Source organism: Pseudomonas sp. H3_E07, from assembly GCF_054668895.1.
The window spans coordinates 4,538,253-4,595,923 of record NZ_CP162795.1 but is presented as its reverse complement, the minus strand read 5'-3'; the positions used below and the strand labels follow the sequence as shown (position 1 = coordinate 4,595,923).

The following is a 57,671-nucleotide window of genomic DNA, read 5'->3' as shown; positions in this document are numbered from 1 at the left end:
GTTTGGGCTGGCAGGGACCTTGCTGTTTGCCTGGTTGATCTGGATCCTCAGCGACACCGCGATCCACCACGCCCTCACCCGCTCGCGCAAAGGCCTGGCCAATGCCCGTGCGCAGACCATGATGCCGTTGATCCGTAACGTGCTGTTCGTGACCATCTTCATCATCGCGGCCATCGTCGCCCTGGCGAACATGGGCATGAACGTCACGCCATTGCTGGCCGGTGCCGGTGTGATCGGCCTGGCTATCGGTTTCGGCGCACAGTCCCTGGTGGCGGACTTGATCACCGGCCTGTTCATCATCATCGAAGACTCCCTGGCCATCGATGACTACGTGGACGTCGGCGGCCACCTTGGCACCGTCGAAGGCCTGACCATCCGCACGGTGCGCCTGCGTGACATCGACGGTATCGTGCACACCATCCCGTTCAGTGAGATCAAGAGCATCAAGAACTACTCACGGGAGTTCGGCTACGCGATCTTCCGGGTGGCGATCCCCTACAACATGGAGATCGACGACGCCATCAAGCTGATGCGCGATGTCGGCCAGAAAATGCGCAACGACCCCTTGCAGCGCCGCAATATCTGGTCGCCGTTGGAGATTCAAGGCGTGGAGAGTTTCGAGTCGGGCAGCGCGATTCTGCGCGCGCGCTTCAAGACCGCGCCGATCAAGCAGTGGGAAGTGTCGCGGGCGTTCAACCTGTCCCTCAAGCGTCATCTGGATGAAGCCGGGCTGGACCTGGCCACGCCGCGCTTGAGTGTGCAGGTAGTGACCGCCGGCACTGTGCAGGAGAAAGATCAACAACAATAAACTCAGGAGAGGTCCTTATGCGTTTAACCGGTCTGACACCCCCATGGGTTTTCGGCGTGCTGTGCGGGGTTGCCAGCAGTGCGGCGATAGCCGCCAGCAGCGGCCAGGACAGTGCCCGTGAGGAAATCGCCGCCCAGGCAAAAGCCCTTGAACCGGCGATGCTGGAAACCCGACGCGACATCCACGCCCACCCGGAACTGGGCAACACGGAAACGCGCACGGCCGAGTTGGTCGCAAAACAGCTGCGCGACCTGGGCCTTGAGGTGAAAACCGGCGTCGCCCGTACGGGCGTCGTTGCGGTGCTCAAAGGCGCCCTGCCCGGCCCCACCGTCGCCCTGCGCGCCGACATGGATGCACTGCCGGTGAAGGAAGTCGCCGACCTGCCCTTCGCCTCCAAAGCCAAAGGCACCTACCTGGGCAAGGAGGTTGACGTGATGCACGCCTGCGGCCACGACGCCCACGTCGCCATCCTGCTGAGCACTGCGAAGATTCTGACCGGCATGCGCGAGCGCCTGCCGGGCACCGTGGTGTTCTATTTCCAACCGGCCGAGGAAGGCCCGAGCGACTTCATCCCCGACGGCAAAAACACCTGGGGCGCCAAAATGATGGTGCAGGAAGGCGTGATGCAGTCGCCCAAGCCGGACGCGGTGTTCGGTCTGCATGTGTGGGCGGGTGTGCCCGCCGGTCAGATTGCCTACCGTTCGGGACCGACCCTGGCGAGTTCGGATGACTTGCGCATCAAAATCCTCGGCAAACAGACCCACGCCGGTCGCCCTTGGGATGGCATCGACCCGATCACCGTGGGCGCGCAGACCATTGTCGGCCTACAGACCGTGGTCAGCCGCCGCACCGATATCTCGTCATTCCCGTCGGTGGTGAGCATTGGCACCATCAATGGCGGCACGCGTTACAACATCATTCCGGAGTCGATGGACATGAGCGGCACCATTCGCTCGTACGACTACGGCATCCGCCAGAAACTGCACGCGGATGTACGGCAGACCGTGGAGAAAATCGCCGAAAGCGGTGGCGCCAAGGCCGAAGTCACCATCATCGAGAAATACGATCCCACCATCAACAACCCGGCGCTGACCGAGAAAATGCTGCCAAGCCTACGCTGGGCGGCCAAGGATGACGTGGTGCAGGGCCCGCTGGTGGGCGGTGCCGAGGACTTCTCGTTTTATGCCAAGGAAGCACCGGGGCTGTTTGTGTTCCTGGGGGTGACGCCGAGGGATCAGGACATGAGCAAGGCGGCGCCGAACCACAATCCGGGGTTCTTCGTGGACGAGTCGGCGTTGGTGGTGGGGGTGAGGACGCTGGCGTCGTTGGCGACGGATTACCTGTACGCCCGCCAACCTCAATAACACACCTTCCTGTAGGAGCGAGCTTGCTCGCGAAGAACGTTAACGAAAACGCGGGCATGCTGAGTGCCCGCGGTGCCCTTGCGATTTTCGCGAGCAAGCTCGCGCCTACAGAGCGTCTGGGTGGATCAGCCCGCGACCGCGGCCCCGTCCATCTTCTGGCGCAAGCTCAACGGGCGCATATCCGTCCAGACTTCTTCGATGTAGGCCAGGCATTCTTTCTTCATGCCGCTCTTGCCCACCGTCCGCCAGCCTTCCGGCACGGCCTTGTAGTCGGGCCAGATGGAATACTGTTCTTCGTGGTTGACCACTACCTGAAACAGGAGGTCGTCGCGGTCAAATACTGAGGTCATTGCTGTTCTCCATCGCTGAAAGCCTGGCTGCGCACCGCGCGCAGCACTGATATCTGTAGAAACGTACCAAGCGTGCAAAAAATTAGAGGCTGGCGACCGCCGCCGCCAACGCACGCCCGAAGATGTCCGCCACGAGGTCGACTTCAACGGCAGTGATCACCAGCGGCGGCAGGAAACGCACCACGCTGCCGTGTCGGCCACCCAGTTCCAGGATCAAGCCACGCTTGAGGCATTCACGCTGCACCAGCGGCGCCAATTGGCGATGCACGGGTGGGTGGCCCTGGACATCCAGTGGGCCATTCGGGTCCACCAGTTCCACACCGAGCATCAGCCCGCGACCGCGGATATCCCCCAGGTGCGGGAAGTCGCGCTGCAGGATGCGCAGGTGTTCGCCCAGGCGTTCGCCCATCGCGGCCGCGTGACCGGCCAGGTCGTGGTCCTTGAGGTAGCGCATCACCGCCGAACCCGCCGCCATCGCCATCTGATTGCCACGAAAGGTGCCGGCATGGGCGCCCGGCAACCAGGTGTCGAGCCAGTCGCGATACACCACCACCGCCAGTGGCAGGCTGCCACCAATGGCCTTGGACATCACCACCACATCCGGAATGATGCCGGCGTGTTCGAAGGCAAACAGCTTGCCGGTGCGGCCAAAACCACTTTGGATTTCATCCACGATCAGCGCCACGCCCGCCTGTTCGGTGATTCGGCGCAGACCGCGCAGCCAGTCGAGATCAGCTGGAATCACACCGCCCTCGCCCTGCACCACTTCGACAATCACCGCCGCCGGCAGCAAAACGCCCGCCTCGGGATCATTCAGCAGGTTGTCCAGGTAATGCAGGTTGACCCGCACGCCTTCCGCGCCCCCCAGGCCGAACGGGCAACGGTAGTCGTAGGGGTACGGCAAAAACTGCACGCCATTACCGAGCAAGGCACCCAAAGGCTTCTTTGGCCCCAGGCTACCCATCAGGCTCAAGGCGCCCTGGCTCATGCCGTGGTAACCGCCCTGGAAAGACAACACCGTGCTGCGGCCGGTGGCAGTGCGCACCAACTTCAATGCGGCTTCCACCGCATCGGTGCCGGTGGGACCACAGAACTGGATTTTCGCTTCCCGCGCCAACGCTGGCGGCAACAGGCCGAACAGGTCCTGTACGAATTGATCCTTGACCGGCGTCGTCAGGTCCAGGGTGTGCAGTGGCAACTCATCAGCCAGTACCTGCTGGATTGCCTCGATCACCACCGGGTGGTTATGCCCCAGCGCCAACGTGCCCGCACCGGCCAGGCAGTCGATGAAACGGCGGCCTTCCACATCTTCAACGTAGAGGCCCTTGGCGCGCTTGAGCGCCAGGGGGATACGCCGAGGGTAGCTGCGGGCGTTGGATTCCTGCTGGCGCTGACGGGCGAGCAGCGGGGTTTCGTCGAACTGGTAAAGTGTTTCATGCACCTGGACGTCTTCGATACGGCTGGTAGCGACTGACATTTCTCGATCCCTCAATACGCTGATGATGGTGACCAAACTGCCGATCCGCTGGCGTCTGGCCCAAGGGGCATGCGCACGGATTTCCTGTTCTGGAAACGCACCAGCATCAGGAGGATTTACTCCTCCGGTCGCGAAAAACCGTCAACCACACAACCCCAGATACTTTTCATTCAACGCATAAAGAATCGCGCAGGTCTGCGCGTCCAGGGACCCCGAGTAATCCCGTGGGCGAAAGTGCATCTGAAACGCCCGCGTGCGCTGTTCAAACCCCTGCCGATTCTTCGCAGGCGCATACCCATAGCGCTGAAACGCGCGCTCCACCTCGACTTCCGACGGCAACCCGAGGCAAAAGCGGCGTTGATACATCGCCTGGGTCGCCTCATCAAACCAGGCCCCCACGCCCGCGTCATGCAAACGCCGCCACGGCAGACATGGCCCTGGATCGCTCTTGCGGCTGAACGCCACGTCCGAATGCCCGAGAATGTCGGTAGGCTCAATCTGTGGGTAACGCCCGAGAATGTCGCGCACCAAGGCAATCAACACTTGGGTTTGTTCCTCACCATAGGCTGGAAAGGTGAATACGCCGCCGTCATCCCGTGCCAGGTTGACGATCTCGATGCCGATCGAGCGACTGTTGAGATTGTCGCGCCCCGCCCAGTGGCTCACCCCGGCATGCCAGGCGCGCTTGTCTTCTTCCACCAACCGGAACACCCGCAATTCTTCATAGCCTGCGGCGCGATAGCGGGGATCGTCAGGGTCGGGCAGCAAATAGTGTGCACTCACGCCATCCTGGGTCAGGGTAGGCAGGGAGGAGGCAAAAGGGGCCGCGGTGTAATGCAGGATCACCTGCCGCACGGGCTCGCCGTTACGTTCGTTGAAGCCTTTGGCGGGGAAACTGGTATCGATGACCAACATGAGAACCATCCTTTTCAATACAGGCCGAGTCGTTCAGCCCGTTCAAGCGCAAAAAAATTACCGCCATCCTGAAGGCTTGATCCTCAAGAGGGCGGTAACTATGTGGCGCGTGAAAGAAAAGTGATCAGCGTCGCAGCGGCATCCCCAGGTCGACGCGCAGGCCATCCGGCTGGCTGTCGAACTTCAACGAGCAAGAACAGCGCTGCACAATCGCTTGCACAATCGCCAGGCCCAGGCCGCAGCCTTCGCTGTTGCCATTGCGCCAGAAGCGCTGGGTCAGGTATTGCAGGTCCTCCGGCGAAATCTGCTTGCCGTGGTCACGCACGCGAAACACGACGTTATCGGCGTCGGTCGTCACGCTGAGCGCCACCCGCGTGTCCGCCGGCGTGTGGCGCAGTGCGTTGTCCAGCAGGTTGCGCAGGGCTGCGACCGCCAGGCCCACTGGCATTTCCACCGGGGTAGCCGAAAGGTTTTCCGGCAGGATCAGGTCGATGCGCGTGTTATCACCGGCATTGGCATCCTGGATGGCCAGCCGTGCCACGTCCTCGGCACTGGAGTGCATACCATCGTCAAATGAGAGGTTGCCCTCTACCCGCGCCAGCAACAGCAATTGCTCCAGGGTGCGGTGCAGGCGGTCCGCGCCTTCCTCGGCGTGGGCGAGGGATTGGTCGCGGGCTGCGCCGTCGGTCATGCGCGCCACTTGCAGGTGGGTCTTGATCGCCGTCAGCGGGCTGCGCAGCTCGTGGGCGGCGTCGCCGGTGAGGCGACGTTCACGCTCGATGGTTTTGGCGATGCGTTGCAACAATTGGTTCTGGGTGTCGAGCAGCGGCTTGAGTTCGCTGGGCAACGGGTGGATCTGCAGCGGTTCAAGGGAGTCGGCACTGCGCCGCATCAAGGCGTCACGCATGCGGTTGAGCGGTACCAGGCTCTGACCGATGCCCAGCCACAACAGGCACAGGCAGCCGAGCATGGCAACGCCCACTGGCACCGAAGCGGCCAGCAGGATCGACAGGTTCAAAGCCTCACGTTCGACTTGACGGTCGGCCGTGGTGATCAACAGGTCGCCACGGGAAAGCGTGAAGCTGCGCCAGTTCACACCATCGATCAGCTGATCACGAAAACCACTCTGGCGCGATTCCAGGCCTTCATCCGGCGTGGCATGGCTGCGCGCCAACACTTCGCCGCGCAAGGAGCTGACCTGGCACGCCATGCCGCCCGGCACATTCAGCTGTGCCCCATGAAAATGCGCACCACCGCTCACACTGGCCAGGCCCGGCATCTGCTCGGTCAGCCCCGCCACCATGCGCGCCGACGCCACCAGGCGTTGATCGAGGGAAAACATCATCTGGTTACGCAGATCGTTGAGCATCCAGGCCGCCGCCAGGGCCCAGATCAACACAAAAGCAGCGCCCAGCTTGAACGTCAGGCGCAGGCGCAGGCTTTTCACGATGCGTCCTCGCCCCCGTCCGCAGGGCCCAGACGATAGCCGAGACCGCGCACGGTCTCGACAATGCCATTGCCCAATTTGCGTCGCAGGTGGTGGATATGCACGTTGAGGGCGTTGCTTTCCAACTCGTCGTTGAAGCCGTAGACGCTGTCCTTGAGTTGCTCGCTGGACAGCACCCGACCTTTGTTGTGCAACAGGGCTTGCAACAGCGCCTGTTCGCGGCGCGACAGGTCTACCGGCTCGCCCCCCAGGAAAGTCTCACGGCTGCTGGGGTCGTAGGCCAGTCGGCCATGCTCGATCAGGTTGACGCTGCGCCCCGCCACCCGGCGCAGCAGGGTTTGCAGGCGCGCGGCGAGTTCGCGCAGGTCGAAGGGTTTGAGCAGGTAGTCATCGGCGCCGGCTTGCAGGCCGTCGACGCGGTTGGTCACCGAATCGCGCGCGGTGAGGATCAGCACCGGGATTTCCAGGCCCTGGCTGCGCTGTTGCTGCAGCAGCTTGAGGCCGTCTTCGTCCGGCAGGCCGAGGTCGAGCACCATGATGTCGAACGTGGCCGCCCTGAGCATCGCGCGCGCGGCACCGGCCGAGGCCACACGCTCCACGGTAAAACCTTGCGCGGTCAGGCCGGCCACGATGCCGCTGGCGATCAGTTCGTCGTCTTCACAGACCAGTACGTGCATGGTGAACCCTTCATAAAAGATCGGGTGATTAAAAGTGCGGCGGATTAAGTGCAGATTATGCCGCTAAACCACCCACACTCAATCTAGAATAGCCTCGGTTAATCATCGGTTAATCAACGCCACACATTGTGTGCCTACTTGCATCGAACTAAGGCTTGACCATGCGGCATTTGTTTACCTTTCTGCTGGTGTTGTTCGCGGGGTTCGCCCAGGCCGCGCCGGGCAACCCATTTGAGACCAAACCCGACTTCCTGCCGGTGGGCAAAGCCTTCACTTTTACCTCCGAACGTCTTGAAAGTGGCGAGACCCAGCTGTATTGGCAGATTGCCGACGGTTATTACCTGTACAAGCAGCGCATGAAGTTCGATGGACTGGCCAAACAGCCCACGTTGCCGCAAGGCGAGGCCCATAGCGATGAATTCTTCGGCGACCAGGAAGTGTATCGCCAAGGCCTGGAAGTGAAGATTCCGGCCGGCGCCACCGGCCAGGTCAAACTGGGCTGGCAGGGCTGCGCCGATGCGGGCCTGTGCTATCCGCCGCAGTCGATCACCGTGGACCTGGGGGGCAACCCGGCCGTCGCCGCGACCGCCGAAGCCCAGGACCAAAGCCTGGCCAGTGGCCTGCAACAACGCAGTCTGGGCTGGAGCCTGCTGATATTTTTCGGCCTGGGACTGCTGTTGGCCTTTGCGCCGTGTTCATTGCCGATGCTGCCGATTCTCGCCGGTTTGGTGGTTGGCAGTGGCGCCAGCCCGCGTCGTGGGTTTGCCTTGGCCAGCAGCTACGTCGTGTGCATGGCACTGGTGTATGCCGCGCTCGGCGTGCTGGCGGCCTTGCTGGGTGGCAACCTTGCCGCCTGGCTGCAGACGCCGTGGATTCTCGGCAGCTTCGCCGCCCTGTTCGTGCTGCTGGCCCTGCCGATGTTTGGTTTCTTTGAACTGCAACTGCCGGCGTTCCTGCGCGATCGTCTGGACAACGTCAGCCGCCAGCAAAGCGGCGGCAGCCTGGTCGGCGCAGGGATTCTCGGCGCACTGTCCGGCCTGCTGGTGGGCCCATGCATGACCGCCCCCCTGGCCGGTGCCCTGCTGTACATCGCCCAGAGCGGCAACGCGTTACACGGTGGCCTGATCCTGTTCGCCATGGGCATCGGCATCGGCATTCCGCTGTTGTTGCTGGTGACCGTGGGCAATCGCTTCCTGCCCAAGCCGGGCACCTGGATGAATGTGCTCAAGGGCATCTTCGGCTTCCTGTTCCTCGGCACCGCCGTGCTGATGATCCGCCCGGTGGTCGATGAAAGCCTGTGGATCGGCCTGTGGGGCACGCTCGCGCTGGTGATGGCCTACTGCGGCTGGACCCTGGCCCGCGAATACGGCCTGGCCGCCAAGGTGTTCGGCGCCGGTTCCCTGGTGCTCGGCCTGTGGGGCACACTGCTGGTGGTGGGCGCCGCCGGTGGCAGCGATGACCTGTGGCAACCGCTGAAGGTCTACAGCGCTTCGCGGACCGCCGCCGCACCGAGCGCCCACGATGCCTTCATGACCATCAACGATCCCGCCGTGCTGCAAAGCCAGCTCGACAGCGCCAAGGCTCAAGGCCAGTGGGTGCTGGTGGACTATTACGCCGACTGGTGCGTGTCGTGCAAGATCATGGAAAAGCAGGTGTTCGGCAAACCCGAGGTGATGGATGCCCTGAAAGACGTACGCCTGCTGCGCCTGGACGTTACCGCCGACAATGCCGCCAGCCGAGAGCTGCTCGGCCGCTACAAAGTGCCTGGCCCACCGAGCTTCGTGTGGATCGGCCCGGACGGTGAAGAACGCCGCGCCCAACGCATCACTGGCGAAGTGGATGCCGCCGCCTTCCTGCAACGCTGGACGCAAACCCGGGACGCCCTCTGAATGCTGACCCTGACCATCGGCACCTTCGCCATCGCCCTGAATCACATCCTGCTGATCAGCGCGCTGATTCTCGCCACCCTGGTGGGCTGGCGCGTGGCCAAGCGTGGTGGTGAAAACCCGGAATCGGTGCTGTTCAGCCTCTTCCTGCTGGGCATGCTGGTGGCCCGCGTCAGCTTTGTGCTGATGTACTGGAGCGATTACAGCCAAGCCCCACTGCAGATGGTCGACCTGCGCGACGGCGGTTTCCTCGCCTGGCCGGGCGTGGTCGCGCTGATCCTGGGTGCGCTGCTCTACGGCCGGCGGCGTCCAGCCCTGCGCAAGCCGCTGGGCGCTGGGGTGATCACCGGCCTGGTGTTCTGGGGCCTGACCAGCCTGTCCCTGAGCCTGTACGACAAAGGCTCGCAACTGCCGGACATCACCTTGCGCAACGCCGATGGCGACGTGGTGCAACTGGCCGATTACAAAGGCGGCCCGCTGGTGATCAACCTGTGGGCCACCTGGTGCCCGCCATGCCGCCGCGAGATGCCGGTGCTGGAACGTGCCCAACATCAACGTCCCGACGTGACCTTCCTGTTCGTCAACCAGGCCGAAAGCATGCAAAGCGTCAGCACCTTCCTCGCCACACAAGGCCTGACTCTGGACAACATCCTGTTCGACGCCAGCGGTCGCCTCGGCCAGGCCGTGGGCTCGATGGCCTTGCCCACCACGTTGTTCTATCAAGCCGATGGACGCCTGATCAACAGCCACCTCGGCGAACTGTCCCAGGCCAGCCTGGCCCGCGCCATGGAACCCTTCGACTCCGCTCCTGCTGCCACAAGGAAACCGACATGCCCCGCCTCTGCCACCTGCTGACCCTGCTGCCGCTGACGCTTGCAGCCACCCTGGCCCAGGCCGCTGACTGGCCAGCACCGATCAAACAGATCGAGGCCAAAGGCGCCAAGATCCTCGGCAAGTTCGACGCCCCCAGCGGTCTCACTGGCTACGCCGCCCAGTACCAGAACCGCGGCATGGCCCTGTACCTGACCGCCGACGGCAAAAGCGTGATTGCCGGTAGCCTGTACGACGCCCAAGGCAATGACCTGAGCAGCGCGCCCCTGGAAAAACTGGTGTACGCACCGATGGCCAAGGAAGTCTGGGCCAAGATGGAAAAAAGCAGCTGGATCCAGGACGGCGACGTTAAAGCCCCACGCATCGTCTACCTGTTCAGCGACCCTAACTGCCCTTACTGCAACATGTTCTGGGAACAAGCCCGTCCGTGGGTAAAAGCCGGCAAAGTGCAGTTGCGCCACATCATGGTCGGCATCATCCGCGAAGACAGCCCCGGCAAATCCGCCGCGCTATTTGCCGCCAAAGACCCGCAAAAGGCCCTGGAAGAACACGAAGCCGCCGGTAAGGGCAGCAAGTTGCAGGCGTTGGAGAAGATTCCGGCGGATATCGAGGCCAAGCTTGATGGGAATATGAAATTGATGGATGAGCTGAAGTTGTCGGCGACGCCGGCTATCTTCTATCTGGATGACAAGGGTGGGTTGCAGCAACAGCAGGGGGCACCTTCGCCGGAGAAGTTGGGGAAGATATTGGGGCCGAAATAAAGCACTCTTCCTTATGAATAAGGTCTCCAACTATCAGAGACCTTATCCTGATGCGGCTCAGTGAGACGTAATTAAACTTCGTAAAGTCTGAGCCAAGTCACCCTGAAGTCGTTGCCATTTTGGAACCCCATCCGGCGATTGTCGACGCTGAGCCTTGCAGTGTTTGAAGTTGCCTTGAACGTCCCTCCGAGTAACTCCCAGTCTAAACCAGGCGCTATTACCTCGGTTAAATCGGCTCTATTAACAGTTAGCGCCATCAGAGGCGAAACACCTGAGCTACCGTCATTACAGACCCAGGCTAGGAATTGATATGAGCGTCCCACTTCCAGATTGTTGAACGTCTTGAACAGTTTTTCGCTATCCGTAGCAGGATCCTTTGTATCTGTATAACTCCAGTCACGCAGCCAATAGCCGTTCCAGAAACCATGTGATCCGAAAGCAAGTGCTAGATCCCTGGGGTCAGCGGCGCCACGGCCTCTTTCCCAACCATTCCAACCCTTCTCATCCGGATCGAAGTTAGTTTCATCAATCAAACGCTTGCGAAAGATCAACTTGAGCAAAGGAAAGACGATCGCCTTCGTCACGTCAGTACTACCGTCTACAGTCACCTTGAATTCAAAGGTCAGTTCCACGTTGCTAACGTAATTTGTCAGCTCTAGCCGCGACAGTTCACGCGATAATCCGTTAGTCAGGTCTCCAGCAGTGATGATCTCAGCGTGCATTACCTTAATCACGAGTTCAGTCCCATCTTCCTGAATACCCGTGCACTGCAGCCAACCTCTGTGCCCGACCCGCATGAACCACCATTTCGGCACGGTAATGACGGCATCCCCGAAAAATGCGCTCAAATCCAAAATACCCTTTTGGGTAGCGGGCGGCGTAGCCTGCTCCACAGCGGGCGGCGGCAAGTATCTCGGCAAACTGATCGTCAGGTTCAACGGCAGTGACGTCTGTGCCTTACACGCGGGGGTCACGGTGTAAGTGATTTGCACGGTTTTGCCCATGCTTTCGATCACCGCTTCCGGCGGCAGAGTGAAGATGACTGCCCCCGCCGTACTGCCGGGTTTGGAAGCCAACGGCCAGCAAGTGCCATCCGGTTTTTTCCAGCAAACACTGATGCTGTGCCTGCTGTTGTTTTTTGGGTAATCCACTTCGACATCTACACCGTAGCGCCCATTCCAGGCGGTCAGGTCGGAGCCATCAGCTTGCCTCACCGCAGGCATAGGAAGCGACAGAGGCTCCTGCTCGATTTTGAAGGTCTGAGCAGGAAACTCATAGGCGTTCTCTAGCCCACTCGCCTCACAAAAGCTCGCCGAGAAGTGCAGTTTAAATTCGCTGCAATCGGCCAGCTTTTGAAGTTCAGTCCTTGGAATAGGCGCCTCAACTCCTCGAGCCTTCCAGTCGTCAGTAACGGGCTCATCCAGCAAAATGTCGTACCGGTAAGCGCTGCCGTCCTCGTATTCACCCGAGATCCACATCCAACAAAAACTTGAGCACTCGGCATACGCCCATACAGGCACTGTAGCCAGTGCGGCCCCTGGGAATATATTGAGGTCTACCGTGCCGTTAGTTGCCTCTTCAATATTCGGGTGAATGAACCGGGGGCACCGAAACACTGACCAACTGTGCAGGTGATAGCTGTTCTTGTTCGTTGAAGGCAACCGTGTAGGTCAGCGTCATCGACTGGTTGAACAAACAAGCAACGATACAGGGCGATAGTTTGACCGACGCCGGATCCCCGTCATATTCAATGGTCACGCAACCCAACGGTCTCTGCTCGAAACCAGGTCCGCTCACAAAAAAGCAGACACGATCGTCCGCATACGTATCCAGGTCACTTACATCTACAGTCCCTCCGTCTCTGGTGAGTTCAGGATTAAGGCACCAACCACCGTTGTACTCCACAGACTGCCGCAGATGGGGTGCCTTTAGGTCTAGCCGAGGGTCAACAATTAAAGCAGCAGTTCGGCGATATTGAATTTCGAGCGCATTCCTCGGCAAGCGCGTCTCCAGGTGCGGGTCAACCTCGGCGGGAGGCTGGGCCTCCAAGTCGTTCGTGATCCAGCCACATTGAAGGGTAAGCGATCGCCATGGTTTGCGTCGCGCCAACCAACCACGGCGAATTGGGAACTGAAGTAAGTTGCCCGGGACAGCATCTTCAGGCGTTAACTTATAGCCATAAACCACTGTGTAAAACACATGCCGAGGAGCGTCCTGCTCGGTAGCCGCAGTGCAGTAAAGCTTATCCCCCGCTTTGGCAAGAGGCGGGACCGGCACAAGAACCGTCTCATCGCCTGTGTGATCGTGCATGTCATAGGTAGGCGTGTTATGCACGATTTTTTCGTGAAGTAAGTAAGGTGCAAGATTTTGACTTTCACTGGCAGGGTAAAACGCTACCCCCACCTCCTTGACCAACGACTCCACGGCCTGCCCTTGTGACTTCCCCGAATATGAAATGAGAGCCGTGAACCCCATGAGTTTCGTCAAGTAAGCCAAAGGGATGTCTATCTTCCGGGCCCCTGACTCACCGCTTGAATCCACAACATCCTCAAGTACCAGCTCAGGCACCTCCTTTGCGCTGAACTTGACTGTGATGGGCGGGTTGTCCATGCGTGCGTCAACGGTCAGGTAGGAGTCCGGCATTTTGGAGGGTTCGATGATGCTATTCACCTCACTGGAAATTAACGGAGCGGCAACTTCCAGAGCTTGGGGCTTGATCGACTTTGGTGTTTTTGCATCGACAGGATCTGAGGGAACTTCAGCTGTTGTTTTTTCTTTAGCCATGACAGGAACTCCATGTTCGAGGGGTTATGGCCCTCAGCCAGTCCGAGGCCGAGAGCCGCCCTTTAGTGAGCGCCTTTGATGCACCTTCGCCTACTGTCAGAATTAACAGTTCTGACGAAGCCCTACGCTGCTGCCGACCAACGGCCCTCTCACAACCCCTCCAACTCCGCCATCAAGTCACTCAACCGATCTACCTTCTCGGCACTGACCTCATTGGCTGCCAGCCCGTCGATATACTCGGCCAATTCCGCCACCGTGCTGCACTCGAACATTGCGCGCAGCGGCACATCACGTTGCAGGGTCTTCTGCACCCGCGAGGCAATCTGCGTGGCCAGCAACGAGTGCCCGCCCAGTTCGAAGAAGTTGTCCTGCACCCCTACCCTCTCGACTTTCAGCACCTCGGCCCAGATGGCGGCCAACGTAGCCTCCAGTTCGTTGCGCGGTGCCAGGTAGTCCTGGCTTTGCAGCTGGCCGATCTCCAGCGCCGGCAACGCCTTGCGGTCGAGTTTACCGTTGGCGTTGAGCGGCAGGCGGTCGAGCCAGAGCCAGTGCAGCGGCACCATGTATTCCGGCAGTTCGGCGCGCAGGCGTTGCTTGATGCGGTCCAGGCGTTCGCTTGGGTTCAGTGCTTCATCCGCCGCCACCAGGTAGCCGACCAGGTGCTTGCCATTCATGCCTTCCTGCACGCCCACCGCCGCATCGCGCACTTCCGGTTGTTCGTGCAGGCGCGCTTCGATTTCACCCAGTTCGATGCGGTAGCCGCGAATCTTCACTTGGTGGTCGACACGTCCGACGTACTCCAGCACGCCGTCACTGCGACGGCGCGCGAGGTCGCCGGTGCGGTAGAGACGTTCGCCCGGTGCGCCGAAGGGGTTTGGCACAAATACGGGCGCGGTGCGCAGCGGGTCGCTGACGTAACCGCGGCCGACACCCGTGCCGGCCACGCACAACTCACCCACCGCGCCTTGCGGCACCAGTTCCAGTGCGCCATCCAGCAGGTACAAACGGTTGTTGTCGGTGGGCGTACCAATCGGCAAATAGGTGCCTCGGGTAGACGCCAGGTCGACACGATAGAACGCCACATCGTCCGAACACTCCGCCGGGCCGTAAGCGTTGACCAGCCCAATCTCCGGATAACGCTGCAACCACTGGTGCGCCAGTTCCGGTGGCATCGCTTCGCCGGTCGGCAGCATCCAGCGCAGGCCATCCAGGCCGATGCGGTCCTGTGCAAGCATGCCCTGGATCAACGACGGCACGCTTTCCAACACGGTGATGCCCTGGGCCTGGACATGTTCCAGCAGGCCCTGGGGATCATGCGCGATGGTGTTCGGCACGATGTCCACCCGCGCGCCGAACAGCGGCGCAGCGAGGAACTGCCATACGGAAATATCAAAGCTCTGCGACGCGGTTTGCGCAATCACATCCGCGTCGCTCAAGGCCAGGTACGGCACTTTGCTCAGTTGGTTATTGAGCATGCCGCGCTGTTCCACCATCACGCCCTTGGGCAGACCGGTGGAACCGGAGGTATAGATCACGTAGGCAAGGTTATCCGGAGCGCTGTAGACACCGGGGTTTTCACCACGCGCGGGTATTTCCTCCCACACCAGAAGCTGGCAGTCAAAACCGTCCAGCAACTCGATGGCTTGCTCACGGGATGCTTCGGTGCACACCAGCAATGGCGTGCGGCTCAAGTCGAGGATGCTGCGCAGGCGCTGGCTCGGCAGGCCGGGGTCCAGCGGCAGGTAGCCGGCACCGGCCTTGAAGCTGCCGATGATCATGCCGAGCAGGTCGAGGTTACGCTCGGCCAACAACGCCACCGGTTGATCCAGGCCGACACCCGCAGCTATCAGCGCGTGGCCCAGGCCGTTGCTGCGACGGTTCAGTTCGTCATAGGTCCATTGCTGGTCGAGGCAACTGGCGGCGATGCGCTGCGGATGAGCGGCGACCTGCTCTTCGAACAGCTCGATGTAGCTGCGCTCCAGCGGGTAGTCGTGCTCGCTCTGGTTGCAACCGTCCACCAGGAACTCACGCTCCTGCTCGCCAATCAGTGGCAGGTCGGCCATGTCACCCTGGAAGCCTTGGACCAGCGCCAGCAGCAGGCGCTTGAACTCGCCGAGCATGCCTTGCACGGTGGTTTCGTCGAAGTAGCGTTGGTCGTAGGACAGGTGCAGCCCCAGGTCATCACCTGGATAGCACACGGCGGTCAGCGGGAAGTTGGTGTGGGTGCGGCCGGAATCCGAGGTGGCGTTCAGGCTTTGTGCACGGTCCAGCACCGAGACTTCCACCGGGGCGTTTTCGAACACGAACAGGCTGTCGAACAGCGGCTGGCCCTTGGGCAGTTCGCTGTGTTCCTGGATCGTCACCAGCGGCAGGTACTCGTACTCGCGCAGTTGCATATTGCTGTCGAGCAGTTCGCTCAACCACTGGCGCACGCTGCACGCTTGACCGTCCTCGGGCAGTTTCACCCGCAGGGCGATGCTGTTGATGAACAGGCCGACGGTGCGTTGCATCTCGGGCATTTCCACCGGGCGCCCGGCCACGGTGACACCGAACAGCACGTCGCGATCGCCGCTCAAACGGCGCAGCACCAGCGCCCACGCCGCCTGGGCGAAGGTGTTGACGGTCAGTTGGTGAGCCTGTGCCAGTTCGCGCAGTTGTGCACCGTCGCGGGCATCGAGACGGGTGTAGCAATCGCCCACCACCATGCCGCCGCTGTGGCCCGCGTGTTCACGCAGGAACGGCCGGTCGCTCGGGATTGGCGTGGTGCGCTCGAAGCCTTGCAGGTTCTGTTGCCACCATTGGCGTGCCTCATTGAGGTTCTGGCGTTGCAGCCAGGCAATGTAGTCTCGGTAGCGCGGCGGCGTGGCCAGTTGCGCGTCGCGGCCTTCACCGAGGGCCATGTAGAGCTCGAAGAAGTCATTCATCAGCAATGAACGGCACCAGGCATCGATAAGGATGTGGTGGTTGCTCATCATGAACCAGTAACGCTCGGCGCCGACGCGGATCAGGCGCAGGTGGAACGGTGCCTGGTTGAGCAGATCGAAGCCGGCTTCGCGCTCTTGCTTGAGCAGCGCTTGCAGGCGCGGCTCCTGCTGGTCCTCAGGATCGTCGCTCCAGTCCAGGTACTCAATCGGCGTGCTGCCGGGTGTGTGGATCACTTGCAGCATGTCTTCGCCGACGTTCCAGCAGAACGACGCGCGCAGGGCTTCGTGGCGGGCGATCACCGCCTGCCAGGCCTGGGCGAAACGCTCGGGGTCCAGGGCGCTGTTGATGCGGTAGCGGTCCTGCATGTAGTAGAGGCCGGTGCCGGGCTCCAGCAGGGTGTGCAATAGCAGGCCTTCCTGCATCGGGGTCAGCGGGTAGACATCTTCGATGGCGCTGGCGGCAATCGGCAAGCTGTCGAGTTGCGCCTGGGTCAGGTGCGCCAGCGGGAAGTCGGACGGTGTAAGGCCACCGGCGTCGTCCTCCAGACAGTGTGCGACCAGGCTTTGCAGCTCGGTGAGGTAGGCATCGGCCAGTTCATGGATGCTCTGTTGATCGTGGCGTTCGCGGCTGAAGGTCCAGCGCAGCACCAGCTCACCACCATACACCTGGCTGTCGACGCTCAACTCGTTGGGCAGCGGCGCGTCCGGGTCATGGGCCAGGCCGGCGGATTCATCCAGCGGGTGGAACAGCGCATCGGCGCCGAAGCTTTGGTCGAACTGGCCGAGGTAGTTGAAGGTGATCTGCGCGCTCGGCAGTGCGGCCAGGGTCTGCTTGCACAGGTCATCGGCGAGGTAGCGCAGCACGCCATAGCCCAAGCCTTTATGCGGCACGGCGCGCAGTTGTTCCTTGATCGCCTTGATCGAATCGCCCTGCCCGGTTTGCGGGGTCAGGCGCAGCGGATAGGCACTGGTGAACCAGCCGACGCTGCGGGTCAGGTCGATGTCATCGAACAGGGTTTCGCGGCCGTGGCCTTCCAGTTGGATCAACGCGCAAGCGTGACCGCTCCAGCGGCACAACACGCGGGCCAAGGCGGTCAGCAACAGGTCGTTGACCTGGGTGCGATAGGCGCTTGGGGCTTGCTGCAGCAACTGGCGGGTGTGTTCGGCATCCAGGCGCACGCTGACGGTGTCGGCATCGCGGTTGCGCAGCGACCCTTGTGGGCGGGCCACCGGCAATGCGGCGTCAGGGCCGGCCAACTGGTGCTGCCAGACGCTCAATTCCTCACGCAAGGATTCGCTACCGGCATACGCCTGTAAACGCGCGGCCCAATCACGCAGGGCACTGGTCTTGGCCGGCAGGCTGACGGACTGGCCATCGTTCAACTGGCGATAAACCGTTTGTAGATCTTCCAGCAATACACGCCACGACACGCCGTCCACCACCAGGTGATGGATCGCGATCAACAGGCGTTGCTGCCCCTCGGGCCCGTCCACCAGCAAGGCGCGCAGTAGCGGGCCGTGCTCCAGGTCGAGGCTGCGTTGGGTGTCGGTGAACAGCGCGGTGCAGTGCGCCATGTCACGCACTTGCGCCTGCATCAGCACGCCGCCCTGCGGCACGGCCCTGTGTTCGGCGTGCCATTGGGCGTCGCGCTTGGAGAAGCTCAGGCGCAAGGCGTCATGGTGTTCCAGTACCGCCAGCAGCGCTTGTTCCAGGCGCTGGGGGTCGAGCAACTGCAGCGGCTTGAGGACCAGCGCCTGGTTCCAGTGCTGACGGTTCGGGGTCTCGGTGTCGAAGAACCAATGCTGGATCGGCGTGAGACCCGAACTGCCGGTCAGCAGGCCCTGCTCTGCCGTAACCTGCTCGGAGCGCGTAGCCACAGCAGCCAGGGTCTGCACGGTCTGGTGCTGAAACAGGTCGCGAGGGCTGAAATGAATCCCGGCCTGCCGCGCGCGGCTGACCACCTGGATCGACAGGATCGAGTCGCCCCCCAGCTCGAAGAAGTTATCGTCCAGGCCGACTTGTTGCACGTTCAGCACCGCGCACCAGATCGCCGCCAGGGTGCTTTCCAGTTCGTTGCGGGGTGCCACGTAGTGTTGGCGGTTGGCTTCGGGATCCGGCTGCGGCAAGGCACGGCGGTCGAGCTTGCCGTTGGCGGTCAGCGGCATGCTGTCCAGCACGATCAGGTGCGCGGGCACCATGTAGTCCGGCAGGTGCGCCTTGAGATGGGCCTTCAGCGCATCACGCAGCGCGACGTGCTCGGCATCGCTGACCAGATACGCCACCAACTGTTTGCCGTTCGGCGCATCCAGCGCCAGCACCACCGCTTCGCGCACGGCGTCATGCTCCAGCAGGCGGGTTTCGATCTCGCCCAGTTCGATACGGAAACCGCGAATTTTCACCTGGTGGTCAATACGCCCGAGGTACTCCACCAAGCCATCGACGCGCTGGCGCACGAGGTCACCGGTGCGGTACAGGCGCCCGCCGTTGCGCGCAAACGGGTCCGCGACAAAACGTTCGGCGGTCATGCCCGGACGCTGGTGATACCCCTGCGCCAGACCCGCACCGCCCACGTATAACTCGCCGGTCGCGCCTTGCGGCACCAAGGCCAGGTCGGCGTCGAGAATATAAGCCACGCGGTCACCGATGATGCTGCCGATCGGCACGCTGGCGGCGCCCTCCTCCAAGTGCTCGGGCGCCAGGCTGGCCAGCGGCATCACTACGGTTTCAGTCGGGCCATAGGCGTTGAAGAACACCTGGGGCTGGAACGCGGCACGGATGCGCTGCAAGTGTTCGCCGGTCAGGGCTTCGCCGCCGGTAATGCACATACGCACCGGCAAGGTCTGCTGCCGGGTCGCCAACCACTGCGCCAACTGGCTGCCGTAGCTCGGGGTGAAGCCCAGGATGTTGATGCCATGGGTGCGTATCAATCCGCAGATTTCCTCGGCATCCCACTGCCCCTGAGCCCGCAACACCACCTGTGCGCCACTGAGCAGCGGCACCAGCAGACGCTCGGTGGCCGCATCGAAGTTGATCGAATAGAAGTGCAGCTCGCAGTCATCCGCGCGCATGCCAAACCGCTCGATCACCGCCGCGCAATGCATGGCGATTTCACCGTGGGATACCACCACGCCTTTCGGCTTGCCGGTGGAGCCGGAGGTGTAGATCAAGTACGCCTGGTGTTGCGGCAGGCTGATAAACGGCAGCGCATCGGCCGGGTAGTTGGCCAGCACCGGCAAGTCATCCTCCAGACACCAGCACGCAACAGTGGCCGGTAACTCGCCGAGGGCCTCGAACATCGCCGCATCGCTGAGCAGCAGGCCGATGCCGCTGTCTTCGATCATGTAGTGCAGGCGGTCCAGCGGGTATTCCGGGTCCAGCGGCACATAGGCACCGCCGGCCTTGAGGATCGCCAGCAGGCCGATGACCATTTCCAGGGAGCGCGGCAACGCCAGGCCGACACGCACCTGCGGGCCGACGCCACGTTCGCGCAGCATCCAGGCCAGGCGGTTGGCGCGGGCGTCGAGTTCTCGGTAGCTGAGGGTCACGCCGGCAAAGGTCAGCGCCGGCGCATCGCCACGGGCTGCCACCTGCTGGCTGAACAGTGGGTGGATGCACTGATCGAGACGGTGCTCGCCATTCTCAATGCCCAGGCTGTCTTGCAACACACGCTGTTCATCCGCCCCCAGCAACGGCAATTCGCTGAGGCGTTGCCGCGGATCCGCGATCAAGGCTTCCAGCAGATTGCGCCAATGGGCGGCCATGCGCGCAATGCGTGGCTCGTCGAACAGGTCAGTGCTGTAGGTCAGGCAGCAACCCAGGCGATGGTCGAGGTCGGTGACTTCCAGGTTGAGGTCGAACTTGGTCGCCCGCGCATCGTTGGCCAGGTATTCGACGGTCATGCCGGCCAGTTGGCGGCTCTGTTGGAATTCCCAGCGCTGCACGTTGCACATCACCTGGAACAGCGGGTTGTACGCCGCGCTGCGCGGGGGTTGCAGGGCCTCCACCAGGTGATCGAACGGCAGGTCTTGATGGGACTGACCCTCGATCACGGTGTGGCGCACGTGCTCGAACAACTCAGCGACATTCATCTGCCCATTGAGCTGGCACCGCAGCACCTGGGTGTTGAGGAAGGCACCAATCAAGCCTTCGCTTTCAGGACGGATACGGTTGGCAACCGGGGCGCCGATACACAAGTCGGTCTGGCCGCTATAACGGTAGAGCAGCACGGCCAGGGTGGCGGTCATGGTCATGAACAGGGTCAGGCCGCGCTCGGCATTGAAGGCACGCACGCGGGCAGCGAGGTCGTCGCTGAGGTCGAAGCGGTACAACTCGCCCTGGTGGCTTTGCACAGGCGGGCGTGGACGGTCGCCGGGCAGTTCCAGCAGCGGGTGTTCATTGCCCAGTTGCGCAGTCCAGTAATCCAGCTGACGCTGGCGCTCGCCGGACTCCAGCCACTGACGCTGCCACACGCTGTAGTCGAGGTATTGCACGGGCAGCGGCGCCAGCGGCGAGTCGCGCTCGTCGATAAAGGCCTCGTACAACGCGCTGAGTTCACGGGCAAAGATGTCCATGGCCCAGCCTTCGGTGACGATATGGTGCAGGGTCAGCACCAGGTAGTGTTCCTGCTCGCCGGCCTTGACCAGGCACGCACGCAACAACGGCCCGGTTTCCAGGTTGAACGGCGTGTGTGCCTCATGATCAGCCAGTCGCTGCAGGCGCGGTTGACGGTCGGCTTCGCTCAGCGCGGAGAAATCCTGCCAATCCATGCGCAGCCCGGTCTGCGGCGAAACGTTCTGATAAGCCACACCATCGACGCTCGGAAACGTCGTGCGCAGGGTTTCGTGACGCATGATCAGCGCTTGCAGCGCCGCCTCGAAACGCCCCACGTCCAGCACGCCACGCAAACGCGCCATCCCGCCGACGTTGTAGGCCGGGCTGTCCGGTTCCATCTGCCACAGGAACCACATGCGCTGCTGGGAATAGGACAGCGGCACGGGTTGGCCGCGGTCGACCTTGGCGATGACGGTCTGTTGGTTGCGTTGGCCCGAGGCCTGGATCAGGCCGACCTGCTCGGCAAACGCCCCCAGTTCACTGGCGTCGAACAAGGTGCGCAACGGCAGTTCCACATCACAGGCCTGGCGGGTGCGGGAGATGATCTGCGTGGCCAGCAACGAGTGGCCGCCGAGGGCGAAGAAGTCATCGCGCAGACCAATGCTTGGCAGGCCGAGAACTTCGCGCCAGATCGCGGCGATTTGCTGTTGCAGCGGCGTTTCGGGTTCGACGTGTTCACGCACTTGCCACACCGGCGCCGGCAATGCGCGGCGGTCCAGCTTGCCGCTGGGGCTCAACGGCATGGCGTCCAGGCGCATCAGCAGCGCGGGCACCATGTACTCCGGCAACTCCGCGGCCAGGGCGGTTTTGACCTGTTGTTCGTCCAGGTTGCCATGGGCAGTGAAGTAGCCAATCAACTGCCCGTCACGCACCAGCACCACAGCTTGAGCGATGCCCTCCAGGGCGAGCATGCGCGCCTCGATTTCTTCCGGCTCCACACGGAAGCCGCGCAGCTTGACCTGCTGGTCGAGACGCCCGAGGTACTCGATCACACCGTCGGCGCTCCAACGGGCGCGGTCACCGGTGCGGTACAGGCGGGCGCCTTGGTGATCGGCGACAAAACGCTCAGCCGTCAACCCGGCGCGGCCAAGGTAACCCCGGGCCAGGCCGATACCGCCGATGCACAGCTCACCCGGCACGCCCAGCGGCACGGGGTTGAGCTGCTCATCCAGCACGCGGCAGATCACGTTGCCCAGTGGCCGACCAATCGGCGAGCGCTCGCCGTCTTCTGCGCGACAGTGCCAGTGGGTCACGTTGATCGCGGTTTCGGTCGGGCCATAACGGTTATGCAATTGCACGGCTGGCAACTGGGCCAGAACGCGGTTGCGCAGTTCGGCGGGCAAGGCTTCCCCGCCCGAGAACAAGCGCCGCAGGCTGGTGCATTCGGCCACCAGCGGTTCGTCGATAAACAACTGCAACAGCGGCGGCACGAAGTGCAGCGTGGTCACGCCGTGTTCCTGCACCAACTGCGCGATCCGATGCGGGTCGCGATGCTCACCGGGCCCGGCCAGTACCAGGCGGCACCCAGTGATCAGCGGCCAGAAGCATTCCCACACCGACACGTCGAAACTGATCGGTGCCTTCTGCATCAGCACGTCGGTTTCGTTAAGTGGATAAGTGGCCTGCATCCACTGCAAGCGCTCGGCCAGCGCGGCATGGGTGATGCCCACGCCTTTGGGCTGGCCGGTGGAACCGGAGGTGTAGATCACGTAGGCGAGGTTATCACCGTGCAAATGCAGGCCGGGCGGCTGGGTGGGCCAACTGTCCAGGTGCAGGCTGTCCATGGCGATGACGCACACGCCGCAGGCAGCCGGCACCTGCTCCAGCAGCGCGGTCTGGGTCAGCAGCAGGTGAACGCCGCTGTCCTTGAGCATGTAGGCCAGGCGCTCGGTGGGGTAATCCGGGTCCAGCGGCACGTAAGCGCCCCCGGCCTTGATGATCGCCAGCAAGCCGATCAACAGTTGCGGCGAACGTTCGGCGGCGATGGCCACGCACACGTCCGGGCCGACGCCTTTGTCACGCAGGTAATGGGCCAGGCGGTTGGCCTGGGTGTGCAATTGGGCGAAGGTCAGGCTGCCGCCGTCCCAGACCAGCGCGGTGGTGTCCGAGGTCTGCTGGTTGAGCAGTTCGGGCAGCCACACTTGGGCCGGTGCGCAGGGTGCTTCGCTGTAAAGGGCTTGTTCGTCGTGCTGCATCAGCATGAGGTCGCCGATGGCTTGCCGGGGCTGTTCGCAGATGGCGTGCAACAGGTTGATGTAGTGCTCGGCGAGGCGCTGGATGGTCGCGCTTTCGAACAGTTCATCGGCATAGTCGAACGACAGGCTCAGGCGCCCGTTGCGGTCTTCTTCGGTGTGCAGTTGCAAATCGAACTTGGCTTCGCGGCTGTGCCACGGCAACTCGTCGGCGAGCATGCCCGGCAGGCGGCGCAAGGCGCTGAGGTCGCGTTGCTGGTGGTTGAACATGACCTGGAACAGGCCCTGCTCGCGGGCCTGCGGGAAGGCCTCCAGCAGTTGTTCGAATGGCAAATCCTGATGGGCCTGGGCGCCCAGCGCAGCCTGGCGTGTCGCGGCCAACAGTTCAGTGAAGGGCAAGCGCCCATCCAGCTCGGCGCGCAGCACCAAGGTGTTGATGAAGAAGCCGACCAGGCCTTGGGTTTCCTGGCGCGGGCGGTTGGCGTTGGGCACGCCGATGCGGATATCGCGTTGGCCGCTGTAACGGTAGAGCACGCTCTGGAAGGCTGCCAGCAACAGCATGAACGGGGTGGACTCGTGGGTCCGGGCGGTCTGGCGAATGGCTTCGCTGAGGCTCGCGCCAAGGCGCACAGTGTGGCGTGAGGCACTGTGACGGTGGTGTACCGAGCGCGGGTGGTCGGTCGCCAGGCTCAGGGTGGGATGCTCTTCACCCAACTGCGCTTTCCAGTACGCCAGTTGACGCTGGCCTTCACCTTCGGCCAGCCATTGGCGCTGCCAAGTGCCGTAGTCGGCGTATTGCAGGGCCAGGGGCGGCAGCTCCAGGGTCTGGCCCTGGACTGCGGCGGCATAGAGGCGTGAGAACTCGTCCATCAGGATATTGAGCGACCAGCCGTCGGCGATGATGTGGTGCAGCGTCACCAGCAGTTGGTGATCTTCATCGTCCAGACGCACCAGGGTCACCCACAACAGCGGACCTTTTTCCAGGTCGAACTGGGTGCGCGCTTCGTCTTCGCGGATCTGTTGCGCACGGGCTTCGCGCTCGGCAACGGGCAGGTCGCTGAGGTCGATGACTTGCAGGTCGAAATCGGCCTTGGTATCGACACGCTGGAAAGCCTGGCCGTCGCGCTCGTAGAAGCGTGTACGCAGGGCTTCGTGGCGCTGGATCAGTTGCTGGAAGCTGGTACGCACCGCGTCTTCATCCAGCTCGCCGCGCAGGCGCAGGGCGCCGGGGATGGTGTAGGCGCTGCTGTGGGGGTCCAGTTGCCAGGTGATCCACAGGCGGCTCTGTGCCAGGGATTGGGGCAATTCCTCTTGGCGCGACAGGCTGTGGATCGCGCCTTGGGCGACGCCGCCGTCCTGCTGCAACTGCGCAACGCTGGCGGCAAAGCCTTCCAGGGTCGGTGCTTCGAACAGCATGCGCAGGTTAAGCTCCAGGCCGAGGCTTTCGCGCAGGCGTGCGACCACCTGGGTGGCGGTGATGGAGTTGCCGCCGAGTAAGAAGAAGTGGTCATCGGCCGCAACCGTCGCCACCTGCAACTGCTCGCACCAGATCGCCGCAATCTGGTTGTGCAGTTCGGATTCCAGCGCCCCATCGCTCTCCTGCGCGTGCAGGTCCGGGAACTGCGCATAGCTGTCGAGGCTACCGTCCTTGTGACGAAGCGCACAGGCCGCGCGCTGCAGCTTGCCGCTGGAGGTCTTCGGCAAGGCGCCAGGGTTGAGCAGCACCACCACGCTTGGCGCCTCTTGATACGCCTCGGCGACGGCTTGGCGAATCGCCTTGATCAGCGCCTCGGGCGCCAGGATTTTCTGCACACTGCGGCTGATTTCAGCGGCAATGCCGATGCCTTCCAGGCCCTGCTCATTCACTGCAAATGCGGCGACCCGGCCTTTGCGCACCACTTCCACTTCGCGCTCGATGGTCTGCTCGATGTCTTGTGGGTACAGGTTGTGACCGCGCACGATCAGCAGGTCTTTGAGGCGACCGGTGATGTACACCTCACCGTCACGGATGAAGCCCAGGTCGCCCGTACGCAGCCACCTACGGCCGGCATGTTGCACAAAGGTCTTGGCGGTGGCTTCGGGGTTACGCCAGTAGCCGTGGGCGATACTCGGACCCGTGGCCCAGAGTTCGCCGACGTGGTTGTCGGGCAGCTCGGCAAGGGTATGCGGGTCAGCGATCAGCACCGCGTGTTCCGGCTGGCGGGTGCCACAGCTCATGATCGCACTGCCCTGCCCCGGCTCGGCGCGATTGGCGGCCAGGGCCTGATCGTCGACGCGCATCGCCGCAATGCCCTGGCCACGGCTGCCGCCCGCGACAAACAGGGTCGCCTCGGCCAGGCCGTAGGAGGCAAAGAAATGGTTCGGGGTAAAACCGCAGGCGGCGAACTTCTCGGCGAAGCGTTCCAGAGTGTCGAGGCGGATCGGCTCGGAGCCGGAATAGGCCACGCGCCACCGGCTCAAATCCAGGCGCTCCAACGCGGTCTCGCTGACCCTTTCGCTGCACAGGCGATAGGCGAAGTCCGGACCGCCGCTGATGGTGCCGCCGTATTCACTGATCGCTTCCAGCCAACGTAACGGTCGCCCGAGGAAGTAGGCCGGCGACATCAGCACGCAGGGCACACCACTGAAGATCGGTTGCAGTAGACCGCCAATCAGCCCCATGTCGTGGTACAGCGGCAGCCAACTGACGATCACGTCATCGGGGTTCAGGTCGATGCCGAAACCGCGACGGATCAACACTTCGTTGGCCACCAGGTTACCGTGGCTGACTTGCACGCCCTTGGGCAACGCGGTGGAACCTGAGGTGTATTGCAGGAAGGCGATGTCGTCCGGATGCAGGTCAGGGGCGACCCAATTGCCGGCACCTTCCAGCCGATCGACGCTCAATACGGGCGGCGCATTTTCGAGCTGCGACAAGCCATCGGCGAGGCTGGCGATGGTCAGCAGCAGACGCGGTTCGGCATCGCTGATGATCGACAGCAGGCGCGCCTGATGGTGGCGACGGGTGGACTCCGGCGGATAGGCCGGCACCGCGATCACACCCGCGTACAGGCAACCAAAGAACGCCGCGACATAATCCGGGCCACTGGGGAACAACAGCACGGCACGGTCGCCCAGGTCCGCATTGGCCTGCAAGGCGGCGGCGATGGTGCGGGCACGCTGATCCAGATCGCGATAACTGAGCACAACGCTGTGCTCGGCGGACTCGGCGAGGAAGCGCAAGGCGACCTGGTCCGGGGTCTGCGCAGCGCGACGTTGAAGGGACTGGACCAGGGTAGGGGGAAGTTCGAAGGCGTCCATCATGGGGTTCCTGCCTGAAATCGGCTTACGGGAAATTCGAGAATTCGGGGGGGCTGGTTCAGCCGACGGCAAGTGGACGTGCCACGCCATTGCGCCATCGGGCCAGGTGTTCCTCGGCGTAACGCCGCATGCAGCGCAGCACGGCGCTTTCGTGCTGTATGAGGAAGAAGTGGTGGCCGTCGAACATGTCCAGGGAAAAGCCACTGGCGGCATCCAGTTGCCAGTCGAGCAGTTGGTCGGCGCGCACGCTGTCCTGTTTGCCGCCAAACACGTGAATCGGCATGCCCAGCGGTGTGCGCTCGCCGTAGCTGAAGCTGCCGCACAGCAGGAAATCCGCGCGCAGGATCGGCAGCATCAACTGCATCAACTCGGAGTTGGCCAGGGCTTCTTCGGCGGTGCCTTGCAGCTCGCGCAGGCGGGCGATCAGTTGTGCGTCGGTCTTTTCGATGGCGTATTCGCTGACGTCGCGGCGTGCCGGCCCGGCCGTGCCGGAAGCGAACAGGGCCAGCGGCGGCGGCACGTCGCGCGCACGCAGCGCATGCGCCAACTCGAAGGCGAGCAGGCCGCCGAGGCTGTGACCGAACAAGGCGTAGGGGCCGTTCAGGTCGCGGCTGATTTCATCGGCGAGCTGGGCCGCCAACACCTTGATGTCGCGCTGCAACGGCTCGTCCATGCGCATGCCACGCCCGGGCAATTCCAGTGGGCATACCTGCAACCACTCGGGCAGGGCCCGACGCCAGCGCGCGTAAACCATGGCGCTGGCGCCCGAATAGGGCAGGCAGAACAGGCGCAGTCGGGTCGGCGCACTCATCGCGTGACGACTCCAAACTGAAACACGCTGTATGCACGATAAAAACCCATTTCGTCCTCCTGCGGGTGCTGGTCCTTGGCCGTTTTACTAACGGACCTGTCACCCAGAAGAACGGACGGCACCGGCAAATAATTAGTCGCCGGGTACGAGCGAGACGTGGTTCACACCTAACAAGAAAGCATAAGATTAGTTCGCCTTCTCATTTGACAATCATTATCATTCAGCATAATTTGTTGCCCGATGTGTAGGAGGCCTCAGCAAGGACGCCCTCCCCTGACTTCTTTTGCGACAAGGTGATTTCCATGACGGAACAAGTATCCACAGGCAGGTGCGACTCACCGCTTCTCCAGGCATTCGTCGATAATCGGCTGATCCTGGTGAAGATCGCGGCACGTATTACCGGCTGCCGCTCCCGTGCCGAAGACGTAGTGCAGGACGCCTACTTCCGGCTGCAGTCGGCGCCGACGATCACGTCATCGTTCAAGGCTCAATTGAGTTATCTGTTCCAGATCGTGCGCAACCTGGCGATCGATCACTACCGCAAGCAGGCCCTGGAGCTCAAATACTCCGGGACGGAAGAGGAAGGCTTGAATGTGGTTATTCACGGCGCTTCACCGGAAACCTCGCACATCAATTTCAACACCCTGGAAAACATCGCCGACGCCCTGACGGAGCTGCCGCAACGCACCCGCTACGCGTTCGAGATGTACCGCCTGCACGGCGTGCCGCAAAAGGACATCGCCAAGGAACTTGGCGTATCGCCGACCCTGGTGAACTTCATGATCAGGGATGCGCTGGTGCACTGCCGCAAAGTGTCGGGCAGCCATAGCGATACGTTTGCACGTAGGGTGTGACACACCGCTGTAGGAAATGTGGGAGCAGGCCTGCTCCCACACTCAGGGTACCGCCGTCACATCAATGCGGTACGGCTCGAAAATCTTCAGCATCTCGCCATCATCACGCAAGCGTTTGAGCAATGCGGAAAAGGCCTCCCCCGTGATCGGTGCTTTCGGGCGCAGTAGCGCGAAGTGGTGATACACCTGGTCGATGCGCTCCGACACCAGGAACTGCCCCGCCATCTCCGCATTGCGCACCATAAAGTCACTCAAGTACGAACGGGTCACCAAGGCAATGTCGGCACGCCCGCGCGCAACCATCAGCAGGTTGCTGTCATGGGAGTAGGTCAACGTGGCGTTGAAGTGCTCCGCCATGTACTTGGGGTCGGGGTTGAAGTTGGCGAAGGCGTAGTGATAACCGCTGAATACCGCCAGGCGTTTGCCCTTGAGGTCAGCGAAATAGCTTTGGTCGCGACCGGCCTCACGTTGGGCGACAAAAATCTCTGCGTCTTCCAGGCCCATATCGACCGTGGTGTGGGGAATCTTCTGCCAGCCCCAGTCAGGGTTTTCGAAGATGGCCATATCCACCCGGCCCTGCTCGAAATCGCGAAAACGTCGCGGGATAGAGGTGGGCACCAGTACAAATTGGTAGTCGGTTTGCGAGGCGTTCAGGGCCTCGACCAGTTGCGGCAGCAACCCGGTATCGGCACCCTGCTCGGGGCGCACGGTGTAGGGCGGGAAATGTGCCGCGCCGATGCGGACCAGTTGCGCAGCCGAAGCCTGCCCCCACCACGCGGTGCCCAGTGCCCAAAAGGTAAGTCCTGCAGCCAGCCGCCATGGCGAAAACATCAAGGCACACACCGTTCAAAAACGCTAATGGCGATAAGCTAGGCGTTTTCGTCTGGCGAGACAACTTTCCATCGGCAAATTAATAGCTTGCACCTCAATCGGCTTTCAGAACCATTAACAGGGCTTCTTCGGCCAACTGCTCAAGCGTCAGGCTGCCCTCGGCGCGGAACCAAGTGGTGGTCCAGGACAAGGCACCGGTGAGGAAACGCCGGGTAATAAATACATCGCCCCGGATATAGCCGGCGTCCTTGGCCTCACCCAGTACCTGCAGCCAGATCGCCTCATACACATCACGCAGGGCCAGCACCTGGGCCTGGCCTTCGGCCGACAGCGAACGCCATTCGTAGACCAGCACCGCCATGGCCTCGCCGCTGCCGCCCATGATCGACTGCAATTCACAGCGGATCAGCGCCAACACACGCTCACGCACGTTGCTGGCTTCCTCAAGGGAGGCGCGCATCATCGCGGTGTTGTAATGGATGGTTTCTTCCATCACCGCGCGCAAGATCTCGTCCTTGCTCTTGAAGTGATGAAAGATGCTGCCGGACTGGATGCCCACGGCGCTGGCCAGGTCGCGCACCGTCGTGCGCTCGAAGCCCTTGTTGCGAAACAGGTGGGCCGCGGTCTGCAGCAGCTTGCCCCGGGCGCTGTCGGGGTCGGTCAGTTGGCCGGCTTCCACCATGGTGCGCATCACCCGCAGGGCTTTATGCTCATCCATGCCTCTCTCCTCTACTTCCACGGACGTCTTGGCCGGCAATTTAGGCCGTGGCGGCCACCCAAGCAAGCGCTTGGCTAAAACTTGTGACTGGCGTTTACAAACCAAGCGCTTGCTTGGTAGTCTCGCCCACAGCCATTCGAGGAAGGATTTCTCATGAGCAAGACAGTTCGTATCGGCTGTGCCAGCGCCTTCTGGGGCGACACCTGCACCGCCGCTGCCCAGTTGGTGCACGGCGGCAAGCTGGATTACCTGGTGTTCGACTACCTGGCGGAAGTCACCCTGTCGATCCTCGCCGGCGCGCGCATGAAAGATCCCCAGGCGGGCTACGCGACGGATTTTGTCGAAGTGCTCACGCCCTTGCTGGCGGATATCCAGCGCCAGGGCATTCGTGTGATCAGCAATGCCGGCGGTATCCATCCCCAGGCCTGCGCCGCCGCCCTGCAAGCGGCCTGCGACAAAGCAGGTATCAAACTGAACATCGCCGTGCTGCTGGGCGATGACCTGCTCCCCCAACTCAAGCAACTGCACGGCATCACGGACATGTTCAACGGCACGCCGTTGCCACCGGTGTGCGTGTCCGCCAACGCCTACCTCGGCGCACCGGGCATTACCCAGGCACTGGCACTGGGCGCGGATATCGTCATCACCGGTCGCGTGGTGGACAGCGCCGTGGTCAGCGCGGCGCTGGTGCATGAGTTCAACTGGTCCTGGCAAGACTACGACCGCCTCGCCCAAGCCGCATTGGCCGGGCATATCATCGAATGCGGCGCACAGTGTACCGGCGGTAATTTCACCGATTGGCGCGATGTGCCGGACTACGAACACATCGGTTTTCCCATCGTAGAAGTCGGCGCCGACGGGCAGTTCACCGTCGGCAAGGTCGACGGCACGGGCGGGTTGATCAGCGAACTCAGCGTGGCCGAGCAGTTGCTGTATGAGATCGGTGACCCGCGGGCCTATCTGCTGCCGGATGTGATCTGCGACTTCAGCCAGGTCAAGTTGCAGCAGCAAGGCAAAAACTGTGTGCGCCTGCACGGCGCCAAGGGCTTGCCGCCCACCGATCGGTACAAGGTCAGCGCCACCTACCCGGACGGCTTCCGCTGCACCGCCAGTTGCCTGATCGCCGGGATCGATGCGGTGGCAAAGGCCAAGCGGGTCAGCCAAGCCATCATCCACAAGACCTCGGAACTGTTCAGCCAACGCGGTTGGGCGCCCTACACCGAGGTGAATATCGAACTGCTCGGCAGTGAAGCGACCTATGGCGCCCACGCGAAGCGTCAGGACTGCCGCGAAGTGGTGGTGAAACTGGCGGTGCGTCACCCGAGCAAACAGGCATTGGTGCTGTTCGCACGTGAGATCGCTCAAGCCGCCACCGGCATGGCGCCGGGCCTGACCGGCATCGTGGGCGGACGGCCAACCGTGTACCCGTTGATCCGGCTGTTTTCATTCCTGATCGATAAATCCGCCTGCCAGCTGTTGATCGACTTGCAGGACAAACGCCACACCTGCTCCCTGCCGGTTGCCGACGCCCCCGCACTGCCCGATGCACCGATTGACCCACCCAAGCCCCAAGGCCGCGCCGACGCCAGCGTCCCTCTGGTGAAACTGGCCGTGGCGCGTTCCGGCGACAAGGGCAACCACAGCAACATCGGCGTGATCGCCCGCGACCCCGAGTACTTGCCCTGGATCGCCGAAGCGCTGACCCCGGAAGTGATCGTCGACTGGATGGGCCATGTGCTGGACCCCGTTCACGGTCGCGTCGAGCGCTGGTATTTACCCGGCAGCCACAGCCTCAACTTCCTGCTGGAAAACGCCTTGGGCGGCGGCGGCATCGCCAGCCTGCGCATCGACCCGCAGGGCAAAGCCTTCGCCCAGCAACTGCTGGAAATCCCCATCGCCGTGCCGCAACACATCGCAGATTCACTCACCTGACAGGAGCGTTGCCGTGGCCTTCGACTCGATCTTCAAAGCCAACCTGTTCCACGGGTACACCGTGATGGTCACCGGCGGTGGCAGCGGTATTGGCCGCTGTACCGCCCATGAGTTGGCGGCCTTGGGTGCCAAGGTGATCCTGGTGGGACGCAAGCCGCAAAAGCTGCAAAACGTCGCGATCGAGATCGCCGAAGATGGCGGCAGCGCCGCGTGGCAGGCGTGCGACATTCGCGATGAAGAGGCCGTAAAGGCGCTGGTCAAACACATCATTCATGCCCACGGCCCGATCCACGGCCTGGTCAATAATGCGGGGGGCCAATATCCGTCACCACTGGCGGCGATCAATCAAAAAGGCTTCGAAACCGTAATCCGCACCAACCTCGTCGGCGGCTTCCTGGTGGCGCGGGAAGTGTTCAACCAATCCATGAGCAAGCATGGCGGCGCCATCGTCAACATGCTCGCGGACATGTGGGGGGGCATGCCCGGCATGGGCCACTCGGGTGCGGCGCGCGCGGGCATGGACAACTTCACCAAGACCGCCGCCTTCGAATGGGGTTACGCCGGGGTACGGGTCAATGCCGTGGCGCCGGGCTGGATCGCCTCCAGCGGCATGGACACCTACGAAGGCGCGTTCAAGGCGGTGATCCCGACCTTGCGCGAACACGTGCCGCTCAAGCGCATCGGCACCGAATCGGAAGTCAGCGCAGCCATCGTGTTCCTGCTCAGCCCCGCCGCCGCCTTCATCAGTGGCAGCACTTTGCGCATCGACGGTGCGGCCAGCCTGGGCAGCCGCGCCTGGCCGTTGCACAAGGCGCAGGCACCGAGCGAACCCTTCAATGGCTTTCACCGTGCCTACCTGCCGGATGTGCTCAAGGCGGAGAAATAGACCATGCCGGTAATCGAGTCCTTGATCGACACCCACCACGCCCAGTTCGCGCAAAATCGCGAGGCCATGCTGGCGGCCATCGCCCACCTTCACCAGTTGGAACACACCCTGCTCGCCAAGGCTCAGGAAGCCAAGCCCAAGTTCGACAAGCGCGGCCAACTGCTGCCCCGCGAGCGTCTCGCCCTGTTGCTGGACCCCGGCGCGCCGTTCCTGGAACTGGCCAGCCTGGCCGGCTACAAGCTGCACGACGACAAGGATGGCAGCGCCGCCGGCGGTGGGTTGATCGCCGGCATCGGCTACGTCAGGGGCGTGCGCATGCTGGTGGTGGCCAATAACAGCGCGATCAAGGGCGGCACCATTTCCCCCACCGGCCTGAAGAAATCTCTGCGCCTGCAACACATCGCGATGGAGAACAAACTGCCCGTGGTGACCCTGGCCGAAAGCGGCGGCGCCAACCTCAACTACGCCGCCGAGATTTTCGTCGAGGGCGCGCGCAGCTTCGCCAACCAGGCGCGCATGTCGGCCATGGGTTTGCCGCAGATCACCGTGGTGCATGGCTCGGCCACGGCGGGCGGTGCCTATCAGCCGGGGCTGTCGGATTACGTGGTGGTGGTGCGTGGCCGGGCCAAACTGTTCCTCGCGGGCCCGCCGCTGCTCAAGGCCGCAACCGGCGAAGTGGCCACCGATGAAGAACTGGGCGGCGCAGAGATGCACGCACACACCGCCGGCACCGCCGAATACCTGGCGGAAAATGACGCCGACGGTGTGCGCATCGCACGGGACATCGTCGGCCTGTTGCCCTGGAATGATCACCTGCCAATGGTGCCAAACCGTGCTTACGCAGAACCCCTGTATCCCATCGAAGAACTGCTGGGCCTGATCCCTGACGACCCGAAGAAACCCTACGACGTCCGCGAAATCCTCGCGCGCCTGGCCGACGGCTCCCGCTTCCTTGAATTCAAAGGCGAGTTCGACGCCCACACCGTCTGCGGCCACCTGCACATCCAAGGCCACGCCGTCGGGGTGATCGGCAACAACGGCCCGATCACGCCCAAGGGCGCGACCAAGGCCGCACACTTTATCCAACTGTGCGACCAAAGCCGCACGCCGCTGCTGTTCTTGCACAACACCACTGGCTTCATGGTCGGCACCGAGTCAGAGCAGCAAGGCGTGATCAAGCACGGCGCGAAGATGATCCAGGCGGTGGCCAATGCACGAGTGCCTAAACTCACGATTGTGGTGGGCGGCTCCTACGGCGCCGGCAACTATGCAATGTGCGGCCGCGGCCTGGACCCACGCTTTATCTTCGCCTGGCCCAACAGCCGCACGGCGGTGATGGGCGGTGCGCAGGCGGGCAAAGTGCTGCGCATCGTCACTGAGGCCAAGCAGTTGAAGGACGGCCTGGTGCCGGACCCCAAGGTGCTGGACATGCTGGAGCAGGTCACCGCACAGAAGCTCGACAGCCAATCCACCGCGCTTTATGGCAGTGCCAATTTGTGGGACGACGGGCTGATTGATCCACGGGATACACGGACCTTGCTGGGCTTTCTGCTGGATATCTGCCACGAGGCGCAGGTGCGTGAGTTGCAAGCCAATACCTTCGGTGTAGCGCGTTTTTAGGAGAACAATAAAAATGATCTTTACCCAGGAACACCAGGCACTGCGCCGCACCGTCCGCGCCTTCGTCGACCGCGAGATCAATCCCCATGTGGACGCATGGGAAAAAGCCGGACGCTTTCCCATCCATGAGATCTTCCGCAAGGCTGGCGACCTCGGTCTGCTCGGCATTTCCAAGCCGGAGAAATTCGGTGGCATGGGCCTGGACTACAGCTATTCCATCGTCGCCGCCGAAGAATTCGGCACCATTCGCTGCGGCGGCATTCCCATGTCCATTGGCGTACAGACCGACATGTGCACCCCCGCCCTCGCCCGCTTCGGCAGCGATGAACTGCGCGACGAATTCCTGCGTCCGGCCATCAGCGGCGAGCAGGTCGGCTGCATCGGCGTCTCGGAAACCGGCGCCGGCTCCGACGTGGCCGGGCTCAAGACCCATGCGCGTAAGGACGGCGACGACTACGTGATCAACGGCAGCAAAATGTGGATCACCAATTCACCCAGCGCCGACTTCATCTGCCTGCTGGCCAACACTTCCGACGACAAACCGCACATCAACAAGTCGCTGATCATGGTGCCGATGAACACCCCCGGCATCAGCGTCAGCCCGCCCCTGGAAAAGCTTGGCATGCACAGCTCCGAGACCGCCCAGGTGTTCTTCGACGACGTGCGCGTGCCGCAGCGCAACCGCATCGGCCATGAAGGCGCGGGGTTCATGATGCAGATGCTGCAGTTCCAGGAAGAACGCCTGTTTGGCGCGGCCAATATGATCAAGGGCCTGGAGCACTGCATCGACAGCACCATCGACTACTGCAAAGAACGCCAGACCTTCGGCAAGGCGCTGATCGATAACCAGGTCATTCACTTTCGCTTGGCTGAGCTCTCCACCGAAATCGAATGCCTGCGCGCGCTGGTCTATCAGGCCACCGAGCAATACATCAAAGGCCAGGACGTCACCCGCCTGGCCTCCATGGCCAAGCTCAAGGCCGGGCGCCTGGGCCGCGAAGTCAGCGACAGTTGCCTGCAATACTGGGGCGGCATGGGCTTTATGTGGGACAACCCCGTGGCCCGCGCTTATCGCGATGTGCGCCTGGTGTCGATCGGCGGCGGCGCCGACGAAATCATGCTGGGCATCATCTGCAAACTGATGGGCACCTTGCCGGGGAAAAAATCATGAAGACCTTGCTGCTGGAACCGCACAACGGCGTGTTGCACATCACCCTCAACCGCCCTGAAAACCGCAATGCGATGAGCCTGGAAATGGTCAATGAACTGCGCAGCGTGATGGCGAAGCTGGACAGCCAGACGCGGGCGGTGGTGATCAGCGGTTCAGGCGGGCATTTTTGCGCCGGGGCCGACGTGAAGGATCTCGTCACCGCGGGTAGCCAACTACAGGCACTGAACCGGGCGTTTGGCACCTTGCTGCAGGAAGTGGAAAGCGTGCCGCAAGTCGTGATCGTGGTGCTACAGGGCGCGGTGCTGGGCGGGGGGTTTGGGTTGGCGTGTGTGAGTGATATCGCGATAGCCGATCACCAGGCGCAATTCGGATTGCCGGAGACCAGCCTGGGATTATTGCCAGCGCAGATTGCGCCGTTTGTGGTCAAGCGGATTGGCCTGACCCAGGCACGACGGTTGGCGCTGACGGCAGCTCGGTTTGATGGCGTGGAAGCTGAACGATTGGGGGTGGTGCATTTTACCGAGCGCGACCCGCAGGCGCTGGCAGAGCGTTTGGATGAGGTACTGGGACACGTGCTGCGCTGCGCACCAGGCGCGAATGGACGGACCAAATCCCTGTTGCTGGCGAGTGTGGATGAGCCGCTTGAGGCTGTGCTGGACCGAGGGGCGCAGTGGTTTGCCGAGGCGGTAAGGAGCGAAGAAGGGATTGAGGGGACGCAGGCGTTTGTGCAGAAAAGAAAGCCTCGGTGGTGTAAGTGACGCCATCGCGAGCAAGCCAGCTCCCACAGTGCAGAGGTGCGAACACCTACAACTGTGGGGGCTGGCTTGCCTGCGATGAGGCCCGCTCAAACACCCCATCAGCCAAGGGATACACCCATGCCCGCATTCAGCAAAATCCTGATCGCCAACCGCGGTGAAATCGCCTGCCGCATCCAGCGCACCGCCCAGGCCCTTGGCTATCGCACGGTGGCGGTCTACAGCGATGCCGACGCCCAGGCCCTGCACGTACAGATGGCCGACGAAGCCGTGCACATCGGCCCCGCCCCGGTCCAACAGTCATACCTCAATATCGACGCCATCCTCAACGCTGCCAGAGTCACCAGCGCCGATGCCATCCACCCCGGCTACGGCTTCCTCTCCGAAAACCCCGACTTCGCCCGCGCCTGCCAGCAAGCCGGCCTGACCTTTATCGGCCCCAGCCCCGAAGCCATCGAACTGATGGGCAGCAAACGCCTGTCCAAACTCGCCATGCTCGACGCGGGCGTGCCGTGCATCGCCGGTTACCAAGGCAGCGCCCAGGACGACAGCACCCTGCAACGGGAAGCCGACGCCATCGGCTACCCCTTGATGATCAAAGCCAGCGCCGGCGGTGGCGGTCGCGGCATGCGCCTCGTCCAGCACCCAGAAGAGCTGCTGGACAACCTGCACACCGCCCGCTCAGAGGCCAAAAACGCCTTCGGCAGCGGCGAACTGATCCTCGAACAAGCCCTGATCGACCCGCGCCACGTCGAAATCCAGCTGTTCGGCGACAGCCACGGCCACCTCATTTACCTCGGCGAGCGCGACTGCTCGATCCAGCGCCGCCATCAGAAAATCATCGAGGAAGCCCCCTGCCCGGTCATGACGCCCGAACTGCGCCAGGCCATGGGCGAAGCCGCTTTGAACGCCGGGCGTGCGGTGAACTACGTCGGCGCCGGCACCGTGGAATTCCTGCTCGACCGCAACGGCCGGTTCTACTTCCTGGAAATGAACACGCGTCTGCAAGTGGAACACCCGGTGACCGAACTGATCACCGGCCTCGACCTGGTGGACTGGCAGTTGCAAATCGCCGCCGGCCAACCGTTGCCGCTGACACAGCCGGACGTCTCCCTCAACGGCCACGCCATGGAAGTGCGCCTGTACGCCGAAGACCCGGCCCAGGGTTTCCTGCCGCAAACCGGTGAGGTGTTGCGCTGGGATCCGGCCGCTGGCGTGCGTATCGACCATGGAGTGACGGAAGGCCAACGCATCAGCCCGTTCTACGACCCGATGCTGGGCAAAATCATTGCCTATGGCGCGACCCGCGAAGAGGCGCGACGCAAATTGCTACGGGCGGTGGAAGATACGGTGCTGCTCGGGGTCACCACCAATCAGCCGTTGCTGGTTGATCTGCTCAAGCATCCGGACTTTGTCGGCGGCGATTTCAGTACCGGATTTATTGCTGAGCACTTCAGCGAAATCCAGCCCCTGACGCCGTCAGCAGAACACCTTGCCCTGGCCGCCGCACTGTTTTACCAGCACAGCGCCAACCAGCATCCCCAAGGCCTGGCGGGATGGCGCAACAACACCAGCGCACCCTGCACCTATCGCCTGGAGGTCAACGGCGACACCCACACCGTCAACGCTGCCCCCCTGCCTCTCACCACCGACGGCCGCCACGCCAACCACGTGTTCAATGGCATCCGCCGCCGCACCGCCTATCACCTCGTCGGCAACCAACTGTGGCTACCTGGCCTCACGGTGACTGACCGCACCCAGCAAGTCGCCAGCCGCCAGGCCAACGTCAGCAGCGGCACGGTCAAGGCGCCGATGGACGGTGCAATTGTCGATGTGCGGGTCAGCGCCGGCGACAGCGTGACCAAAGGCCAACTGTTGCTGGTGCTCGAAGCCATGAAAATGGAGCATCCGCTGACCGCCGGTATCGACGGTGTGATCAAGGGCGTGCAAGTAATCGCCGGTGATCAGGTGCGCAATCGTCAAGTTTTACTGGAGATCGTCTAGCCCCTAGGCGGAACTACAGGGCCGGGCTACGCTCTATCCCCATCAGAAAGGGAAGAGTACGGGAACCTGCACGATGCCTCATTGGCTGATTATTGACCTTGAAGCCACAACGGATGAAGGCGGCTGGCCCGTGACGGAGATGGAAGTCATCGAGATCGGCGCGAGCCTGGTCAACCGCCAGGGCCGCGAACTGGATCACTTCCAGCGCTTTGTGCGGCCGCTGCGCCGGCCATTGCTGACGCCCTTTTGTCGCCAACTGACCCACATCACCCAGGTAAACATCGATGGCGCGGCGCCGATGACCGAGGTGTGGCCGCTATTCGAGCGCTGGCTGGGCCAGCATCAGCCGCGCCTGGAAGGCTGGGCCAGCTGGGGTGATTACGATCGTAAGCAACTGGAACTCGAATGGCAGCGCCACGGCCTGTCCAGCGCACTCGCGACCACGCCCCACCTGAACCTCAAGCAGCGCTTCGCCAAGGCCAGGCGGCTGGACAAGCCCCTGGGGCTCAACGGCGCCCTGCAATTGGCGGGGTTGCAGTTCCATGGCCAACAGCATCGGGCGCTGGAGGATGCACGCAACACCGCGCGCCTGCTGCCGTTGATTTTGCCGGTCTAGGCAGCTCCTCTGGCCTTGGGCATACTGGACGCCCTTTTTGGTGATGCTTACCTGTAGGAGCGAGCTTGCTCGCGAAGAACGTCAACGCTAAAGCGGGTAATCTGATTAAACGCGGTGCCTGGGCGTTCTTCGCGAGCAAGCTCGCTCCTACAATAAAAGCATCAACCCCTTTTCCGAGGAATCGCCCATGTTCAAAGTCAACGAGTACTTCGACGGCACCGTCAAGTCGATCGCTTTCGGCACCGCAGAAGGTCCGGCGACCATCGGCGTAATGGCCCCCGGCGAATACGAGTTCGGCACCGCCCAGCGTGAAATCATGCACGTGGTGTCTGGCGCCCTGACCGTCAAACTGCCTGATGCCAGCGAGTGGGAAACCTTCGCCGCCGGCAGCCAGTTCAACGTGCCCGCCAACAGCAAGTTCCAGCTGAAGGTCGCCGTGGACACCGCTTACCTGTGCGAATACCGCGGCTAAGGGTTTCCCGGAAGCAAAAAAAAGCCCGTCTCGCAGGAGACGGGCTTTTTTTATGCGTGAGGAAAGTTACTCCAGGATCGTCACCGGCATCCCGACTTCCAGGCGCCCGATACCATCGTTGACCAGGTTCTGGCCGAAAATCGCGCCGGCTTCGGTCTTGCGATATGCCTCAAGCGTGGCGAAAGGTTCGCGGTCAGCGCTGCGCTCGCCAGTCTGCGGGTCGATGGTGGTGAGGATGCAGCGCGAGCACGGCTTGACCGCACGAAACTCCACGTCGCCGATGCGCAAGCGTTTCCAGCCATCTTCGGCGAAGGCTGCGCTGCCCTCAATGACCAGGTTGGGCCGAAAGCGCAACATGTCCATGGGGCGGCCGATGCGCTGTGAAAGGTCGTCCAGTGACGCCTGACCAATCACCAGCAGCGGGTAACCGTCGGCAAACGCGACTTGGTCGTCGTCCTTGCCGTAACCGGCCTGAGTGGTGCGGGCGCGTTCGAGGGGGATTTGCACCAGGCGCGTCGGTTTGCCGATGAAATCGCTGATCCACGCGGCCGCCGCGTCGCCCGCGTCCGGCACGCGCAAGGTGTCGCGCCAGATCGTCACACCCCGCAACTCGGCGTCGCTGCCGGGCAGCGCCACGTCCAGCGGCGTGTAACCCGGCGAACTCAAGGTGAGGCCGCCGCTGCGGTTCCACAACGCCGACAGTTGGCTCATCTTTGCCACGGCACGCTGCGTGAGGAAACGTCCACTGGCTTCATCCACCAGCATCCAGCGTCGGTCCCCGTCCACCCCGAGTTTATCCAGGCCGACGTGCTGCAGTATTTCGGCCTTGCCGGACTTCAAGGGGTAACGGTACAACGCGCTGAGACGAAGCATGAGCCTGCATTCCTGAGGGACAAAGCCATCACCCTAAGGTCAAGCGGGCACTTCGTCCAGCATCAGACGCTGACGCACCACATCCACCAGCTTGTCGGGCTGGAATTTGGACAGGAAGTTGTCGCAGCCGACCTTCTTCACCATCGAATCGTTGAAACTGCCCGACAGCGAGGTGTGCAGCACCACATACAAGCCACGCAGACGCGGGTCGTTGCGGATCTCCGTGGTGAGGCGGTAGCCGTCCATCTCGGGCATTTCGGCGTCGGTGAAGATCATCAGCAGCTTGTCGGTCATCACCTGGCCGCTGTCGGCCCAGGCCTTGAGCATGTTCAGCGCCTTGAGACCGTCGCTGGCGATGTGCATCTTCACCCCCAACTGGCCGAGTGTGTCGCGCAGTTGCGAGAGGGCCACGTTGGAGTCGTCCACCAGCAGCACTTCGCGGCCACGGGCACGCTCCAGCACCGGATCTTCGAGTTTTTCACGGGAGACCTTGGCGTTGTACGGCACGATCTCGGCCAGGACTTTTTCCACGTCGATGATTTCCACCAACTGGTCGTCGACCTTGCTGATGGCCGTGAGGTAATGCTGGCGACCGGCACTGGTCGGTGGCGGCAGGATGGCTTCCCAGTTCATGTTGACGATGCGGTCCACGCCGCCCACCAGGAACGCCTGCACCGAGCGGTTGTACTCGGTGACGATAATCGTACTGTTGGGGCCCGGCACCAGCGGGCGCATCCCAATGGCCTGGGACAGGTCAATCACCGGCAGGGTCTGGCCCCGCAGGTTGACCACGCCACAGACGAACGGGTGGCGCTGCGGCATCAAGGTCAACTTGGGCAGTTGCAGGACTTCCTGCACCTTGAACACGTTGATCGCGAACAACTGACGCCCGAACAGGCGGAACATGAGGATTTCCAGGCGATTCTCACCCACCAGTTGCGTGCGTTGATCTACCGTGTCGAGAATGCCGGCCATTAAATGCTCCTGATGCGCTAAAGGTTGTGCAGCTCACTTACAGCTTGTTATCGGCGGCAAGCGCCAGACCTTGACCCTTGTAAAATGCCACGCAAATCCATTGATGTCACACTGACATCATGGTTTACTGCGCTGGCCTCTCCAGAGAGCGGCACGGCGACGTTGCACGACATTCAATTCGGTGCAAGGTTCCACCATGTAAGGGATTCCCCTATGCACAATCAGGCCCAACCTGATATTCGCAATATCTAATAGCCATTAATGTGACGCCATTCTCAATGCATGAATGGAGTCAGGCTTTTGTTTGCCATCCCAAGCCCTCGGCCCACAGGCCTTCTAGACATTCAAATGTCGGCAATTGAAGGTGTGCAATTGACCCCGTTCATGACGGCCGCGCACAGCCCTCGCCGTCACTCTAATAATCTTCCTACTGACAATTCAGAAGCAACCTACAGATCCCAGTCATATTTCAGCGCTACTTTTAAGCCATTCACCCGGTGCGACATCTCATCACCCGACCTTATGTTGCGGAGACTTGTATGATGAACAGCGCAAATGAATGGCAGACAACTCTTCCTGAATTTTTGCTTGAAGCAGAAACCCTGCTGGCCAAGTCGCAAGAGTGCTTGAGCCATCTGCACCTGATCCGCGACGACAGCGATGCCATCGAGTGCATGAAGGCCAGCCTGACGAAACTGGCCGAGAAGGCTGACAACCTGGCCCTGCAGGCGATCAGCGAATTTTCCCGGCATATCCACTACCTGATTGCCAATGCTGCCAGCCCGATGCAACTGCATGATCAGGCGCTGGATGCCTTGCACGCGTGCCTGACGCTACTGGCATGGCAGCTTGAACTGATCGATGCCCGCACCGGCGAACTGGGTATGGATGAGAGTGAGCAAGCAACCCTGATTGCTACTGTCACGCTACAGATTCCGCAAAAAGACTTCAGCTATAAACCGCAGCAGCGGATGCACCACGCGTCTTGAGCGAATATCAGGTCGTGTTTAACCGGAAGTTATCTGAAAACGACATCCCCATTAATTCAAGGGCATTTCGTTGCGCAGAAAAAGATATCAATTAGCCATTAACGGTAATAACGATACAAACAAACAGAAATAATATAATGCCCCTACTCCATGAACTCTGGGAATACCGCCCGGAGCATTTGCGCAGTTAATACCCCTTGCTTGGCACGGCACCAGGCGACCAACGGTAATAGTGGTGGTACTATGCCCCACTCGAAGTGACTCAACTTCATCATGCATAAAAACGATTCGATTACACGGTCCAAACAGAGCCCTGTCAGCCGCCGTGACCGGACTTTCCGCAGCGAACCTTCATTGGCTCCATCCGCTATGTACGCCTCCCTCAAGACACTCATCGCAAGGTCCGCGTCCCGCAGCAATGCACGCCGTTTGATCCTCGCGCTGTGCCTTGGCTCGCTGCTGCTGAGTCTGTGGGCCTACCATTTTTCTGCCGCCTTGCCGCTGCTGGTAATCCTCAACCTGACCACACTGGTGGTGGTCGGCCTGCAACAGTGGCACTCGCGCAAAGCCATCAAGTTCCAGCCCCAGGAACTGGCCGATCGCCTGTTGCAAGTACAGGAAAACGAACGCCACCGCCTCAGTCGCGAACTGCATGACGACATCGGCCAACTGCTCACCGCCGCCAAGCTGCAAAGCGAATGGCTCAAGCGCCGCCTGCCCGAAGACCTACAAAGCCAGTGCACGGTGCTGTGCAACACCCTCAATGAAACCCTGGCCAAGGTGCGTGACGTCTCCGCCATCCTCAACCCGCGCCAGTTGGCCAGCCTGGGCCTGGAAGCCAGCCTGCGGGCGCACCTGCTCAAGACCCTTGAAAACACGCAGGTGTGCTGGAGCCTGGAATGCCAGCAACGGCTGACCGGCATCCCGGAAGAAATGGCCGTGGCGGCCTTTCGCATTACCCAGGAAGCGGTGACCAACATGCTGCGCCACGCCCAGGCGCGCAATCTGCTGGTACGCCTGCAACGCCTGCCTGAGGGCCTGTCACTGTTTATCAGCGATGACGGCCAGGGCTTTTCGCCAGCCATCAACCCGGGCCTGGAAGGCCAGCGAGGTATGGCCGGTATGTCAGAGCGGATTGATCAGCTTGGCGGTTCATTATCCGTCAGCAGCCAGCCAGGCAAAGGGACACGGATCGACGCGCTTTTCCCCTGGGCGCCCCGCGCCCTCGAACGGGCCAGTTCCCCTAAGGTTCTCGAGTGACCTGCACATTACTCCTGGTGGATGACCATGCACTGATCCGGGCCGGCGTACGCGCGCTGGTCCAGGACATTCCTGGTTACACGGTGGTCGGCGAAGCCAGCGATGGCGCGCAATTACTGGAGCGGTTCAGCGCCCTGTTGCCCGATATCGTGCTGCTGGACCTGTCGATGAAACACACCGGCGGCCTGGATGCCCTGCAGCAACTCAAGCGCGCCTACCCCAAGAGCCGCGTGCTGATCCTGTCGATGCACACCGACCCGGAACTGATCATGTGCGCGCTGGAATCCGGCGCCCACGGCTACCTGCTCAAGGACACCACCGCCAACGAGCTGGAACACGCGCTCCTGGCCCTGCGCAACAACGAGCGCTATCTGAGCCCGGCGATTGCCCACACGGTGATCAACCAGGCGCTGGTGCGCAGCCAGGGTCCAACCCCGCCCGCGGGTCATAGCCACAACCTCACGGCGCGGCAGCTGGAAATTCTGCGCCTGATCGTACGCGGCAAGTCTACCCGGGAAATCGCCCACGGCCTGGGCCTGAGCATCAAGACCGTGGAAGCGCACCGCTCGCAGATCATGAAGCGCCTGCAGATTTTCGACGTGGCGGGCCTGGTGTTATTTGCGGTGCGCGAGCAGATCATCAGCCTGGACGACTAACGGCGAATCCACCGGCAGATGCACACGCAAGGCCTTGGGCAAGGCCTCGAAGTGCAGGTCATCGCCCTCCAGCGGCTCGCCATCCAGGTTGATGTACAGGCCCTGCGCGACCTTGATATTCACCCATGGCAGGCGCGCCCGCACAAACATGGTGTCCAGGCCCCAGCCATTGCTCATCAGTTCTCGCAGAGTACCGACCACTTCCTGAGGCGCGGGCAGGATGCTGACATCCAGCAAGCCATCATCGGCCATGGCGCCTGGACATAGCTCATGCCCACCGCCCGCCTGGCGACCGTTGCCGATGCCCAGGGCGAGCAACTCGCCTTTCCAATGGAAGTCGGGGCCGTCCAACTCGGCGTAGGCGGCCTTTAGCTCGCTGAACCGCGTCAAACCCGTGAACAGGTAGGCGGCGCCGCCCAGGACCTTCTTCAAGTCTTCAGAGGTATTGGCCGTGACTTGGCTGCCGAAACCGCCGGTGGCCATGTTGAGGAAGATTTGCCCGCCGACCTGGCCAAGGTCGATGGCCCTTGGCGGCACATCCAGCAGTGCCAGGGCCTGGGCGGGTTCCAGCGGCACGCCGGCAGCCTTGGCGAAGTCGTTGGCGGTGCCCAGGGGCATCAACACCAGGCTGGCGTCAGTCTTGGCCTGGGCCATGGCTTCGGCTACGTCGCGCAAGGTGCCGTCGCCGCCGCCGGCAATGATGTGGGTGTAGCCGTCGGCCAGGGCTTCGCTGACCAGACGTTGGGCATCGCCGCCTTCCCAGGTGACCCGCACGGCCAGCTCCCCACCCTGCTCGCGCCGGGCCTGCACGGCGGAGCGTACGTCCTCGTTGAGGGCTTGCTTGCCGTGGAGGATCAACAGGGCTTTGGGGGTGGTCATGGGTGGGTTACTCCTGGATTCAAAGGTGCTCGGAAGATGTGGACCTTTGGCGAGGAAAAAAAAGCCATCGAATGGGAAAATAATTGGATGATTGAGTACATATCCGTTTTTTGGGTAACGGCTGCTTAGGGTGCCGCCCTTACGGCGGGTCACTTTTGGAAAAGAGCCCCAACACTCGGTGTGCCCGTAATCCGACAGTGATTTGGGGGGCGCCAAAGATCAAAAACAAAGCCAGAGCCAGAGCAGATTGATATCTACCTGATATAGGAGATCTAAATTGTGGGAGCGGGCTTGCTCGCGAAAGCGGTGGATCAGTTAGCCATGTAATCGCCGACACGCCACCTTCGCGAGCAAGCCCGCTCCCTCATTTGAAACTGAGACCGGCTTCCAGAAACCGGTCGGCTACTAGGCCGCCGCGCTTCTGCTTGTGATCTAAGGCGCCCCGTCAAACGCGCAGGCCGAACGCACGCTTTGGAGTGAGGGCACACCGAGCCGAGGCGAGGTGCCGAATGTTGGGGCGGAACCAATAGCAGCCGTTACCCAAATAATGGATATGCACTCAATCAGCTCTTATGCAGCTTGCTCATCAATTGCGCCTCAGCCTGAGTCAACCCACACGACTGCGTCAGCTCATCCACCGTAGCCCCCATCCCCACCAGCTTGGCAGCCTGGGCAAACGAAAGACTCGAAGGATCCCGCTGCTCGATCTGCGCCAGCTTGTCCGGCAACGGCGCAAGAATCGCGCGCAGTTCATGCACCTCATCCCCCACCCTCACCGCACTCTGCTGGTAATGATCGACCCGCTTCACCAACTCAAGCACGCGCCGGTCACGCACAGCATCACGCTCAGCCTGCTGCAACAACCATTCGCGCTGCTGACGCACATAGCGCAACAGAAACGCCAAGGTCCCGGCCCACAACAGGGCCAGGACGATCACCGCAGCTTCAAGGAACAATCAGATGCTCTCCAGTTCCGACCATTCTTCTTCGCTCATCATCTTGTCCAGCTCAACCAGAATCAACAGTTCGTTGTTCTTGTTGCACACGCCCTGGATGAACTTGGCCGATTCCTCGTTGCCCACGTTCGGCGCGGTTTCCACTTCCGATTGGCGCAGGTAGACCACTTCCGCGACGCTGTCGACCATGATCCCGACCACTTGCTTGTCGGCTTCGATGATGACGATACGCGTGTTGTCGCTGACTTCGACCGTGCCCAGGCCAAAACGCTGGCGGGTGTCGATCACCGTCACCACGTTGCCGCGCAGGTTGATGATGCCCAGCACATAGCTTGGCGCACCGGGAACCGGAGCGATCTCGGTGTAGCGCAGCACTTCCTGCACGCGCATCACGTTAATACCGTAGGTTTCGTTGTCCAGTTTGAAGGTAACCCATTGCAGGATCGGATCATCCAAACCTTGTGCGGACGCTGACTTGTTCATATCTCTGACCCCTTCAAATGCCGATGTAGGCGGCGTGTGTACTTCTATTGGCCGCACGCGCGTGCGGCCCTTATTGTCCAATCAACTGCGTTTGTTCACTGGCATCGCCTTAACGGCACCGCTGGCGATCAACTCGGCCAGTTCGGCGACGTCGAGCAAAGCGCACATATGTTCGATCACGGTGCCCGCCAGCCAAGGCCGTTGGCCTCGGTGGCTGCGCCATTTGATTTCGTTCGGGTCCAGGCGCAACGAGCGGCTGACTTGATGCACCGCCAACCCCCACTCGTAGCCCTGCACCGAGATCACGTATTGCAAGCCTTGGCGGAAGTCGTCGCGGTAGCGGTCGGGCATCACCCAGCGCGCGGTGTCCAGGACTTTCAGGTTGCCGGCCTGGCTGGGCAGGATGCCAAGAAACCACTCCGGTTGCCCGAACAACGGCGTCAGCTCCTGACCCTCCAGGGAGTAGATCGAGCCCAGGCACACCAGCGGAACTGCCAGGGTCAAGCCGGCGACGTCGAACAGCAGGCACTCGAACGGTTCGGCAGCCCAGCTCGGGCGGTCATCACCGGCCACCGGCGGCGGCGTGATGCTCGGCGGCAGGTGCACTTCCACCACTGGCTCGACCACGGCAGGGGCAACCACCACCGGCGCCACCTGCGGTGTCATCGGCACCACGCTTCGCGCATCCCGGGCTTGTTCTTCCAGCACCGCCAACTGGAATTCATCCAGTACGGCTTCTGGTTCAACAGCCGGTTCCAGTACCAGGATCGGTTCCGGAAATTCTTGCGCGGTCGCATCCTGCAACAAGGCATCCAGGTAGGATTCCAGTGCCAGTTGCGGCCGGGTCTTGAGTTCTACGGGACGGTTCATCACGCCACCTGCGCCACAAGTTGCTGCGACAGCAGGTGCTTGAGCAACGCACGGTAGGCCAGTACGCCGCGGCTTTTCGAGTCGAATTGCGACGGCGCGAGGCCGGCACGGCTGGCGTCACGCAGGCGCGTGTCCACCGGGATGTAGCCGTTCCAGATGGTGTCCGGGTAGGCATCGCGCAACACGCGCAGGGTGCCGAGGGAGGCCTGGGTACGCCGGTCGAACAAGGTCGGCACGATGCTGAACGGCAGCGCCTGTTTGCGCGAACGGTTGATCATCGCCAGGGTGCTGACCATGCGCTCCAGGCCTTTGACGGCCAAGTGCTCGGTTTGCACCGGGATCACCAACTGCTGGCTCGCCGCCAAGGCATTGACCATCAACACCCCCAGCAACGGCGGGCTGTCGATGATCGCGTAGTCGAAGTCCTGCCACAGTTGCGCCAGGGTCTTGGCGATCACCAGGCCCAACCCGCTCTGCCCCGGCGACTGGCGCTCAAGGGTGGCCAGGGCGGTGCTGGACGGCAGCAGGGAAATGCTTTCGTTACTGGTGGGCAGCAGCAGTTGCCCAGGCAAATCGGCCGGTACGCTGCCTTTGTGCAGGAACAGGTCGTAGTTGCTGTGTTCCAGCGCGTCCGGGTCATAGCCGAAATAGCTGGTCATGGAGCCATGGGGGTCCAGGTCCACCACAACCACGCGCTTGCCCGCCTCGGCCAGCAAGCCGGCTAAGGCGATAGAAGTGGTGGTCTTGCCGACTCCACCTTTTTGATTGGCAACTGCCCAGACTCTCATTCGGTTGGTTCCTCCCGGCAGGCACAGGCGCGACCGAGACATTGCATAGGGTTATTGAGCCGGCGACGGAGAATTGACGGCGCTCTGACGAACCGGCGGTTTTACAGGGGGCGGTGCAGTTTGTGTGCCAGCCCGCTTCAAGGCCGCATCCGGTGTTGCATTGGCGGTGCCGGTGCCAGTCAGGCTGCGACGCACATCCAGGTTGCGCGACACCACCAGCACCACCCGACGGTTCTTCGCGCGGCCCTCTGCCGTCGCGTTATTGGCCACCGGCTGGAACTCGCCATAGCCCACCGACGCCAGGCGTCCAGGGTTTATGCCCTGCATCGCCAACATGCGCACGATGCTTGAAGCGCGCGCCGAGGACAGCTCCCAGTTGGTCGGGTACTGCGCGGTGCTGATCGGGAAATTGTCGGTGAAGCCTTCGACATGGATCGGGTTTTCAAACGGCTTGAGGATCGCCGCCACCTTGTCGATGATGGTAAACGCTTGATCGCTCGGCAACGCGTCGGCGCTGGCAAACAGCAGGCTGGAATTGAGCTCGATCTCCACCCACAACTCGTTGCCGCGCACGGTCATCTGGTTGGAACTGATCAGGTCGCCAAACGCTGCGCTGATGTCATCGGCGATGCTTTTCAGCGGATCACTGGTGCCACCCACCCCGGCAGCGGTTTCATCGCTGTCGTTGACCAGCGGCTTGGCCGGGGTCACGGTCTTGGGTCGCTCCTCGCCGATGGGAATGGCCTTGAGCGAGCGGTCGGCGTCGTTGAACACGCCGATCAAGGCCTGGGAAATGACCTTGTACTTGCCTTCGTTGATCGACGAGATGGAGTACATCACCACGAAAAAGGCGAACAGCAGGGTAATGAAGTCCGCGTAGGACACCAGCCACCGCTCATGGTTGACGTGTTCTTCAGGCTCGCGACGGCGACGGCTCACAATGCATACCTCCCATCAATCCATGAAGCCCTGGAGCTTCAATTCGATGGAGCGCGGGTTCTCGCCCTCGGCAATCGACAAAATACCTTCCAACAACATTTCGCGGTAACGCGACTGGCGCATGGCGATCGACTTGAGTTTGCTCGCCACCGGCAACAACACCAGGTTGGCACTGGCCACGCCGTAGATGGTGGCGACAAACGCCACGGCAATACCGCTGCCCAGTTGCGAAGGGTCGGCCAGGTTGCCCATCACGTGGATCAGGCCCATCACCGCACCGATGATGCCGATGGTCGGCGCATAACCGCCCATGCTTTCAAAGACTTTGGCGGCGTTGATGTCGCGGCTTTCCTGGGTATAAAAATCCACTTCCAGGATGCTGCGGATCGCTTCCGGCTCGGCCCCGTCCACCAGCAATTGCAGGCCTTTGCGCGCGTAGCTGTCCGGCTCGGCATCGGCCACGCCTTCCAGCCCCAGCAGGCCTTCCTTGCGCGCGGTGAGACTCCAGTTGACTACACGGTCGATGCCGCCCGGCAGGTCGACACGTGGCGGGAAGATGATCCACACCAGAATCTGCATGGCACGCTTGAACGAGCTCAGGGGCGATTGCAACAACGCAGCACCCACGGTGCCACCGATCACGATCAGCGCCGCCGGGCCGTTGGCCAAGGCACCGAGGTGGCCGCCTTCAAGGTAGTTGCCGCCAATGATCGCGACAAACGCCATGATGATGCCGATCAGGCTCAGGACATCCATCAGAGGCAGGCCTCTACCAGATGCTTGCCGATGTCGTCCAGGCTGTAGACAGCGTCAGCCAGGTCGGCCTTGACGATGGCCATGGGCATGCCGTAGATCACGCAGCTGGCTTCGTCCTGGGCCCAGATGGCGCTGCCGCCTTGCTTGAGCAGGCGCGCGCCTTCACGGCCGTCGGCGCCCATGCCGGTGAGCACCACCGCCAGAACTTTGTCGCCGTAGGACTTGGCCGCCGATCCGAAGGTGATATCCACGCATGGCTTGTAGTTCAGGCGCTCGTCACCCGGCAGGATTTTGATCGCGCCACGGCCGTCCACCATCATCTGCTTGCCACCCGGCGCCAGCAGCGCCAGACCCGGACGCAGGATGTCGCCATCCTCGGCTTCCTTGACGCTGATGCGGCACAGTTTGTCCAGGCGCTCGGCAAAGGCCTTGGTGAACGCAGCGGGCATGTGCTGGATCAGCACGATCGGCGCCGGGAAGTTGGCCGGCAACTGGGTCAATACGCGTTGCAGGGCAACCGGGCCGCCCGTGGACGTACCGATGGCGACCAGCTTATAGGCTTTGCGCTTGGGTGCAGGCGAATACGCCGCCGCAGGTGCAGCCGTACGTACCGGCGGCGCCGCAGGCCGTGCAACCGGCGCAGGCGCCGGGCGACTATACGAAGAACTGGTGGGAGCAGCAGGCGCAGCAACGGGTGCTGGCGCAGGCGCACTGAACAGGCTACGACGGTTACTGCGCGAAATGCTGTGCACCTTCTCGCACAGCATCTGCTTGACCTTCTCGGGGTTGCGCGAGATGTCTTCGAAATTCTTCGGCAGAAAATCCACCGCGCCGGCGTCCAGCGCATCCAGGGTGACCCGGGCGCCTTCGTGAGTCAGCGAGGAGAACATCAACACCGGGGTCGGGCAACGTTGCATGATGTGCCGGACTGCCGTGATGCCATCCATCATCGGCATCTCGTAGTCCATGGTGATCACGTCCGGTTTCAACGCAATGGCTTGATCAATCGCCTCTTTGCCGTTGGTGGCCGTACCGACCACCTGGATGCTTGGATCGGCGGAAAGAATTTCCGAGACGCGGCGACGGAAGAAACCCGAATCGTCCACCACCAGGACCTTGACTGCCATAAACACTCCGTTAGGCGGGGCGGGCACTACCGCCCTGCCCCACCAGAATCAAATACGCCGAGCGGCGTAACGCTTGAGCATGCTCGGAACATCGAGAATCAGCGCGATCCGGCCGTCACCGGTAATGGTCGCACCCGACATGCCCGGGGTTCCCTGCAGCATTTTGCCCAAAGGCTTGATGACCACTTCTTCCTGGCCCACCAGTTGATCGACCACGAAGCCGATGCGCTGGGTGCCCACCGAAAGAATCACCACATGGCCTTCGCGCTGCTCTTCATGCTTGGCCGATGCCACCAGCCAGCGCTTGAGGTAGAACAGTGGCAATGCCTTGTCGCGCACGATCACCACTTCCTGGCCGTCCACCACATTGGTGCGCGACAGGTCGAGGTGGAAGATCTCGTTGACGTTGACCAGCGGGAAAGCGAAGGCCTGGTTGCCCAGCATCACCATCAGGGTCGGCATGATCGCCAAGGTCAACGGCACCTTGATGACGATCTTCGAGCCCTGGCCCTTGGTCGAGTAGATGTTGATCGAGCCGTTGAGCTGGCTGATCTTGGTCTTCACCACGTCCATGCCGACGCCACGGCCGGACACGTCGGAAATCTCGGTCTTGGTCGAGAAGCCCGGGGCGAAGATCAGGTTGTAGCACTCGCTATCGGTCAGGCGGTCGGCGGCGTCCTTGTCCATCACGCCACGCTTGACCGCGATATTGCGCAATATCGCCGGGTCCATGCCCTTGCCGTCGTCAGTGATCGACAACAGGATGTGGTCGCCCTCTTGCTCCGCCGCCAGGATCACTTTGCCGTTGCGGGACTTGCCCGAGGCTTCGCGTTCTTCCGGGGTTTCCACACCGTGGTCGACAGCGTTGCGCACCAAGTGGACCAGCGGGTCGGCCAGGGCCTCGACAAGGTTCTTGTCGAGGTCGGTTTCTTCACCCACCAGTTCTAGGTTGATTTCTTTCTTCAACTGGCGTGCCAGGTCACGAACCAGGCGCGGGAAGCGGCCGAAGACTTTCTTGATCGGCTGCATCCGGGTTTTCATCACGGCGGTCTGCAGGTCGGCGGTCACCACGTCGAGGTTCGACACGGCCTTTTGCATGGCTTCATCGCCGCTGCTCAGGCCCAGGCGCACCAGGCGGTTACGCACCAGTACCAGTTCGCCGACCATGTTCATGATGTCGTCCAGGCGTGCGGTATCAACGCGCACGGTGGTTTCGGCTTCACTGGCGGGTTTATCGGCAACCGGTGCGGCGGCGGCACGTGCCGGAGCTGGTGCGGCAGCCGGCGCAGGTTTGGCCGCTGGTGCAGGGGCAGGCGCTGCAGCTTTGGCGGCAACCGGAGCAGCCGTGGCAACCGTCGCCGCTGGGGCCACTTCGCTGAACTTGCCCTTGCCGTGCAGTTCGTCCAGCAGCGATTCGAACTCATGATCGGAGATCAGGCCGTCGCCGGCCGGTGCTGCACTGGCCGCGGCAGGCGCTGCGGCCGTGGCGGCGACTTCCGGCAAGGCGTCGGCCACGAAGGTGCCCTTGCCGTGCAGTTGGTCGAGCAACGCTTCGAATTCGTCGTCGGTGATATCGGTGTTGGCATTGGCGGTCGGTGCTGCCGGCGCTTCCGACACAGCGGCAGGTGTCACGGCGTCGGCCGCGAACTGGCCTTTGCCATGCAACTGGTCAAGCAGGGATTCGAACTCAGCGTCAGTGATGTCTTCGCTGGTTGGCGCGGCAACAGCCGCAGCCGGTGCTTCTGCCTCGGCCTTCACGGCACTGAGGGAGTTAAGCAACTGCTCGAATTCGCTGTCGGTCACATCCGGCTCGGCCTCAGCCACTGGCTCGGGTGCTGCTTCTGCTACCGGCGCAGCCGACAGGTCGGCGGGCTCCGCATAACGTGCCAGCGCAGCCAACAGTTCCGGAGTGGCCGCGGTGATCGGGGCACGTTCGCGGACTTCGCTGAACATGCCGTTGACCGCATCCAGTGCTTCGAGAATCACGTCCATCAATTCCGAATCAACGTGACGCTCACCCTTGCGCAGGATGTCGAACACGTTCTCGGCAATGTGGCAGCATTCCACCAGCTCATGGAGCTGGAGGAAGCCGGCGCCCCCTTTTACAGTGTGAAAACCGCGAAAAATTGCATTGAGCAGGTTCGCATCATCCGGTCGGCTTTCCAGCTCGACCAGTTGCTCGGACAACTGCTCTAAAATTTCGCCGGCCTCTACAAGGAAATCCTGAAGGATTTCTTCATCGGCGCCGAAGCTCATGTGGGTGCTCCTTAGAAGCCTAAACTGGATAACAGGTCATCAACATCATCTTGACCCGATACAACGTCTTCACGTTTATCGGCATGAATCTGCGGACCTTCACCCTTGGCGAGATGTTTTTTTGGATCTTTTTCCGAGAGGATCGCTTCGCGGTCATGTTCAATGCCGGCAAAACGGTCAACCTGGCCTGCCATAAGCACCAATTTGAGCAAGTTGCTTTCCACTTCGGTGACCAACTGGGTCACACGCTTGATCACCTGACCGGTGAGGTCCTGGTAATCCTGGGCGAGCAGAATGTCGTTGAGGTTGCTGGAAACCGTGCGGTTTTCCTGCTCGCTGCGTGACAAGAACCCTTCGACCCGACGCGCCAACTCACGAAACTCTTCAGCGCCGACTTCGCGGCGCATGAAACGGCCCCAGTCGTTGCTCAGGGCCTGGGCTTCGTTGGCCATACCGTTGACCAGAGGCGTGGCGTTTTCCACCAGGTCCATGGTGCGGTTGGCCGCTGCCTCAGTCAGCCTGACCACATAGGACAGGCGTTCGGTGGCATCAGTGATCTGCGAGATTTCCTCAGCCTGGGGCATGTGTGGGTCAATCTGGAAATTGACGATCGCACTGTGCAGCTCGCGTGTGAGCTTGCCCACTTCCTGGTACAGGCCGCGATCACGGGTCTGGTTGAGCTCATGGATCAACTGCACCGCGTCGCCGAACTGACCTTTTTCAAGGCTTTCGACCAACTGGTGAGCATGCTTTTTCAGGGTCGACTCGAAGTCGGCCTGCGATGATTCTTTATGCTCCATAGCTCCCCCGTGGCAGCATCAATGACCGATGCGGTCGAAGATTTTTTCAATCTTCTCTTTCAAGGCCAATGCAGTGAATGGCTTGACCACGTAACCGTTTACCCCAGCTTGGGCGGCTTCGATGATCTGCTCACGCTTGGCTTCGGCGGTCACCATCAGCACAGGCAGGCCGCGCAGCTTTTCGTCAGCACGTACGTGGCGCAGCAAGTCGATACCGGTCATGCCCGGCATGTTCCAGTCCGTTACCAGAAAGTCGATGCTCCCGCTGTTGAGGATCGGAATGGCCGTAATGCCGTCATCCGCCTCGACCGTGTTAGTGAACCCAAGGTCACGCAACAGGTTTTTTATGATCCGCCGCATCGTTGAGAAGTCATCAACGATGAGGATTTTCATGTTCTTGTCCAATTCGACCTCCAAGCAGTCTTAAACGCGCCCAGCACCTGGACGCGCCATTTCAATCAACAGGCATTACACAAAAAGGACTGCCGAGGGCACCACGGGTCGAACCCGCGAAGGCTGGTCGCCCTCACGGTCTCGTCTGCAGTGTCCCCACACTGCCTGTCAGCGCGCTCGCCACTCTCCCAAACGCCCCCGCAAGCGGGCTGCGCACTGGCTGTGCAACTGGCTGACCCGCGACTCGCTGACCCCCAGGACCTCACCGATTTCCTTGAGGTTCAGCTCTTCGTCGTAGTACAACGCCAACACCAGTCGCTCACGCTCCGGCAAATTGGCAATCGCGTCCGCCAACGCCCCCTGGAAACGCTCATCTTCCAGGTCACGCGATGGCTCCATATGAGCGCTCGCGCCGTCCTCGTGCAGCCCTTCGTGTTCGCCGTCCTGCAACAGGTCGTCGAAACTGAACAGGCGGCTGCCCAAGGTATCGTTCAAAATCCCGTAGTAATCGTCGAGACTCAATTGGAGTTCGGCCGCAACTTCGTGATCTTTAGCGTCGCGACCGGTTTTTGCTTCAATTGCGCGAATTGCGTCACTGACCATGCGCGTATTGCGATGCACCGAACGCGGCGCCCAGTCACCTTTACGCACCTCATCAAGCATCGCACCACGGATACGGATCCCCGCATACGTCTCGAAACTCGCGCCCTTGCTCGCGTCATATTTGGTCGACACTTCGAGCAGGCCGATCATGCCCGCCTGGATCAGGTCTTCGACCTGGACGCTGGCCGGCAGGCGTGCCAGCAGGTGGTAGGCAATGCGCTTGACCAAGGGCGCGTAGCGCTCGATCAACTCGCCCTGACTGTCACGGGCAGACCTCTTGTAAGCGTTGTAGCCAGTCGCTGTCATAGCACGGGTCCTGCGCTCGTCTGATGCACCAATCGCTCGACGAAAAACTCCAGATGCCCCCGTGGGTTGGCGGGCAACGGCCAGGTATCGACCTTCTGGGCAATAGCCTTGAACGCCAATGCGCACTTGGAACGAGGGAACGCTTCGTAGACTGCACGCTGCTTTTGCACAGCCTTGCGCACACACTCGTCGTAGGGCACTGCGCCGACGTATTGTAAGGCGACATCGAGGAAACGATCCGTGACCTTGGTCAACTTGGCGAACAGGTTGCGCCCTTCCTGCGGGCTCTGGGCCATGTTGGCCAAGACGCGGAAGCGGTTCATGCCGTAGTCACGGTTAAGCAGTTTGATCAGGGCGTAGGCGTCGGTGATCGAGGTGGGTTCGTCGCAGACCACCAGCAACACTTCCTGCGCGGCGCGCACGAAGCTGACCACGGACTCGCCGATCCCGGCGGCGGTGTCAATCACCAGCACGTCGAGGTTATCGCCGATATCACTGAACGCCTGGATGAGGCCGGCATGCTGCGCCGGGCTCAGGTGCACCATGCTCTGGGTGCCCGAGGCAGCCGGCACGATGCGGATGCCACCGGGGCCCTGCAGCAGCACATCGCGCAGCTCGCAGCGGCCCTCGATCACATCGGCAAGGGTATGTTTGGGCGTCAGCCCCAGCAGAACGTCGACGTTCGCCAGGCCCAGGTCAGCATCCAACAGCATGACGCGACGGCCAAGCTCTGCCAGGGCCAGGGACAAATTCACTGACACGTTAGTTTTCCCGACGCCACCTTTGCCGCCGGTCACCGCGATCACCTGTACGGGATGCATGCTGCCCATTTTATTTCTTTACCTTGTCTTGCTTAGACGCAGGCTACATGGCTTGGCCGCGTGAATCGCTTGCAGACCATCGATGTAGATACATTTCACGGTGTTCATCCTGCCCTCAACCGACCCGTTTTGCCGGGTTGTGATAAAGGTCGGCGAACATATCAGCCATCGCTTCCTCGCTAGGCTCTTCTTGCATTTGCACGCTGACTGCACGGCTGACCAACTGATGACGGCGCGGCAGATGCAGATCATCCGGGATCCGCGGCCCGTCGGTCAGGTAAGCGACCGGCAATTCATGACTGATGGCCAGGCTCAACACCTCGCCCAGGCTCGCGGTTTCGTCGAGCTTGGTGAGGATGCAACCGGCCAGGCCGCAGCGTTTGTAGCTGTGATACGCAGCGGTAAGAACCTGTTTCTGGCTGGTGGTTGCAAGCACCAGGTAGTTTTTCGATTTGATGCCACGTCCGGCCAGGCTTTCAAGCTGCATGCGCAATGCCGGGTCGCTGGCTTGCAGGCCGGCGGTATCGATCAATACCACGCGTTTGCGCAGCAGCGGGTCGAGGGCGTTGGCCAGGGACTGGCCCGGGTCGACGTGAGTCACCGATACATTGAGAATACGGCCCAGCGTCTTGAGCTGCTCCTGGGCACCAATACGGTAGCTGTCCATGCTCACCAGCGCGATATTCTGTGCGCCGTATTTGAGTACGTAACGGGCCGCCAGCTTGGCCAGGGTGGTGGTCTTGCCCATGCCGGCAGGGCCGACCATGGCGATCACACCGCCCTCTTCCAATGGTTCGATTTCCGGGGTAACGATCATCCGTGCCAGGTGGGCCAGCAACATGCGCCAAGCCTGGCGAGGCTCTTCGATTTCGGTGGTCAAGGCCAGCAGGTCGCGGGACAACGGGCCGGACAAGCCGATACGTTGCAGGCGCCGCCACAGGTTGGCCTGTTGCGGCTTGCTGCCTTGCAGCTGGTTCCAGGCCAACGAGCCAAGCTGCACTTCCAGCAGCTCACGCAGGCCATTGAGTTCAAAGCGCATCGAGTCGAACACCCGCTGGTCAACCGCAGGCGCCGGAGCAGGCGCAGCAGGACGTGGCGGTTCTTTGAAGGTCGGCTCGACCAGCGGCTCGGAAGCGGTCAGCGGCAGGCCGGCGAACAACTGGCGATTAGTGGTGGCATCGCTGTCGCCGCGCATGCTCAGTTCCGCCTGGGCCGAGACAATGCGTGAAGCAGTCTTGCGCAGCTCGTCTTCGAGCTCCATGTTCGGCACACGCGGCGCCAGGGCCTGGGGGGTGTAATCCAGGGCAGCCGTCAGCTCGACACCGCCGGCAATACGACGGTTTCCGATAATCGCGGCGTCAGCGCCCAGCTCATCACGAACCAGTTTCATGGCCTGACGCATATCGGCGGCGAAAAAACGCTTCACTTGCATAACCCACTACCCTCAGCCATTGGGGCCTACTGTCGCGACGATAGTCACTTGCTTGTTGTCAGGAATTTCCTGATAAGCCAAAACGTGCAAATTCGGTACTGCCAGGCGTCCAAACCGCGACAACATCGCCCGGACGGGGCCTGCCACCAGCAGAATCACCGGTTGGCCCTGCATTTCCTGGCGCTGTGCGGCGTCGATCAACGAACGCTGCAGCTTCTCAGCCATGCTTGGCTCCAGCAGAACGCCCTCTTCCTGGCCTTGTCCTGCCTTCTGAATACTATTGAGCAATATTTGTTCCAACCTTGGTTCCAAGGTGATCACAGGCAGCTCGGAGTCAAGCCCTACAATGCTTTGGACGATTGCACGCGACAATCCGACGCGCACCGCGGCCACCAGGGCGGCAGTATCTTGACTCTTGGCGGCATTGTTGGCGATGGCCTCGGCAATGCTGCGGATGTCCCGTACCGGCACCTGTTCGGCCAGCAATGCCTGCAACACCTTGAGCAACTGC

General features: G+C 61.8%; 45 protein-coding genes and 1 pseudogene (2 of these 46 cut by a window edge). 18 read left to right on the top strand and 28 right to left on the bottom strand.

The window, feature by feature from the left end:
- Together AB4O08_RS21085 and AB4O08_RS21080 are read left to right on the top strand one after the other, a co-directional pair.
- Positions 1–808, top strand: the 3' end of a protein-coding gene (locus tag AB4O08_RS21085; RefSeq protein ID WP_305375269.1) for a mechanosensitive ion channel family protein. 1,358 nt of this gene lie to the left of the window's left edge; only the last 808 of its 2,166 coding nucleotides appear in the window; its start codon lies off the left edge, out of view; the stop codon is at positions 806–808.
- Positions 809–825: 17 nt separating this feature from the next.
- Positions 826–2,172: an amidohydrolase gene (locus AB4O08_RS21080; protein WP_183702750.1), complete on the top strand. Its 1,347-nt coding sequence runs from the start codon at positions 826–828 to the stop codon at positions 2,170–2,172.
- 125 nt (positions 2,173–2,297) lie between these two features.
- Here AB4O08_RS21080 and AB4O08_RS21075 read toward each other — a convergent pair whose 3' ends face one another.
- From AB4O08_RS21075 to AB4O08_RS21055, 5 genes are all read right to left on the bottom strand, one after another.
- Complete coding sequence (locus AB4O08_RS21075) at positions 2,298–2,522, bottom strand: MbtH family protein (protein ID WP_198581078.1); 225 nt, start codon at positions 2,520–2,522, stop codon at positions 2,298–2,300.
- Between the two features lie 82 nt (positions 2,523–2,604).
- The gene (locus AB4O08_RS21070; RefSeq protein WP_021490813.1) at positions 2,605–3,999 is read right to left on the bottom strand and encodes an aspartate aminotransferase family protein; all 1,395 of its coding nucleotides are present in this window, start codon (positions 3,997–3,999) and stop codon (positions 2,605–2,607) included.
- Positions 4,000–4,140: 141 nt separating this feature from the next.
- Positions 4,141–4,914: an N-acetylmuramoyl-L-alanine amidase gene (locus AB4O08_RS21065; protein ID WP_198729458.1), complete on the bottom strand. Its 774-nt coding sequence runs from the start codon at positions 4,912–4,914 to the stop codon at positions 4,141–4,143.
- A gap of 124 nt (positions 4,915–5,038) precedes the next feature.
- Positions 5,039–6,361 (bottom strand): ATP-binding protein, encoded by a 1,323-nt coding sequence (locus tag AB4O08_RS21060; protein ID WP_021490814.1) that lies wholly within the window; start codon positions 6,359–6,361, stop codon positions 5,039–5,041.
- Positions 6,358–7,038 (bottom strand): response regulator, encoded by a 681-nt coding sequence (locus AB4O08_RS21055; protein ID WP_010208813.1) that lies wholly within the window; start codon positions 7,036–7,038, stop codon positions 6,358–6,360. The genes AB4O08_RS21060 and AB4O08_RS21055 overlap by 4 nt, the downstream gene beginning before the upstream one ends.
- Positions 7,039–7,199: 161 nt before the next feature.
- On the opposite strand from AB4O08_RS21055, the gene dsbD reads away from it, so the two are divergent.
- From dsbD to dsbG, 3 genes are read left to right on the top strand one after another with little or no spacing between them, the layout of a single operon-like run.
- Positions 7,200–8,927 carry a protein-disulfide reductase DsbD gene (gene dsbD / locus AB4O08_RS21050; RefSeq protein ID WP_042571853.1) on the top strand — a complete coding sequence of 576 codons (1,728 nt, stop codon included), beginning with the start codon at positions 7,200–7,202 and terminating at the stop codon, positions 8,925–8,927.
- Entirely contained in the window at positions 8,928–9,779 is an 852-nt protein-coding gene (locus tag AB4O08_RS21045) for a TlpA disulfide reductase family protein (protein WP_045791793.1), read from the top strand.
- Positions 9,755–10,516, top strand: coding sequence for a thiol:disulfide interchange protein DsbG (gene dsbG / locus AB4O08_RS21040; RefSeq protein WP_460114324.1), 762 nt, complete (start codon positions 9,755–9,757; stop codon positions 10,514–10,516). Before AB4O08_RS21045 ends, dsbG begins: the two co-directional genes overlap by 25 nt.
- A 71-nt stretch (positions 10,517–10,587) precedes the next feature.
- On the opposite strand, the gene AB4O08_RS21035 is transcribed toward dsbG, so the two are convergent.
- The 4 genes from AB4O08_RS21035 to AB4O08_RS21020 all read right to left on the bottom strand — a co-directional run bounded on the left by AB4O08_RS21035 (position 10,588) and on the right by AB4O08_RS21020 (position 27,139).
- A complete protein-coding gene (locus AB4O08_RS21035; protein ID WP_460114323.1) occupies positions 10,588–11,994 on the bottom strand; it encodes a hypothetical protein in 1,407 nt (468 codons plus the stop codon).
- 100 nt (positions 11,995–12,094) lie between these two features.
- Entirely contained in the window at positions 12,095–13,300 is a 1,206-nt protein-coding gene (locus AB4O08_RS21030; protein WP_460114322.1) for a hypothetical protein, read from the bottom strand.
- Between the two features lie 149 nt (positions 13,301–13,449).
- Entirely contained in the window at positions 13,450–26,331 is a 12,882-nt protein-coding gene (locus AB4O08_RS21025) for a non-ribosomal peptide synthetase (protein ID WP_460114321.1), read from the bottom strand.
- A 55-nt stretch (positions 26,332–26,386) separates the two neighbouring features.
- Positions 26,387–27,139, bottom strand: coding sequence for a thioesterase II family protein (locus AB4O08_RS21020; RefSeq protein ID WP_460114320.1), 753 nt, complete (start codon positions 27,137–27,139; stop codon positions 26,387–26,389).
- A 302-nt stretch (positions 27,140–27,441) separates the two neighbouring features.
- On the opposite strand from AB4O08_RS21020, the gene AB4O08_RS21015 reads away from it, so the two are divergent.
- Entirely contained in the window at positions 27,442–27,993 is a 552-nt protein-coding gene (locus tag AB4O08_RS21015; protein ID WP_005789991.1) for an RNA polymerase factor sigma-70, read from the top strand.
- 42 nt (positions 27,994–28,035) lie between these two features.
- Here AB4O08_RS21015 and AB4O08_RS21010 read toward each other — a convergent pair whose 3' ends face one another.
- Complete coding sequence (locus AB4O08_RS21010) at positions 28,036–28,824, bottom strand: substrate-binding periplasmic protein (protein ID WP_010208806.1); 789 nt, start codon at positions 28,822–28,824, stop codon at positions 28,036–28,038.
- 94 nt (positions 28,825–28,918) lie between these two features.
- Complete coding sequence (locus AB4O08_RS21005; protein ID WP_010208805.1) at positions 28,919–29,542, bottom strand: TetR/AcrR family transcriptional regulator; 624 nt, start codon at positions 29,540–29,542, stop codon at positions 28,919–28,921.
- Positions 29,543–29,695: 153 nt separating this feature from the next.
- On the opposite strand from AB4O08_RS21005, the gene AB4O08_RS21000 reads away from it, so the two are divergent.
- The 9 genes and pseudogenes from AB4O08_RS21000 to ppnP all read left to right on the top strand — a co-directional run bounded on the left by AB4O08_RS21000 (position 29,696) and on the right by ppnP (position 38,998).
- Complete coding sequence (locus AB4O08_RS21000; RefSeq protein ID WP_198729455.1) at positions 29,696–31,474, top strand: acyclic terpene utilization AtuA family protein; 1,779 nt, start codon at positions 29,696–29,698, stop codon at positions 31,472–31,474.
- Between the two features lie 13 nt (positions 31,475–31,487).
- The gene (locus tag AB4O08_RS20995) at positions 31,488–32,360 is read left to right on the top strand and encodes an SDR family oxidoreductase (RefSeq protein WP_045791787.1); all 873 of its coding nucleotides are present in this window, start codon (positions 31,488–31,490) and stop codon (positions 32,358–32,360) included.
- A 3-nt stretch (positions 32,361–32,363) separates the two neighbouring features.
- Complete coding sequence (gene atuC, locus AB4O08_RS20990; RefSeq protein WP_042571859.1) at positions 32,364–33,980, top strand: geranyl-CoA carboxylase subunit beta; 1,617 nt, start codon at positions 32,364–32,366, stop codon at positions 33,978–33,980.
- 13 nt (positions 33,981–33,993) lie between these two features.
- The gene (gene atuD / locus AB4O08_RS20985) at positions 33,994–35,151 is read left to right on the top strand and encodes a citronellyl-CoA dehydrogenase (protein ID WP_010208800.1); all 1,158 of its coding nucleotides are present in this window, start codon (positions 33,994–33,996) and stop codon (positions 35,149–35,151) included.
- A complete protein-coding gene (locus AB4O08_RS20980) occupies positions 35,148–35,909 on the top strand; it encodes an enoyl-CoA hydratase/isomerase family protein (protein ID WP_010208799.1) in 762 nt (253 codons plus the stop codon). The genes atuD and AB4O08_RS20980 overlap by 4 nt, the downstream gene beginning before the upstream one ends.
- 117 nt (positions 35,910–36,026) lie before the next feature.
- The gene (locus AB4O08_RS20975) at positions 36,027–37,910 is read left to right on the top strand and encodes an acetyl-CoA carboxylase biotin carboxylase subunit (protein ID WP_042571860.1); all 1,884 of its coding nucleotides are present in this window, start codon (positions 36,027–36,029) and stop codon (positions 37,908–37,910) included.
- A gap of 73 nt (positions 37,911–37,983) precedes the next feature.
- On the top strand, positions 37,984–38,526 hold the full coding sequence (locus AB4O08_RS20970; protein ID WP_042571861.1) for a 3'-5' exonuclease: 543 nt from the start codon (positions 37,984–37,986) through the stop codon (positions 38,524–38,526).
- 65 nt (positions 38,527–38,591) lie between these two features.
- A pseudogene (locus tag AB4O08_RS20965) lies at positions 38,592–38,681 on the top strand (outer membrane lipoprotein carrier protein LolA); the annotation flags it as partial.
- A 32-nt stretch (positions 38,682–38,713) separates the two neighbouring features.
- On the top strand, positions 38,714–38,998 hold the full coding sequence (gene ppnP, locus AB4O08_RS20960; RefSeq protein WP_010208796.1) for a pyrimidine/purine nucleoside phosphorylase: 285 nt from the start codon (positions 38,714–38,716) through the stop codon (positions 38,996–38,998).
- Positions 38,999–39,064: 66 nt separating this feature from the next.
- On the opposite strand, the gene AB4O08_RS20955 is transcribed toward ppnP, so the two are convergent.
- Positions 39,065–39,871, bottom strand: a complete 807-nt coding sequence (locus tag AB4O08_RS20955) for an MOSC domain-containing protein (protein ID WP_460114319.1) — start codon at positions 39,869–39,871, stop codon at positions 39,065–39,067.
- A gap of 39 nt (positions 39,872–39,910) precedes the next feature.
- On the bottom strand, positions 39,911–40,846 hold the full coding sequence (locus AB4O08_RS20950) for a chemotaxis protein CheV (protein WP_010208794.1): 936 nt from the start codon (positions 40,844–40,846) through the stop codon (positions 39,911–39,913).
- A gap of 539 nt (positions 40,847–41,385) precedes the next feature.
- Here AB4O08_RS20950 and AB4O08_RS20945 point away from each other — a divergent pair.
- From AB4O08_RS20945 to AB4O08_RS20935, 3 genes are all read left to right on the top strand, one after another.
- Positions 41,386–41,835 carry a hypothetical protein gene (locus tag AB4O08_RS20945; protein WP_021490826.1) on the top strand — a complete coding sequence of 150 codons (450 nt, stop codon included), beginning with the start codon at positions 41,386–41,388 and terminating at the stop codon, positions 41,833–41,835.
- A gap of 369 nt (positions 41,836–42,204) precedes the next feature.
- Entirely contained in the window at positions 42,205–43,095 is an 891-nt protein-coding gene (locus tag AB4O08_RS20940; protein WP_042571862.1) for a sensor histidine kinase, read from the top strand.
- A complete protein-coding gene (locus tag AB4O08_RS20935) occupies positions 43,092–43,751 on the top strand; it encodes a response regulator transcription factor (protein WP_010208790.1) in 660 nt (219 codons plus the stop codon). The genes AB4O08_RS20940 and AB4O08_RS20935 overlap by 4 nt, the downstream gene beginning before the upstream one ends.
- Here the strand turns inward: AB4O08_RS20935 and yegS are convergent.
- The 15 genes from yegS to flhA all read right to left on the bottom strand — a co-directional run.
- Positions 43,710–44,630, bottom strand: a complete 921-nt coding sequence (gene yegS / locus AB4O08_RS20930) for a lipid kinase YegS (protein ID WP_010208787.1) — start codon at positions 44,628–44,630, stop codon at positions 43,710–43,712. The genes AB4O08_RS20935 and yegS overlap by 42 nt on opposite strands.
- Positions 44,631–45,193: 563 nt before the next feature.
- Positions 45,194–45,586 carry a DUF2802 domain-containing protein gene (locus AB4O08_RS20925; RefSeq protein ID WP_010208786.1) on the bottom strand — a complete coding sequence of 131 codons (393 nt, stop codon included), beginning with the start codon at positions 45,584–45,586 and terminating at the stop codon, positions 45,194–45,196.
- On the bottom strand, positions 45,587–46,069 hold the full coding sequence (locus tag AB4O08_RS20920) for a chemotaxis protein CheW (RefSeq protein WP_010208785.1): 483 nt from the start codon (positions 46,067–46,069) through the stop codon (positions 45,587–45,589).
- Positions 46,070–46,150: 81 nt separating this feature from the next.
- Positions 46,151–46,939: a CheW domain-containing protein gene (locus tag AB4O08_RS20915; RefSeq protein WP_010208784.1), complete on the bottom strand. Its 789-nt coding sequence runs from the start codon at positions 46,937–46,939 to the stop codon at positions 46,151–46,153.
- A complete protein-coding gene (locus AB4O08_RS20910) occupies positions 46,939–47,727 on the bottom strand; it encodes a ParA family protein (RefSeq protein ID WP_010208781.1) in 789 nt (262 codons plus the stop codon). The genes AB4O08_RS20915 and AB4O08_RS20910 overlap by 1 nt, the downstream gene beginning before the upstream one ends.
- 51 nt (positions 47,728–47,778) lie before the next feature.
- Positions 47,779–48,666, bottom strand: coding sequence for a flagellar motor protein MotD (gene motD, locus AB4O08_RS20905; RefSeq protein ID WP_010208779.1), 888 nt, complete (start codon positions 48,664–48,666; stop codon positions 47,779–47,781).
- A gap of 15 nt (positions 48,667–48,681) precedes the next feature.
- A complete protein-coding gene (locus tag AB4O08_RS20900) occupies positions 48,682–49,422 on the bottom strand; it encodes a flagellar motor protein (protein WP_010208778.1) in 741 nt (246 codons plus the stop codon).
- Positions 49,422–50,549 carry a protein-glutamate methylesterase/protein-glutamine glutaminase gene (locus AB4O08_RS20895; RefSeq protein ID WP_010208774.1) on the bottom strand — a complete coding sequence of 376 codons (1,128 nt, stop codon included), beginning with the start codon at positions 50,547–50,549 and terminating at the stop codon, positions 49,422–49,424. Before AB4O08_RS20895 ends, AB4O08_RS20900 begins: the two co-directional genes overlap by 1 nt.
- A gap of 48 nt (positions 50,550–50,597) precedes the next feature.
- Entirely contained in the window at positions 50,598–52,805 is a 2,208-nt protein-coding gene (locus tag AB4O08_RS20890; protein WP_010208773.1) for a chemotaxis protein CheA, read from the bottom strand.
- An 11-nt stretch (positions 52,806–52,816) separates the two neighbouring features.
- Positions 52,817–53,605: a protein phosphatase CheZ gene (locus tag AB4O08_RS20885; RefSeq protein ID WP_010208772.1), complete on the bottom strand. Its 789-nt coding sequence runs from the start codon at positions 53,603–53,605 to the stop codon at positions 52,817–52,819.
- 18 nt (positions 53,606–53,623) lie between these two features.
- Positions 53,624–53,998, bottom strand: a complete 375-nt coding sequence (locus AB4O08_RS20880) for a chemotaxis response regulator CheY (RefSeq protein ID WP_162098512.1) — start codon at positions 53,996–53,998, stop codon at positions 53,624–53,626.
- Positions 53,999–54,166: 168 nt separating this feature from the next.
- Entirely contained in the window at positions 54,167–54,907 is a 741-nt protein-coding gene (fliA, locus tag AB4O08_RS20875; protein WP_010208770.1) for an RNA polymerase sigma factor FliA, read from the bottom strand.
- Complete coding sequence (gene fleN, locus AB4O08_RS20870; RefSeq protein WP_003192912.1) at positions 54,904–55,737, bottom strand: flagellar synthesis regulator FleN; 834 nt, start codon at positions 55,735–55,737, stop codon at positions 54,904–54,906. The genes fliA and fleN overlap by 4 nt, the downstream gene beginning before the upstream one ends.
- A gap of 106 nt (positions 55,738–55,843) precedes the next feature.
- Positions 55,844–57,160 (bottom strand): flagellar biosynthesis protein FlhF, encoded by a 1,317-nt coding sequence (gene flhF, locus AB4O08_RS20865; RefSeq protein ID WP_010208769.1) that lies wholly within the window; start codon positions 57,158–57,160, stop codon positions 55,844–55,846.
- A gap of 12 nt (positions 57,161–57,172) precedes the next feature.
- On the bottom strand, positions 57,173–57,671 hold the end of the coding sequence (gene flhA, locus AB4O08_RS20860) for a flagellar biosynthesis protein FlhA (protein ID WP_197999020.1). It continues 1,616 nt past the right edge of the window; the window shows 499 of its 2,115 coding nt (coding positions 1,617–2,115); the start codon falls outside the window, past its right edge; the stop codon is at positions 57,173–57,175.

What these genes read in the sequence shown, in the direction of transcription:
- AB4O08_RS20890 (WP_010208773.1), bottom strand. Translation starts at nt 52,805, where the DNA reads ATGAGCTTCGGCGCCGATGAAGAAATCCTTCAGGATTTCCTTGTAGAG.
- AB4O08_RS20910 (WP_010208781.1), bottom strand. Translation starts at nt 47,727, where the DNA reads ATGAGAGTCTGGGCAGTTGCCAATCAAAAAGGTGGAGTCGGCAAGACC.
- AB4O08_RS21020 (WP_460114320.1), bottom strand. Translation starts at nt 27,139, where the DNA reads ATGAGTGCGCCGACCCGACTGCGCCTGTTCTGCCTGCCCTATTCGGGC.
- AB4O08_RS20915 (WP_010208784.1), bottom strand. Translation starts at nt 46,939, where the DNA reads ATGAACCGTCCCGTAGAACTCAAGACCCGGCCGCAACTGGCACTGGAA.
- AB4O08_RS21025 (WP_460114321.1), bottom strand. Translation starts at nt 26,331, where the DNA reads ATGATGGACGCCTTCGAACTTCCCCCTACCCTGGTCCAGTCCCTTCAA.
- fliA (WP_010208770.1), bottom strand. Translation starts at nt 54,907, where the DNA reads ATGACAGCGACTGGCTACAACGCTTACAAGAGGTCTGCCCGTGACAGT.
- AB4O08_RS20880 (WP_162098512.1), bottom strand. Translation starts at nt 53,998, where the DNA reads ATGAAAATCCTCATCGTTGATGACTTCTCAACGATGCGGCGGATCATA.
- AB4O08_RS21065 (WP_198729458.1), bottom strand. Translation starts at nt 4,914, where the DNA reads ATGTTGGTCATCGATACCAGTTTCCCCGCCAAAGGCTTCAACGAACGT.
- AB4O08_RS21015 (WP_005789991.1), top strand. Translation starts at nt 27,442, where the DNA reads ATGACGGAACAAGTATCCACAGGCAGGTGCGACTCACCGCTTCTCCAG.
- AB4O08_RS20885 (WP_010208772.1), bottom strand. Translation starts at nt 53,605, where the DNA reads ATGGAGCATAAAGAATCATCGCAGGCCGACTTCGAGTCGACCCTGAAA.
- AB4O08_RS21075 (WP_198581078.1), bottom strand. Translation starts at nt 2,522, where the DNA reads ATGACCTCAGTATTTGACCGCGACGACCTCCTGTTTCAGGTAGTGGTC.
- flhF (WP_010208769.1), bottom strand. Translation starts at nt 57,160, where the DNA reads ATGCAAGTGAAGCGTTTTTTCGCCGCCGATATGCGTCAGGCCATGAAA.
- AB4O08_RS21035 (WP_460114323.1), bottom strand. Translation starts at nt 11,994, where the DNA reads ATGTGGATCTCGGGTGAATACGAGGACGGCAGCGCTTACCGGTACGAC.
- AB4O08_RS21005 (WP_010208805.1), bottom strand. Translation starts at nt 29,542, where the DNA reads ATGGATGAGCATAAAGCCCTGCGGGTGATGCGCACCATGGTGGAAGCC.
- AB4O08_RS21055 (WP_010208813.1), bottom strand. Translation starts at nt 7,038, where the DNA reads ATGCACGTACTGGTCTGTGAAGACGACGAACTGATCGCCAGCGGCATC.
- AB4O08_RS20975 (WP_042571860.1), top strand. Translation starts at nt 36,027, where the DNA reads ATGCCCGCATTCAGCAAAATCCTGATCGCCAACCGCGGTGAAATCGCC.
- atuD (WP_010208800.1), top strand. Translation starts at nt 33,994, where the DNA reads ATGATCTTTACCCAGGAACACCAGGCACTGCGCCGCACCGTCCGCGCC.
- AB4O08_RS21010 (WP_010208806.1), bottom strand. Translation starts at nt 28,824, where the DNA reads ATGTTTTCGCCATGGCGGCTGGCTGCAGGACTTACCTTTTGGGCACTG.
- AB4O08_RS20900 (WP_010208778.1), bottom strand. Translation starts at nt 49,422, where the DNA reads ATGGATGTCCTGAGCCTGATCGGCATCATCATGGCGTTTGTCGCGATC.
- AB4O08_RS20980 (WP_010208799.1), top strand. Translation starts at nt 35,148, where the DNA reads ATGAAGACCTTGCTGCTGGAACCGCACAACGGCGTGTTGCACATCACC.
- fleN (WP_003192912.1), bottom strand. Translation starts at nt 55,737, where the DNA reads ATGGGCAGCATGCATCCCGTACAGGTGATCGCGGTGACCGGCGGCAAA.
- dsbD (WP_042571853.1), top strand. Translation starts at nt 7,200, where the DNA reads ATGCGGCATTTGTTTACCTTTCTGCTGGTGTTGTTCGCGGGGTTCGCC.
- AB4O08_RS21000 (WP_198729455.1), top strand. Translation starts at nt 29,696, where the DNA reads ATGAGCAAGACAGTTCGTATCGGCTGTGCCAGCGCCTTCTGGGGCGAC.
- AB4O08_RS20945 (WP_021490826.1), top strand. Translation starts at nt 41,386, where the DNA reads ATGATGAACAGCGCAAATGAATGGCAGACAACTCTTCCTGAATTTTTG.
- AB4O08_RS21045 (WP_045791793.1), top strand. Translation starts at nt 8,928, where the DNA reads ATGCTGACCCTGACCATCGGCACCTTCGCCATCGCCCTGAATCACATC.
- AB4O08_RS20940 (WP_042571862.1), top strand. Translation starts at nt 42,205, where the DNA reads ATGTACGCCTCCCTCAAGACACTCATCGCAAGGTCCGCGTCCCGCAGC.
- AB4O08_RS20955 (WP_460114319.1), bottom strand. Translation starts at nt 39,871, where the DNA reads ATGCTTCGTCTCAGCGCGTTGTACCGTTACCCCTTGAAGTCCGGCAAG.
- AB4O08_RS20950 (WP_010208794.1), bottom strand. Translation starts at nt 40,846, where the DNA reads ATGGCCGGCATTCTCGACACGGTAGATCAACGCACGCAACTGGTGGGT.
- AB4O08_RS21030 (WP_460114322.1), bottom strand. Translation starts at nt 13,300, where the DNA reads ATGGCTAAAGAAAAAACAACAGCTGAAGTTCCCTCAGATCCTGTCGAT.
- AB4O08_RS21070 (WP_021490813.1), bottom strand. Translation starts at nt 3,999, where the DNA reads ATGTCAGTCGCTACCAGCCGTATCGAAGACGTCCAGGTGCATGAAACA.
- AB4O08_RS20920 (WP_010208785.1), bottom strand. Translation starts at nt 46,069, where the DNA reads ATGAACAAGTCAGCGTCCGCACAAGGTTTGGATGATCCGATCCTGCAA.
- AB4O08_RS21080 (WP_183702750.1), top strand. Translation starts at nt 826, where the DNA reads ATGCGTTTAACCGGTCTGACACCCCCATGGGTTTTCGGCGTGCTGTGC.
- yegS (WP_010208787.1), bottom strand. Translation starts at nt 44,630, where the DNA reads ATGACCACCCCCAAAGCCCTGTTGATCCTCCACGGCAAGCAAGCCCTC.
- atuC (WP_042571859.1), top strand. Translation starts at nt 32,364, where the DNA reads ATGCCGGTAATCGAGTCCTTGATCGACACCCACCACGCCCAGTTCGCG.
- AB4O08_RS20970 (WP_042571861.1), top strand. Translation starts at nt 37,984, where the DNA reads ATGCCTCATTGGCTGATTATTGACCTTGAAGCCACAACGGATGAAGGC.
- ppnP (WP_010208796.1), top strand. Translation starts at nt 38,714, where the DNA reads ATGTTCAAAGTCAACGAGTACTTCGACGGCACCGTCAAGTCGATCGCT.
- dsbG (WP_460114324.1), top strand. Translation starts at nt 9,755, where the DNA reads ATGCCCCGCCTCTGCCACCTGCTGACCCTGCTGCCGCTGACGCTTGCA.
- AB4O08_RS20895 (WP_010208774.1), bottom strand. Translation starts at nt 50,549, where the DNA reads ATGGCAGTCAAGGTCCTGGTGGTGGACGATTCGGGTTTCTTCCGTCGC.